Annotated in this window: 55 protein-coding genes (2 of these 55 cut by a window edge); 21 read left to right on the forward strand and 34 right to left on the reverse strand. The window is 65.5% G+C overall.

Annotation, left to right across the window (positions count from 1 at the left end):
• A protein-coding gene (locus tag ACO2Q9_RS03285) for an NAD-dependent succinate-semialdehyde dehydrogenase (RefSeq protein ID WP_423308264.1) crosses the window boundary here: on the reverse strand, positions 1–954 show its 5' portion. The gene continues 486 nt to the left of window position 1, outside the view; 954 of the gene's 1440 nt are visible here — the first part of the coding sequence; the start codon lies at positions 952–954; its stop codon lies off the left edge, out of view.
• A 121-nt stretch (positions 955–1075) separates the two neighbouring features.
• On the opposite strand from ACO2Q9_RS03285, the gene ACO2Q9_RS03290 reads away from it, so the two are divergent.
• Genes ACO2Q9_RS03290 through ACO2Q9_RS03305 form a run of 4 tightly spaced genes read left to right on the forward strand, consistent with a single transcriptional unit; the run spans position 1076 to position 4958 of the window.
• Positions 1076–2335: a putative DNA modification/repair radical SAM protein gene (locus tag ACO2Q9_RS03290; RefSeq protein ID WP_423308266.1), complete on the forward strand. Its 1260-nt coding sequence runs from the start codon at positions 1076–1078 to the stop codon at positions 2333–2335.
• A 26-nt stretch (positions 2336–2361) separates the two neighbouring features.
• Positions 2362–3888, forward strand: coding sequence for a UdgX family uracil-DNA binding protein (locus ACO2Q9_RS03295; RefSeq protein ID WP_423308268.1), 1527 nt, complete (start codon positions 2362–2364; stop codon positions 3886–3888).
• A gap of 48 nt (positions 3889–3936) precedes the next feature.
• Positions 3937–4305: a response regulator gene (locus tag ACO2Q9_RS03300; RefSeq protein ID WP_423308270.1), complete on the forward strand. Its 369-nt coding sequence runs from the start codon at positions 3937–3939 to the stop codon at positions 4303–4305.
• A 59-nt stretch (positions 4306–4364) separates the two neighbouring features.
• Positions 4365–4958, forward strand: a complete 594-nt coding sequence (locus tag ACO2Q9_RS03305) for a GAF domain-containing protein (protein WP_423308272.1) — start codon at positions 4365–4367, stop codon at positions 4956–4958.
• A gap of 7 nt (positions 4959–4965) precedes the next feature.
• Here the strand turns inward: ACO2Q9_RS03305 and ACO2Q9_RS03310 are convergent, their stop codons facing one another.
• Both ACO2Q9_RS03310 and ACO2Q9_RS03315 read right to left on the reverse strand, forming a co-directional pair.
• A complete protein-coding gene (locus ACO2Q9_RS03310) occupies positions 4966–5646 on the reverse strand; it encodes a flavin reductase family protein (protein WP_423308274.1) in 681 nt (226 codons plus the stop codon).
• 63 nt (positions 5647–5709) lie between these two features.
• Entirely contained in the window at positions 5710–6207 is a 498-nt protein-coding gene (locus ACO2Q9_RS03315) for a VOC family protein (RefSeq protein ID WP_423308276.1), read from the reverse strand.
• 139 nt (positions 6208–6346) lie between these two features.
• Between ACO2Q9_RS03315 and ACO2Q9_RS03320 the strand changes: the two genes are divergently transcribed.
• Positions 6347–6793 (forward strand): hypothetical protein, encoded by a 447-nt coding sequence (locus ACO2Q9_RS03320; RefSeq protein ID WP_423308278.1) that lies wholly within the window; start codon positions 6347–6349, stop codon positions 6791–6793.
• A 46-nt stretch (positions 6794–6839) separates the two neighbouring features.
• Here the strand turns inward: ACO2Q9_RS03320 and ACO2Q9_RS03325 are convergent, their stop codons facing one another.
• Positions 6840–8132 carry a hemolysin family protein gene (locus ACO2Q9_RS03325; RefSeq protein ID WP_423308280.1) on the reverse strand — a complete coding sequence of 431 codons (1293 nt, stop codon included), beginning with the start codon at positions 8130–8132 and terminating at the stop codon, positions 6840–6842.
• A gap of 46 nt (positions 8133–8178) precedes the next feature.
• On the opposite strand from ACO2Q9_RS03325, the gene ACO2Q9_RS03330 reads away from it, so the two are divergent.
• Entirely contained in the window at positions 8179–9009 is an 831-nt protein-coding gene (locus ACO2Q9_RS03330; protein ID WP_423308282.1) for a symmetrical bis(5'-nucleosyl)-tetraphosphatase, read from the forward strand.
• On the opposite strand, the gene ACO2Q9_RS03335 is transcribed toward ACO2Q9_RS03330, so the two are convergent.
• The gene (locus ACO2Q9_RS03335; protein WP_423308284.1) at positions 9006–10448 is read right to left on the reverse strand and encodes a DEAD/DEAH box helicase; all 1443 of its coding nucleotides are present in this window, start codon (positions 10446–10448) and stop codon (positions 9006–9008) included. The two genes, ACO2Q9_RS03330 and ACO2Q9_RS03335, sit on opposite strands and share 4 nt — an antisense overlap.
• A 60-nt stretch (positions 10449–10508) precedes the next feature.
• Between ACO2Q9_RS03335 and ACO2Q9_RS03340 the strand changes: the two genes are divergently transcribed.
• Entirely contained in the window at positions 10509–12107 is a 1599-nt protein-coding gene (locus tag ACO2Q9_RS03340) for a rhodanese-related sulfurtransferase (RefSeq protein ID WP_423308286.1), read from the forward strand.
• A gap of 1 nt (position 12108) precedes the next feature.
• Here ACO2Q9_RS03340 and ypfJ read toward each other — a convergent pair whose 3' ends face one another.
• The 9 genes from ypfJ to ACO2Q9_RS03385 form a co-directional block, all read right to left on the reverse strand.
• Positions 12109–12984, reverse strand: coding sequence for a KPN_02809 family neutral zinc metallopeptidase (ypfJ, locus tag ACO2Q9_RS03345; protein WP_423308288.1), 876 nt, complete (start codon positions 12982–12984; stop codon positions 12109–12111).
• Positions 12985–13074: 90 nt separating this feature from the next.
• Positions 13075–14475: an amidase gene (locus tag ACO2Q9_RS03350; RefSeq protein ID WP_423308290.1), complete on the reverse strand. Its 1401-nt coding sequence runs from the start codon at positions 14473–14475 to the stop codon at positions 13075–13077.
• Positions 14476–14477: 2 nt separating this feature from the next.
• Positions 14478–14864, reverse strand: coding sequence for a RidA family protein (locus ACO2Q9_RS03355; RefSeq protein WP_423308292.1), 387 nt, complete (start codon positions 14862–14864; stop codon positions 14478–14480).
• Positions 14865–14902: 38 nt separating this feature from the next.
• On the reverse strand, positions 14903–16459 hold the full coding sequence (locus tag ACO2Q9_RS03360) for a leucyl aminopeptidase (protein ID WP_423308294.1): 1557 nt from the start codon (positions 16457–16459) through the stop codon (positions 14903–14905).
• A complete protein-coding gene (locus ACO2Q9_RS03365) occupies positions 16456–17379 on the reverse strand; it encodes a polysaccharide deacetylase family protein (protein WP_423308296.1) in 924 nt (307 codons plus the stop codon). Before ACO2Q9_RS03365 ends, ACO2Q9_RS03360 begins: the two co-directional genes overlap by 4 nt.
• Positions 17380–17397: 18 nt before the next feature.
• Entirely contained in the window at positions 17398–18780 is a 1383-nt protein-coding gene (locus ACO2Q9_RS03370) for a TRAP transporter large permease (RefSeq protein ID WP_423308298.1), read from the reverse strand.
• Positions 18777–19406 (reverse strand): TRAP transporter small permease subunit, encoded by a 630-nt coding sequence (locus tag ACO2Q9_RS03375; protein ID WP_423308300.1) that lies wholly within the window; start codon positions 19404–19406, stop codon positions 18777–18779. The genes ACO2Q9_RS03370 and ACO2Q9_RS03375 overlap by 4 nt, the downstream gene beginning before the upstream one ends.
• Entirely contained in the window at positions 19393–20490 is a 1098-nt protein-coding gene (locus ACO2Q9_RS03380) for a TRAP transporter substrate-binding protein (protein WP_423308302.1), read from the reverse strand. The genes ACO2Q9_RS03375 and ACO2Q9_RS03380 overlap by 14 nt, the downstream gene beginning before the upstream one ends.
• A 285-nt stretch (positions 20491–20775) precedes the next feature.
• Positions 20776–21678, reverse strand: a complete 903-nt coding sequence (locus ACO2Q9_RS03385; RefSeq protein ID WP_423308304.1) for a LysR family transcriptional regulator — start codon at positions 21676–21678, stop codon at positions 20776–20778.
• A 74-nt stretch (positions 21679–21752) separates the two neighbouring features.
• On the opposite strand from ACO2Q9_RS03385, the gene pcp reads away from it, so the two are divergent.
• Positions 21753–22427, forward strand: a complete 675-nt coding sequence (gene pcp, locus ACO2Q9_RS03390; RefSeq protein ID WP_423308306.1) for a pyroglutamyl-peptidase I — start codon at positions 21753–21755, stop codon at positions 22425–22427.
• Here pcp and ACO2Q9_RS03395 read toward each other — a convergent pair.
• The 12 genes from ACO2Q9_RS03395 to ACO2Q9_RS03450 form a co-directional block, all read right to left on the reverse strand.
• Positions 22404–22811, reverse strand: coding sequence for a hypothetical protein (locus ACO2Q9_RS03395; RefSeq protein WP_423308308.1), 408 nt, complete (start codon positions 22809–22811; stop codon positions 22404–22406). The two genes, pcp and ACO2Q9_RS03395, sit on opposite strands and share 24 nt — an antisense overlap.
• A gap of 13 nt (positions 22812–22824) precedes the next feature.
• Positions 22825–23157, reverse strand: a complete 333-nt coding sequence (locus tag ACO2Q9_RS03400; RefSeq protein WP_423308310.1) for a hypothetical protein — start codon at positions 23155–23157, stop codon at positions 22825–22827.
• A 13-nt stretch (positions 23158–23170) separates the two neighbouring features.
• Positions 23171–23458 carry a hypothetical protein gene (locus ACO2Q9_RS03405; RefSeq protein ID WP_423308312.1) on the reverse strand — a complete coding sequence of 96 codons (288 nt, stop codon included), beginning with the start codon at positions 23456–23458 and terminating at the stop codon, positions 23171–23173.
• A gap of 108 nt (positions 23459–23566) precedes the next feature.
• Positions 23567–24133: a dCTP deaminase gene (gene dcd / locus ACO2Q9_RS03410; RefSeq protein WP_423308314.1), complete on the reverse strand. Its 567-nt coding sequence runs from the start codon at positions 24131–24133 to the stop codon at positions 23567–23569.
• Between the two features lie 46 nt (positions 24134–24179).
• Positions 24180–25466 carry a guanine deaminase gene (guaD, locus tag ACO2Q9_RS03415; protein WP_423308316.1) on the reverse strand — a complete coding sequence of 429 codons (1287 nt, stop codon included), beginning with the start codon at positions 25464–25466 and terminating at the stop codon, positions 24180–24182.
• Between the two features lie 91 nt (positions 25467–25557).
• Positions 25558–26655, reverse strand: a complete 1098-nt coding sequence (locus ACO2Q9_RS03420; protein WP_423308318.1) for a BMP family ABC transporter substrate-binding protein — start codon at positions 26653–26655, stop codon at positions 25558–25560.
• Between the two features lie 100 nt (positions 26656–26755).
• A complete protein-coding gene (locus ACO2Q9_RS03425) occupies positions 26756–27799 on the reverse strand; it encodes an adenosine deaminase (RefSeq protein ID WP_423308320.1) in 1044 nt (347 codons plus the stop codon).
• Positions 27800–27903: 104 nt separating this feature from the next.
• Complete coding sequence (locus ACO2Q9_RS03430) at positions 27904–29058, reverse strand: BMP family ABC transporter substrate-binding protein (RefSeq protein ID WP_423308322.1); 1155 nt, start codon at positions 29056–29058, stop codon at positions 27904–27906.
• Between the two features lie 75 nt (positions 29059–29133).
• Positions 29134–30054 carry an ABC transporter permease gene (locus ACO2Q9_RS03435; RefSeq protein WP_423308324.1) on the reverse strand — a complete coding sequence of 307 codons (921 nt, stop codon included), beginning with the start codon at positions 30052–30054 and terminating at the stop codon, positions 29134–29136.
• Positions 30054–31124 (reverse strand): ABC transporter permease, encoded by a 1071-nt coding sequence (locus ACO2Q9_RS03440; protein ID WP_423308326.1) that lies wholly within the window; start codon positions 31122–31124, stop codon positions 30054–30056. The genes ACO2Q9_RS03435 and ACO2Q9_RS03440 overlap by 1 nt, the downstream gene beginning before the upstream one ends.
• On the reverse strand, positions 31111–32637 hold the full coding sequence (locus tag ACO2Q9_RS03445; RefSeq protein WP_423308328.1) for an ABC transporter ATP-binding protein: 1527 nt from the start codon (positions 32635–32637) through the stop codon (positions 31111–31113). The genes ACO2Q9_RS03440 and ACO2Q9_RS03445 overlap by 14 nt, the downstream gene beginning before the upstream one ends.
• A gap of 18 nt (positions 32638–32655) precedes the next feature.
• On the reverse strand, positions 32656–33585 hold the full coding sequence (locus ACO2Q9_RS03450) for a LysR family transcriptional regulator (protein WP_423308330.1): 930 nt from the start codon (positions 33583–33585) through the stop codon (positions 32656–32658).
• Positions 33586–33703: 118 nt separating this feature from the next.
• On the opposite strand from ACO2Q9_RS03450, the gene xdhA reads away from it, so the two are divergent.
• Entirely contained in the window at positions 33704–35155 is a 1452-nt protein-coding gene (gene xdhA, locus ACO2Q9_RS03455) for a xanthine dehydrogenase small subunit (RefSeq protein ID WP_423308332.1), read from the forward strand.
• Positions 35152–37458, forward strand: coding sequence for a xanthine dehydrogenase molybdopterin binding subunit (gene xdhB / locus ACO2Q9_RS03460; RefSeq protein WP_423308334.1), 2307 nt, complete (start codon positions 35152–35154; stop codon positions 37456–37458). The genes xdhA and xdhB overlap by 4 nt, the downstream gene beginning before the upstream one ends.
• 2 nt (positions 37459–37460) lie before the next feature.
• Here the strand turns inward: xdhB and ACO2Q9_RS03465 are convergent, their stop codons facing one another.
• Positions 37461–38351: a LysR family transcriptional regulator gene (locus ACO2Q9_RS03465; protein ID WP_423308336.1), complete on the reverse strand. Its 891-nt coding sequence runs from the start codon at positions 38349–38351 to the stop codon at positions 37461–37463.
• 113 nt (positions 38352–38464) lie between these two features.
• Between ACO2Q9_RS03465 and ACO2Q9_RS03470 the strand changes: the two genes are divergently transcribed.
• The 3 genes from ACO2Q9_RS03470 (at position 38465) to ACO2Q9_RS03480 (ending at position 40784) form a co-directional block, all read left to right on the forward strand.
• Complete coding sequence (locus ACO2Q9_RS03470; protein ID WP_423308338.1) at positions 38465–39301, forward strand: hypothetical protein; 837 nt, start codon at positions 38465–38467, stop codon at positions 39299–39301.
• A gap of 66 nt (positions 39302–39367) precedes the next feature.
• Complete coding sequence (locus tag ACO2Q9_RS03475; protein WP_423308340.1) at positions 39368–40330, forward strand: Bug family tripartite tricarboxylate transporter substrate binding protein; 963 nt, start codon at positions 39368–39370, stop codon at positions 40328–40330.
• A 19-nt stretch (positions 40331–40349) separates the two neighbouring features.
• The gene (locus ACO2Q9_RS03480) at positions 40350–40784 is read left to right on the forward strand and encodes an acyl-CoA thioesterase (protein ID WP_423308342.1); all 435 of its coding nucleotides are present in this window, start codon (positions 40350–40352) and stop codon (positions 40782–40784) included.
• 28 nt (positions 40785–40812) lie between these two features.
• Here the strand turns inward: ACO2Q9_RS03480 and ACO2Q9_RS03485 are convergent, their stop codons facing one another.
• The 5 genes from ACO2Q9_RS03485 to xdhC all read right to left on the reverse strand — a co-directional run bounded on the left by ACO2Q9_RS03485 (position 40813) and on the right by xdhC (position 46663).
• Positions 40813–41547, reverse strand: a complete 735-nt coding sequence (locus tag ACO2Q9_RS03485) for a Crp/Fnr family transcriptional regulator (RefSeq protein WP_423308344.1) — start codon at positions 41545–41547, stop codon at positions 40813–40815.
• Positions 41548–41616: 69 nt separating this feature from the next.
• Entirely contained in the window at positions 41617–42942 is a 1326-nt protein-coding gene (locus tag ACO2Q9_RS03490) for a glycerate kinase type-2 family protein (RefSeq protein WP_423308346.1), read from the reverse strand.
• A gap of 58 nt (positions 42943–43000) precedes the next feature.
• On the reverse strand, positions 43001–44395 hold the full coding sequence (locus tag ACO2Q9_RS03495) for an 8-oxoguanine deaminase (protein ID WP_423308348.1): 1395 nt from the start codon (positions 44393–44395) through the stop codon (positions 43001–43003).
• 45 nt (positions 44396–44440) lie between these two features.
• Positions 44441–45652: a urate hydroxylase PuuD gene (locus tag ACO2Q9_RS03500; RefSeq protein WP_423308350.1), complete on the reverse strand. Its 1212-nt coding sequence runs from the start codon at positions 45650–45652 to the stop codon at positions 44441–44443.
• Between the two features lie 192 nt (positions 45653–45844).
• Positions 45845–46663, reverse strand: coding sequence for a xanthine dehydrogenase accessory protein XdhC (gene xdhC, locus ACO2Q9_RS03505; protein WP_423308352.1), 819 nt, complete (start codon positions 46661–46663; stop codon positions 45845–45847).
• Positions 46664–46755: 92 nt separating this feature from the next.
• On the opposite strand from xdhC, the gene ACO2Q9_RS03510 reads away from it, so the two are divergent.
• Positions 46756–47313, forward strand: a complete 558-nt coding sequence (locus tag ACO2Q9_RS03510) for a hypothetical protein (RefSeq protein WP_423308354.1) — start codon at positions 46756–46758, stop codon at positions 47311–47313.
• A gap of 15 nt (positions 47314–47328) precedes the next feature.
• Here the strand turns inward: ACO2Q9_RS03510 and uraH are convergent, their stop codons facing one another.
• A complete protein-coding gene (gene uraH, locus ACO2Q9_RS03515; protein WP_423308356.1) occupies positions 47329–47679 on the reverse strand; it encodes a hydroxyisourate hydrolase in 351 nt (116 codons plus the stop codon).
• A 102-nt stretch (positions 47680–47781) separates the two neighbouring features.
• On the opposite strand from uraH, the gene ACO2Q9_RS03520 reads away from it, so the two are divergent.
• Genes ACO2Q9_RS03520 through ACO2Q9_RS03535 form a run of 4 tightly spaced genes read left to right on the forward strand, consistent with a single transcriptional unit; the run spans position 47782 to position 52440 of the window.
• A complete protein-coding gene (locus tag ACO2Q9_RS03520; RefSeq protein WP_423308358.1) occupies positions 47782–48447 on the forward strand; it encodes a GntR family transcriptional regulator in 666 nt (221 codons plus the stop codon).
• An 8-nt stretch (positions 48448–48455) separates the two neighbouring features.
• The gene (gene puuE, locus ACO2Q9_RS03525) at positions 48456–49418 is read left to right on the forward strand and encodes an allantoinase PuuE (protein WP_423308360.1); all 963 of its coding nucleotides are present in this window, start codon (positions 48456–48458) and stop codon (positions 49416–49418) included.
• A gap of 2 nt (positions 49419–49420) precedes the next feature.
• On the forward strand, positions 49421–51208 hold the full coding sequence (uraD, locus tag ACO2Q9_RS03530; protein WP_423308362.1) for a 2-oxo-4-hydroxy-4-carboxy-5-ureidoimidazoline decarboxylase: 1788 nt from the start codon (positions 49421–49423) through the stop codon (positions 51206–51208).
• Positions 51205–52440, forward strand: a complete 1236-nt coding sequence (locus ACO2Q9_RS03535; protein WP_423308364.1) for a M20 family metallopeptidase — start codon at positions 51205–51207, stop codon at positions 52438–52440. The genes uraD and ACO2Q9_RS03535 overlap by 4 nt, the downstream gene beginning before the upstream one ends.
• A 19-nt stretch (positions 52441–52459) precedes the next feature.
• On the opposite strand, the gene ACO2Q9_RS03540 is transcribed toward ACO2Q9_RS03535, so the two are convergent.
• A complete protein-coding gene (locus ACO2Q9_RS03540) occupies positions 52460–53353 on the reverse strand; it encodes a LysR family transcriptional regulator (RefSeq protein WP_423308366.1) in 894 nt (297 codons plus the stop codon).
• A gap of 2 nt (positions 53354–53355) precedes the next feature.
• Between ACO2Q9_RS03540 and ACO2Q9_RS03545 the strand changes: the two genes are divergently transcribed.
• The 3 genes from ACO2Q9_RS03545 to ACO2Q9_RS03555 form a co-directional block, all read left to right on the forward strand.
• Positions 53356–53547 (forward strand): hypothetical protein, encoded by a 192-nt coding sequence (locus ACO2Q9_RS03545; protein ID WP_423308368.1) that lies wholly within the window; start codon positions 53356–53358, stop codon positions 53545–53547.
• Between the two features lie 59 nt (positions 53548–53606).
• Complete coding sequence (locus ACO2Q9_RS03550) at positions 53607–54638, forward strand: ABC transporter substrate-binding protein (protein ID WP_423308370.1); 1032 nt, start codon at positions 53607–53609, stop codon at positions 54636–54638.
• Between the two features lie 77 nt (positions 54639–54715).
• Positions 54716–55082, forward strand: partial view of an ABC transporter ATP-binding protein gene (locus ACO2Q9_RS03555; RefSeq protein ID WP_423308372.1) — the 5' end (the start) only. Its footprint extends 470 nt past the window's final position; 367 of the gene's 837 nt are visible here — the first part of the coding sequence; it begins with the start codon at positions 54716–54718; its stop codon lies beyond the right edge, outside the window.

Raw genomic sequence — 55082 nt, forward strand, 5'->3', positions numbered from 1 at the left:
CAGACCGTCACCCACCTTCAGCGACGAGGCCTGCTTGGCCAGCGCGGCGCCGAATTCGTTGGCGATGCTCTCGTGCACCAGAAAACGCGTGGGCGAAATGCAGACCTGGCCCGCATTGCGGAACTTGGCGGAACCGGCGGCCTTCACGGCCAGCGCGATGTCGGCGTCTTCGGCCACGATCACGGGGGCATGACCGCCGAGTTCCATGGTCACGCGCTTCATGTGCTGGCCGGCCATGGCGGCCAGTTGCTTGCCCACAGGCGTGGAGCCGGTGAACGTGATCTTGCGAATGATCGGGTGCGGGATCAGGTAGCTCGAGATCTCGGCCGGATTGCCGTACACCAGACCCAGCACGCCGGGCGGCAAGCCTGCATCGGCAAACGCCTGGATCAGCGCGGCGGGGCCGGCCGGGGTTTCTTCGGGTGCCTTCACCAGCATCGAGCAGCCGGCGCTCAACGCTGCAGCCACCTTGCGCACCACCTGGTTGATCGGGAAGTTCCACGGCGTGAACGCGGCCACCGGGCCGACCGGGTCCTTCAGCACCATCTGGCGCGTCGCCAGGTTGAAGCGCGAAGGCACGATGCGGCCGTAGACGCGGAAGCCTTCTTCGGCGAACCATTCGATGATGTCGGCAGCGGCCATCGCCTCGCCCTTGCCTTCGGCCAGCGGCTTGCCCTGCTCCTGGGTGATCAGGCGGCCGATGGCTTCGGCGCGCTCGCGCATCAGGCCGGCGGCCTTGCGCATGATCTGGCTGCGGGCTGCAGCGGTCATGTCGCGCCAGGTTTCGAAGCCTTTCTGGGCGGCAGCCAGCGCCTTGTCCAGGTCGGCCTTGCCCGCATGCGAGACGCGGCCGATTTCCTTGCCGGTGGCCGGGTTGAAAACGGCCAGCGTCTTGCCGTCTGCGGCATCCAGCCACTTGCCGTCGATGAAGAGTTGCGTGTTGGGATAAGTCATGAGTGTCTTCTCTTTATGAAATTGATCAGGCCAACCACGCACTCTAATCCAACATCGCAAAACCCGGGTCGCGTGTATGGCAGTTACAGACCGCAGCGACGAATGACTGTACATTCATACAGTGAAAACCATACGCAAACTCGCCATCCTGGCGGACGCAGCGAAATACGACGCTTCGTGCGCGTCCAGCGGCACGACGTCGCGCGACTCGTCGAACGGCCGGGGCATCGGCTCCACCGAAGGCATGGGCATATGCCACAGTTACGCGCCGGACGGTCGCTGCATCTCGCTGCTGAAAATCCTGCTCACGAACTTCTGCCAGTACGAGTGCCTGTACTGCGTGAATCGCGCCAGCAGCAACGTCCCCCGCGCCCGCTTCACCGTTGGCGAAGTTGTGGCACTGACGCTGGACTTTTACCGGCGCAATTGCATCGAAGGGCTGTTCCTCTCCAGCGGCATCATCCGCTCGCCCGACTACACGATGGAACAGGTGGTGGAAGTGGCGCGCGTGCTGCGTGAGGAGCACGATTTCCGCGGCTACATCCATCTGAAGACCATTCCCGACGCCGCGCCCGAGTTGCTGGCCCGTGCGGGCCGGTATGCCGACCGCCTGTCGATCAACGTCGAACTGCCCACGCAAGCCGGATTGGCCGCCCTCGCGCCGCAGAAAGACGGGCCGGCCATCCGCCGTTCCATGGCACGCCTGCGCATCGCCATCGACGATGCGCAGGACGCCAAGCGCGAGCAGCAGGTTTCGCGCGTCGTCTCGCTTGCCGGAACGCGCGCTGCCCGCGCACCTGCGCCCCGCTTCGCGCCTGCGGGACAGAGCACGCAACTGATCGTGGGCGCGGACGGAACGGACGACCGGACCATCCTGCAATCGAGCGCCACGCTCTACGGGTCGTACAAGCTGCGCCGGGTGTACTACTCGGCGTTCAGCCCCATTCCCGATGCTGCAGCGGCGTTGCCTCTCGTATCGCCGCCACTCATGCGCGAGCACCGGCTCTACCAGGCGGACTGGCTGATGCGTTTCTATGGTTTCTCGCACGACGAAATCGTGCCCGCACAGGGCGGCATGCTTGCACTGGAGCACGACCCGAAGCTGGCTTGGGCGCTCGCGCATCGCGAACGCTTTCCGGTCGACCTGAACCGCGCACCGCGCGAGATGCTGCTGCGCGTGCCGGGGCTCGGCGTGCGTTCAGTGGACCGCTTGCTTGCTGCGCGGCGCGTGCGGCGTCTTCGCGTGGACGATCTCGACCGGCTGCGCGTGCCACGCCGCAAGCTCGTTCCGTTCGTGGAAGTGGACGGACTGCGCCCCGCCCGCGACCTGGATGCGCGCGACCTGCCCACACGACTGGCAGAGCAGCCTTCGCTGTTCTGAGCAGCGCGACACGCAAGGGCACGGCCATGGGACGCACGATCGAACTGGCCGACGAGGCCGACTTCGCCGGGTTCCGCACCGCCGCCCGCGCGCTATTGCGGGACGGCACGCCCCCGGAACAGGTGACCTGGCGCACCGGCAGCGCCGCAGCGCCGCTGTTCCCGGAATCGGGTGCAACCACCACCACCGCCGCCGCCACCGAAGCGCCCGGGCTCCGGCTTCCCGCGCCGCTGCTTCGCACGTTGCAGTTTGCCGGACTGCATGACGATGAGCAGCGCTTCGCGCTCATCTACCGCCTGCTGTGGCGGCTGCAGCAGATGCCGGCGCTGCGCCACGATCCGCTCGACGCCGATGTCATGCGCGTGGCCCACATGGCGCAGGCCGTGAAGCGCGACGCGCACAAGATGAAGGCCTTCGTGCGCTTCCGGCCGGTGTCCACGGGCAGCGAAGGCCCTGGCGGCCCTTGCGGCAGCGACAACGGCCAGGTCATCCACGTCGCCTGGTTCGAGCCCGGTCATCACATCGTGGCCGCTGTCGCGCCCTTCTTCGCGCGCCGCTTCGCCAACATGCACTGGACACTGCTCACGCCGCGCGGCAGCCTGCGCTGGGTACCTGCGCAAGGCACACTGGCTGGCCGGCTGCACCACGGACCGCCCGCCCGCCGCGAACAGGCGCCACCTGCCGACGCAGGCGAAGCGCTGTGGCTTACGTACTACCGCAGCATCTTCAATCCTGCCCGGCTCAAGCTTGCGATGATGGAAAAGGAAATGCCGCGCCGCTACTGGCACAACCTGCCGGAAGCCAGCCTCATTGCGCCGCTGACGACTGCGGCTGCGGCGCGTACCGACAGCATGATCGAGCGGCCCGCCCAACCTGCAGTCCGCACCGTCCGCCTGATTCGCGCCCGCGTCGTTCACGACGACACGCTCGATCACGCGCAGCACGGCATCCACACGCTGGCCGACCTGCGCGAAGCCACGGACGGCTGCCGCGCTTGCCCCATCGGCGAATCGGCCACGCAGTCCGTTTGCGGCGAGGGTCCGCCCGGTGCGCGGCTGATGTTCGTCGGCGAACAACCCGGCGACCAGGAAGATCTCCAGGGTCGGCCCTTCGTCGGACCTGCGGGCCAGTGGCTCGACGCGGGGCTGGAACAGGCAGGGATTGCGCGTGAAGCCGTTTACCTCGCCAATGCAGTCAAGCACTTCAAGTACGAATTGCGTGGCAAGCGCCGCATCCACAAGACGGCAGGCCAACGCGAGGCCATGGCTTGCCGGCACTGGCTGGAACATGAAATACGCCTCGTGCGGCCCGCCGCGCTCGTGGCGCTCGGCGCAACGGCGGCGCGTGCGCTGCTGGGCAACGACGTGTCGGTGACGCGCGACCGGGGGCGCTGGATCCGTCGCCGTGACGACGACCTGCCGGTCCTGGTGACGCTGCACCCGTCCGCCTTGCTGCGCATGGAACCCGCAGAGGTCGATGCAGCCTGGCGCGCGTGGGTCGCCGATCTGGCAACGGCCGCGCGCGGGCCTGCGCCTGCGGACAGTGACGTGTAAAAATACGTGCGCCCGCCATCCGGACGGTCACATGCCGAGGAGCCATCGATGCCGCCGACCCATCCCCGCAATGTCCTCGTCGTCGACGACCACCAGCACACGGCCGCCGGGCTCGCAGCGTATCTGCGCATCCATGGTTACGAGACGATTTCCGCGACCTCAGGGGAAGAGGCACTGGAGCTGGCCGAAAGGCATCTTCCGGGCTTCGCCATCCTCGACGTTCGCATGCCGGGCATGAACGGCGTGGACCTGGGCCGCGCGCTCCGCCGCAAGTTCCACAGCGACATCAAGCTCATCGGCATGAGCGGCGCCGACGGCAAGGACCTCGACTACACGCTCATGCTCGCGCTGTGCGACCACATGCTGCCCAAGCCGCTCGATGTCGACCGGCTGGTGAGGATGCTCGAGCCGGGCTGAGCCTGTCTTTTGACATGCAGTGCTGCGGGAATGATGACAAAATATTTACATCTTCATTCATGACAGCAATCGAAGGGCAGGCCATGAGCGACGGATCCCGTACATCGTCATCTTCCGCAGAAGGCATCTCGACGGCCGTGAAGGACTTCCGTGTCGCCACCGCCGACAGCGGCGACATCGAGGATGCCGACATCGTCGTGCTGCTGCGCCGTGTGCGTGAAATCCTGGCCATGGACGTCATCTTCGTCGGTGAGTTCACCGACAGGCAGCAGGTGCTGCACCTCACCGACTCGGAATACGAAGAGGACCGCAAGATCGATGGCCTGGCCACCGACCTGAGCGAGACGTACTGCCAGCTCATGGTCCAGTCGCGCGTGCCGCGGTCGGTACCCGATGTCTCGAAAGTCGATCTGCTGGCGGCCCTGCCTGCCACGCAGGGCCTGGGCATTGCGTCCTATCTTTCCGTGCCGGTCACCATGGCCGACGGCCAGCTCTACGGCACCTTGTGTTGCCTGAGCCATGCCACGCAACCCGAACTCGGGTACCGGCAGGAACGCTCGCTCGACGAGGTGGCGCAGCTCATCGCCGAGATCGTCGAACGCAACCGGCTTCTGCGGATGCGGCGCCAGGCGAAAGGCCGGAACAGCAACTGAAGCCGGCTCAGGCCTTCAGTTCGGTGCGGACCTTGTCTGGCGACCCCTCCAGCCCGCCGAGCAGGGCGCGCTGGTCCCCGGGAATGACCATGCGGAACTTGCTCTCCACCGAGGTGTAGTCGAAGTAGCCCATCCGCGCGATCGGCCGGATCTTCAGCACGTCCACGAGGCCATTGCCGTCCAGCACATCGTCGTCGATGTGGATGGCGACCACCTTGCCAAACACCACATCGGCGCTGCCCATCGGCCCATTGCCGGGAAAGCGCAGCGTATTGAGATAGACACACTCGAACTGGATGGGCGAGCCCTTCACACGCGAAGGCTTCACCAGCCGCGAGGGCAGTTTCTCCAGACCCGCCAGCTCGAACTCGTCGACATCGGCAGGCACTTCCTGTGCGCTGATGTTCACCGCGTCACGCAGGTCCCACGTGGCCATGTTCCAGACGAACTCGCCCGTGTCTTCCGCATTGCGCACGCTGTCCTTGCGCGCGCCCTTGCTGTCCTGGTTGGAGGAGAACATCACGATCGGCGGATCGAACGTCACGTTCTGGAACTGGCTGAACGGTGCGAGGTTCGCATTGCCTGCCCGGTCCACTGTCGAGATCCAGCCGATGGGCCGTGGAACCACACAGGACTTGAAGGGGTCGTGCTTGAGGCCGTGGGGGATTTTTCCGGGTTCGTAGTACATCCTGTCTCCTGCGCTGTGCATGCTGAATGAAGCGGAAACATCGTAGCCGGATTCCGTGGCGGCTCAACCCCTGTAGGCCGTCTCCAGCTCGGCGATATCGAGCTTCTTCATGGTGAAGAGCGCCGTCATCACGCGTTCGATCTTCTTCACGTCCGGGTCCACCATCATCGTCTGCATGACCGAGGGCAATATCTGCCAGGACACGCCGAAACGATCCTTCAGCCATCCGCATTGCTGCGCCTTAGGATCGCCGCCAGCTGTCAAGGCCAGCCAGTACGCATCGATCTCCCGCTGGGTTTCGCAGAACACCTGCAACGACATCGCTTCGTTGAACTTGAACATCGGGCCGCCATTGAGCGCGGTGAAACGGTTGCCGTCGAGCGTGAATTCGACGGTCATGATGGAGCCACAAGGCTTGCCATGGAATTCGCGGCCTACGTCGGTATAGCGGCTGGTCGCGACGATGGTGGAGTTCGGGAATATGCCGGTATAGAAACGCGCAGCCTCTTCGGCCTGGTCGTCGAACCAGAAACAGGGCGCGATGGTTGTGACTTTGGACATGCAGTCTCCTGGGAATGCTTCTGACGTGCATCGGGCAGGCAAGAAGCGTCGCGCTGCACGCCTACAAAGTCTGTAGGACGAGAGAGCTTTGTCGGGTCGCAGGCTTGCGGCACCGCCGTGATCGCCTGAAAATCCATGCATGGACAACCGTCATGCATCCACCATTCACGCAATCGCCACGAGCGCGCTGCTCGCGACACTGCTGATGCCCGCGATGGCTTCCGCCCAGAATGCTGCGGACAACGCCTCGCGGCCCATCGGCAGCGGCTTCGGCGATGGCACCTCGCTCAACACGAACAACAGCGGCATCTCCACGCCGGGTGGCGCGGCTGCGAGCGACACGACATCGACCTCTTCATCGATGCCGTCGCAATGGGTGACGCCCAACGGCGTCGTGATCATCCAGGGGGGTCGCAGGCCACGCGGCGAGAACCGGCTTCCCGCCAGTCCTCAAGGTTCGGTGGCGACTCCGATGGGTTCGATGAACAGCGGTGTGCCAACGGGCGCCCTCGGGGGCGGCGTGCCCGGCGCGTCAAGCCGCACCGATGCGCCCGTACGGGCGGGCGGCAGCGTCATCGCGCAATAGAGGCACTGCAAGGCAGGCGCAAGAAGTCTCTGCTTTCACTTCACCACTATTCCGGCGTGCTGATCGCCAGCACCTTGTCAATCCGCCGCCCGTCCAGATCCACCACCTCGAATGTCCATCCGCAACATTCCACCTGCTCGGCAACTCGTGGCATGTGGCCTGAAATGGACATGAGCAGCCCGGCCAGGGTGTTGTACCTGCCCTTGTCTTCCTCGGGCAAATCACGGATGTCCAGCCGCGCCTTGAGCTCCGAAACGGGCATGAGCCCATCCAGCAGCCATGATCCATCTTCACGCTGGGTGGCCCAGGCATCGGCGGCGGCACCGGGCTGCAACTCGCCCGTGATGGCCTCCAGCAAGTCGCGCGGCGTGAGCACGCCCTGCACGACACCGTATTCGTCGACCACGAACACCATGCGCCCGGCGCGTGCGCGGAACTGCTCCAGCAGTTCCATGCCCGTCAGGGTTTCGGGCACGAAAGTCGCGGGTAGCACATGTTGCTCGATGGTGCCGACGTGGCTGGGTCCGAGTTCCAGCAGGCGTGCAACGCTGATCACGCCGACGACGTCGTCCAGCGAATCGCGGCACACGGGGTACCACGAGTGCGAGCCCTTGTCGCCGCCGCTGCCCACGCGCAGCAGGCACTGCGCGACGGTGCTCGCGGCGTCCAGCCAGTCGATGTCGGTACGCGGCGTCATCAGCGACGTGAGTGGCCGGTCATCCAGCCGGAACACGTTCTGCACCATCTGGTGCTCGTGAAGTTCGATCAGGCCCGCGTCGCGGCCCTCTTCCAGACTGGCATTGATTTCTTCTTCGGTCACGCCACGCGTGGCATTGGTGTCGATGCGCAGCAGCTTCAACGCGGTCTGCGTCGTGACCGAGAGCAGGCGCACGAAGGGGTGCGCAACCTTCGCCAGACCACGCATCGGTGGCGCGATCCAGCGTGCCACCGGCTCCGGGTAGAGCTGACCGATCCGCTTGGGCACCAGTTCGCCGAAGACGATGGTGAAGAACGTGATGATGACCACCACCACGGCGGTGGAAGCCACGCTCGCAGCGCCCTCCCCCATGCCCCACGCCACCATGCGTTCGGCCAAGGGACCGGCGAAAGCCGCCTCGCCCACGATGCCGCTCAACATGCCGATGGAGGTGATGCCGATCTGCACCGTGGACAGGAACGTGGTGGGTTCGTCCACCAGTTTCAGGGCAGAGACGGCGCCCTTGTCCCCCGCCTCCGCCAGTGCCGCCAGCCGGGCCCGGCGGCTCGTGGAAACCGCCATTTCGGACATGGCGAACAGCGCATTCAGCGTGGTGAGCAGGGCAAGGAGGAATATGTCCATGGAACGTGCGTGCAGCCCGGGGCCGACACACGGGAGAATAACGACCATGGCACTTTACTGCATCGGCGACTTGCAGGGCTGCAATGCCCCCTTGCAGGCGCTCCTGGACACCATCGACTTCTCGCCCAGCAGGGACACGCTTTACTTCCTGGGCGACCTCGTGAATCGCGGGCCGGATTCGGCCGGCGTGCTGCGGCGGCTCATGCAGATGGGCGGCGCGGCGCAGTGCGTGCTCGGCAACCACGACCTGCATCTGCTTGCGGTGGCCCACGGCGTGCGGCGCGTCCATCGCGGGGACACGCTGGACGAGATCCTGGATGCACCTGACCGCGAAGCCATGCTCGACTGGCTGCGCCGCCAACGCATGGCCATCCTGGAACACGGTCACCTGATGGTGCACGCCGGCGTGCTGCCACAGTGGACCGCAGCACAGGCCATGTCACTCGCCGCCGAGGTGGAGGCCGTGCTCAGCGGGCCGGATCTGGGCGGCTTCCTGACGCGCATGTATGGCAACGAACCCGCCACATGGAGCGATTCACTGGCGGGAGCCGACCGCCTGCGCGTCATCGTCAACGCCTTCACGCGGCTGCGCTTCTGCACGCTCGACGGCACGATGGAATTCACGGTGAAGGAAGGTGCCGCCAAGGCACCGGACGGCTACCTGGCCTGGTACGACGTCCCGACGCGCAGGACGCAGGACGTGACAGTGGCATTCGGCCATTGGTCCACGCTGGGCCTGGTATTGCGGTCCAATCTCCTGTCGCTGGACACGGGGTGCGTGTGGGGCGGCGCCCTGAGCGCGGCGCGGCTGGGGGCAGATGCGCAGCAACGCGAGATCATCGCCGTGCCGTGCGCGCAGTGCGCGGTGCCGGGTTAAAGCTGCTCGGGCTTGAACAGCGCCGCCACCTTGCGCCTGGACTTGATGTTGGGCGAAATGCTGCTGCGTTGGGGCGTCTTGCCCGTGGATTCCCAGGCCGGCGGCTCCGCAGGCGCGGCAGACGGTTCGTAGGGCTTGTCGAAGAACGGGTCACGCGGCGCGGCGGCAGGCCTGAAGCTGCGCTGCGGTTGCGGCGCACTGCGCTCACGGACCACCTCGTCGCGCGCATCGCCCGTCTCGCCGGCATCGCGCCAGGCGCGACGCCCGTCGTTGATGCGACCACGCGGACGGTCTTCCTCGAACTCGACAGGCTCGATCTCGATCTTGTTCTTGATGAGCTTTTCGATGTCGCTCACCAGACGCGCGTCGTTGTTGCCACCCACGAAGCTCACGGCCAGGCCGGAAGCACCGGCGCGGCCCGTGCGGCCGATGCGGTGCACATAGTCTTCGGCGTTGAACGGGATGTCGAAGTTGAAGACCGCCGGCACGTCCTTGATGTCCAGGCCGCGCGCGGCGACGTCGGTGCACACCAGCAGATCGACTTCGCCTGCCTTGAACGCCGCGAGCGCTTTCAGGCGCTCGTCCTGGCTCTTGTCGCCGTGGAGCGCGGACGTCTTGAGGCCCTCGCGCTCCAGCGAGCGCGCCAGACGTGCGCAGCCCAGCTTGCTGTTGACGAACACGAAAGCCTGCTTGATGCCGCGCTTGACAAGGATCTGCTTGAGCGCACGGCGCTTGTCGTCGTCGGCCACACTGTAGAAGCGTTGTTCGACGGTGGACGCAGTCTGGTTCGGTCGCGCGACTTCGATGGTGACCGGGTCGTTCAGGTAACTGTTGGCCAGCCGCTTGATTTCGGGCGAGAAGGTGGCCGAGAACAGCAGCGTGGTGCGCTGCTTGGGCAGGTAGCTCAGGATGCGCTGCAGGTCGGGCAGGAAGCCGATGTCCAGCATGCGGTCGGCCTCGTCGAGCACCACATACTCGACCTGGTTGAGCACGGCATTCTTGGCTTCGATATGGTCCAGCAGCCGGCCCGGTGTGGCCACCAGCACCTCGACGCCTTTTTTCAACTCCAGCGTCTGCGGTTTCATGTCGATGCCGCCGAACACCACCGTGCTGCGCAACTGGGTGTACTTGGCATATAGCTTGACTTGCTGGGCCACCTGGTCGGCCAGTTCGCGCGTGGGCAGCAGCACCAGGGCGCGCACCGGATGGCGGGCGGGCGAGGTGGAACTGTTTTCGTGCTTGAGCAGGCGCTGCAGCAGGGGCAGCGAAAAAGCGGCGGTCTTGCCGGTGCCCGTCTGGGCCGCGCCCATGACGTCCTTGCCGGTCAGCACGACGGGAATGGCCTGCGCCTGGATGGGCGTCATGGACTCGTAGCCCATTTCGGCCACGGCGCGCGCGAGCGGCTCAGCCAGGGAAAGATTGGAGAAGGAGGAACTCATGAAGACCCGTATTGTCGCACCCCGGGCGGGAAAACCCTTCTACCGACGTAACATCGGCCGATGACGCTCTCTTTCGAAGCCGTGCGGCAGGCCCTGCTGGCTCGCCAGGAAATTGCCTTGGTCGACGTCCGTGAGGAAGACCCTTTTGCACAGGAACACCCCTTGTGGGCCGCCAATTTTCCGCTCTCCCGGCTGGAACTGGACATCTGGCGGCGTATCCCCCGGCGCGATACGTTGATCGCGGTCTATGGCGAATTCGACGGGGAGGATCTCGCGCCGCTGGCCCTGGCAAGGCTGCGCGCGCTCGGCTACACGCAGGCCCATGCGCTGGAGGGCGGGCTGGAGGGCTGGCGCCGCGCGGGCGGTGAACTGTTCCGCGACGTGAATGTGCCCAGCAAATCCTTCGGCGAACTGGTGGAGGCGGAGCGCCACACGCCGTCGCTGCCGGCCGAAGAAGTGCAGGCCTTGCTCGACAACCAGGCCGATGTGGTGGTGCTGGACGCACGCCGCTTCGACGAATACCAGACCATGAACATCCCCGGCAGCATCAGCGTGCCGGGCGCCGAACTGGTGCTGCGCGCCCGTGCGCTCGCACCTGACCCGGCCACCCGCATCATCGTCAACTGCGCCGGGCGCACGCGCAGCATCATCGGCACGCAGTCGCTGGTGAACGCCGGCATTCCCAACCCGGTAGCGGCGCTGCGCAACGGCACCATCGGCTGGACGCTGGCCGGCCAGACACTGGAGCAAGGCGCGAGCCGCCGCTTCGGCGATGTGGACGAGGCCACCCGCGAGCTGGCCCGCGCCGATGCCCGCGCCGTAGCGGAACGCGCCGGCGTGACGCGCATCCCGCTGGAACAGGTGGACGCGCTGGACGTACCGGGCCGTACGCTCTACCGGCTGGACGTGCGCACGCCAGAGGAATACGCCGCCGGCCACCTGCCCCGCTTCGCCAGCGCACCCGGCGGCCAGCTGGTGCAGGAAACCGACCACACCGTGCCGGTGCGTGGTGCCCGCATGGTGCTGGCCGACGACGACGGCGTGCGCGCCGACATGACGGCCTCCTGGCTCGCCCAGATGGGCTGGGAGGTCTATGTGCTCGAGCCGCAAGATGCCGCCACACTGACCGAACGCGGCAACCCGCAGACGCGCCAGCCCGACGTACCCAGGGCGACCCTGGTCAACCCGCAGCAGCTCCAGTCCTGGCTGGCCTACGCCGACGGCGAGACGCAGGTGCTGGATGTCGGCCCGGGCATGCAGTACATGCGCCGGCACATCCTGGGCGCGTGGTACGCCATCCGCGTCCAACTGCGGCAGGCGCTCGAGAACGAGTTGCCCGAAGCCGAGCGCTATGTGCTCACCGCCGATACGGAAGAGCTGGCCCGTTTCGCCGCCGCCGACCTGAGCGACGCGCTGTCCATCCTGGGCCGCAAGGCCAACGTGTGGGTGCTGGAAGGCGGCAACGCGTCGTGGTTCGCCACCAACCTGCCGGTGGAGCGCGGCGAATCGCGGCTGGCCAACCCACGCACCGACCGCTATCGCCGCCCGTACGAAGGCACCGACAACGCCCATGCCGCGATGCAGGCCTATCTGGACTGGGAATTCGGCCTGGTCGAGCAACTGCGCCGCGACGGCACGCACCACTTCAAGGTGATCTGATTCAAAGTGCCTTGGCGCTGAACGTGTCGCAGGCCTTGACGCTGCCCGTCTTCAGCCCCGTATTGAACCAGCGCTGACGTTGCTCACTGGTGCCGTGGGTGAAGCTCTCGGGCACCACCGCACGGCCCGAGGAGCGCTGCAGCGCGTCGTCGCCGATCTTCGCGGCGGCGTTCATCGCCGCCTCCACATCACCCTGCTCCAGGATCTGACGCGCGTTCTGCGCGTCGTGCGCCCATACGCCGGCAAAGCAGTCGGCCTGCAGCTCGAGCCGCACGCTCATCGCGTTGTACTGCGACTGGCTCACGCGCCCGCGCATCTGGCTCACCTGCTCCGAAATGCCCAGCAGGTTCTGCACGTGATGACCCACTTCGTGTGCGATCACGTAAGCCTGCGCGAACTCACCGGGCGCACCCAGCTGGTTCTTCAGCGTCTCGTAGAAACCGAGGTCGATGTACACCTTCTGGTCCGCCGGACAGTAAAACGGCCCCATGGCCGCCTGCCCCTGCCCGCAAGCGGTCGACGTGGCGCCACGGAACAGCACAAGCGTCGGTTCGCGGTAGCTGCCACCCCCCGTCGTGAACTTGGCCTTCCAGACATCTTCGGTGTCGGCCAGCACTGTGGAAACGAACTTCGCCATCTGGTCGTCCGCCGGGGGCCGTTGCGCCGGCGCCTGCTGCACCATCGGCGCGCCGCCGCCGCTCAGCAGGCTCAGGATGGTGAGGGGATTGATGCCGAAAATCCAGCCGCCCAGCAGCGCCACCACGATGGTGCCGATGCCGATGCTGCGCCCGCCGATCGGGAATCCCCCGCCTCCGAAACCGCCCGATCCACGCCGGTCTTCCACGTTGTCCGATTGACGATTGCCTTCCCATTTCATGGTGTCCTCCTGTACCCCGCAACTGTTGCAGCCCCACGGGGGCATGCCGATTGTCAAGGCAGAAAGCCCGGAATCCCGCAACCGGGTGTGTCAGTCCATGGCGGGCCAACGCGCGGCCCACGGCTGGTCGGCCTCGAACTGTGCCGCAAGGTCCAGCAGCAGGCTTTCCGCACCGAAGTCGCCGACCAGTTGCAAACCGATCGGCATTCCGCGGGAATCGGGTTCGACGGGAACGCTGATCGCAGGGTGCCCGCAGGCATTGACCCATCCTGTGAAAATCGCATGACCGCGAGAGGCGGCCGACCGCCCATCGATGACGGCGGGATACTCGACGTCCGCAGCCCATGGCTGGGCAGCGGTACAGGGCATTGCAATCACATCGACGGTGGCAAACACCCGCCCGACTTCGGCACGGAAGCGTTGCAGCGAGTCCATGATCTCGATGGCGCGCGACGCAGGCGCCCCCGCACCAGCATCGGCCATGGCCACGAACGATGGCGACGCGAGACGCGCGAACCCCGGTTCGACGCGCGCCAGCATCGCAAGCCCCATGCCCCCCAGTTGCGACCAGGCGGCGAGCACGTCGTCGACGGCGAAAGGCAGCTTGCCATTTGTGACCTCGTGTCCCATCGCGCAGATCCGCTCTGCCGCCTTTGCGCATCGCGCCCGGATTTCGGGGTCAACGGGGTTCTCGCCCATCGCGTCGACGTAGAGCACACGCAAGCCGCTGCGCGACAGTGGAGGATGCAGCAGAGGCATCGCGCGCGACCGCAAGTCAGCGCGGCTCGGGCCGGCCAGGCAGTCGAGCATCAGGCGTATGTCGTCCGTCGTGCGGGCCATGGGGCCGACGACCTCACAATCCGACAGCAATGCCGGAAAGCCACCGTGACGTGGCACGCGACCGATCGAAGGCTTCAAGCCAACCAGGCCTGTGTGCGCTGCGGGCCGCCGGATCGACCCCCCGCCATCGGTGCACAACGCCAGGGGCACGAGACCGGCGGCGAGTGCGGCTGCAGCGCCGCCGCTCGATCCGCCCGGCGTCTTGCTGACGTCCCACGGATTCCGGGTGACGCCGAAGACCGGATTGCCGGTATAGCCCTGTAACGAGAACTCCGGCACGTTGGTCTTGCCCACGAGCACAGCGCCGGCAGCACGCAGGCGTGCGACGGGCAGTTCATCGTCTTCGACCATGCGATCCGCGAACAGCCGCGACCCCCAGCTGGCGGGCAGTCCGCGCATCAGCAGGTTGTCTTTCACTGCGACAGGAATGCCTTCGAGCGGGCTGCGGGGCTTGCCGGCCCGAAGGCGCGCATCGCTCTCATCGGCAGCCCGTTTCGCGGTCGGGTCGAGCGCGATGAAGGCATTGAGCGCCGGATTGATCTGTTCGATCCGCTCCCGGCAGTGGGCGAGCAACGCACTCGCCGTCAGCCGACCTTGCGCCAGCTCGCGCGACATCACGCGTACAGGCCAGTGATGCAGGTCGGCCGGCATGTTCACCTCTCGATGTAGGCGATGACGTCGAACTCGACCAGGAGTTCGGGCATGCCCATCGAGCCGGTGACCGTGGCGCGCGAAGGGAGGCTGTCGCCCTTGAAGAACTCGGCGTAGACCTCGTTCATGCCGGCGAAATGCCGCATGTCGGTCAGGTAGATCATCACGCGCGCGACATCGTCGAGTGAGCCGCCAGCGGCGGCCAGCAGGTGGCTGAGGTTCTGCAACGCCTGGCGTGTCTGCGCCCGGATGTCGCCGATGCCGACAGGCTTGCCGTTCACGTCGGTCGCGACAGTGGCGGTGTAGAAGTGGTTGCCAGCCATCGTGGCTTGTGAATGGGGGTTGACCGGCTTGGCGACGAGGGGTGAATGGACGATGGTCTTGGGCATGGTTGTACTTTCCCTTTCTTTCTGGAAGTCGATGGAGGTCAGGACGCGCTGGCCGCAGGGCGGCGCGCATGGTCGATGAGGAACTGGGTGAGCAGCCGCGTGCCGCTGCCTGTGGGGCCGACGGGAAGCAGCGGGTGATCCGTCGTGTTCCAGCAGGTGTTGTAGATGTCCAGGTGCAGCCAGGGCAGGCCGTCGGTGAAGTGCTGCAGGAATGCCGCCGCGATCGGCATCGCCCCGAGCGGCCCGGCGATGTTGCGCAAATCGGCCACCGTGCCCTTGAGCATGTCACGGTACTCTGCCGCCAGCGGCATCGGCCAGACCGGTTCACCACAGAACTGCCCGGCGACCTGCATCGCTTGCGCATGTGTTTGTGAGGTGGAGAACATGCCCGTGAACACAGGCCCGAACACCATCGCACTGGCACCCGTGAGCGTCGCGACGTCGATCACGCATTGCGGCCCGTAGCTGCGTGCGTGATGCAGCGCATCGGCCAGTATCAGGCGGCCCTCTGCATCGGTGTTGAGCACCTCGACCGTCGTCCCCGAAGCCATGTGCAGGATGTCACCGGGACGCGTGGCGCCGCCACCTGGCATGTTCTCGACCACCGCGAAGATGCCGACGATGCGTTGCTGCAGGCCCAGCCGTGCAGCCGCACGCAATGCACCGAGAACAGCGGCCCCGCCGGTCATGTCGGCTTTCATGTGGTCCATGTCGAGATGGGCCTTCAGCGAGATTCCACCGCTGTCGAATGTGACGGTCTTGCCGACCAGCACGACCGGCGGCTCGGACTTGCAATCCCCGGGCGAATACTCCAGCACGACCAGGCGCGGCGGCTCACGACTGCCAGCCGCCACGCCGATGAGCCCACCCATGTTCATGCCGGACAAGGCCTCTTCGTCGAACACCTCAACACGCATGCCGTGCTCACGGGCAAGCTCGATAGCCACGTCGGCGAAGACACGGGGCGTCAGCACATTGCCCGGATGATTGCAGAGATCGCGCGCGAAGACCGTGGCCTCGCCGACAGCCCGTCCCCGGGCAATGCCCGCCTCCACGGCTTGCAACGAGTCCTGCTGCGACGTAGCGGATGCTGGGGCGACAACCAGCGTTATGCGACTTGCCTTGCCCTTGTCCGCGAGATAGTGGGTGAAGCGATAGTCGGCCAGCAGCAGGCCTTCGGCGATCGCCTGCGCCAGGCTGCCGTCATGAGGCAGCAGAACGCTGAACTCATGCACTGAAGCAGCCCGCAGGCGCCGCGTCGCCACGGCCGCCGCACGGCGGAACCGGTCTGCGTCGGCCGTCTGCGGGTCGCCCACACCGGCGAACGCAATGCGTCGCGCTCCGGTGGCATTCCTCGTGTGGAGCAGCGTGACCTCGCCCGGCTGCCCCGTGAACTCGCCATCTCCCGCCAGCATGGCGAGCTGCCCGCCGAGCATGTCGTCCATGGCACGCAACGGCTCCGGCCATGCGTCGTTCGAAGACCCGGAGGCGATGGCCGGAACGAAGACGACCAATGCCGCACAGGGCAACGCAAAGGGGTGGCCGGACGACGGCCCTCCGAACTCCAGGATGGCCGGTCGTGTCAACGCGATCAAGCGGCCACCTCGCTGCCGTCCGGCGGAAAGTGCGCGATCCAGTGCCGCGCGATCTCGACACGACGGCAGACCCAGACACGTTCGTGCGCAAGGACATGGTCCAGAAACCTGGCCAGACCGCGTGCGCGGCCCGGATGCCCAGCCATGCGCGGATGAACACCCACGGTCATCATGCGCGGCGCATCGGCGCCCTCTTCGTACAACTGGTCGAATGCATCGCGCAGCAGCATGAAGAAGTCGTCCGATGAAGGCAGGCCACCGGGCACCAGCTTGCAGTCGTTGGTGACCAGGCTGTAGGGCACCACGAGATGCGGGCGGCCTTCGACCCGTGTCCAGTAAGGCAACTCGTCATTGCTGCTGTCGGAGTCGTAGGGAATTCCGGCCTGCGCCACCAGCCTGCGCGTGTTCATGCCAGGGCCGTAGCGGCTGCACCACCCGGTGATCTTTTCACCGAGCAGGCGTTCGATGGACTCCTGCGCCCGCGAGATGTGGTCGGCCTCGGTGGCTTCATCGAGCAGCCAGGGCTTCTCCCAGCGCCAACCGTGGCAGCAGATGTCGTGGCCCGCGGCACGCAGTGCCCTGACAAGCGGCGGGTTGCGTTCCAGTGCCTGGGCACAGGCGAATGCAGTCACCGGCATGTTGCGTTCACCGAACAGGCGCATCAGGCGCCATACGCCGACACGGCTGCCGTATTCGTACATCGATTCGGCACTGAGGTCGCGGCCCCGGATGCCCGTGTCCATGCCGACGCCTTCGGTGAGCGCGGTGTCGGTCAGCGGGTCGCCATCCAGCGGCGAATACTCGGCGCCCTCTTCGATGTTGAGCGCGAAATTGATCGCGATTCGCGCGTCGCCGGGCCAGCGTGGATGTGGGGCGTGATCGGCATAGCCGATGAAGTCGCGCGGCATGGTGGTCGTCATGAGGTTTACTTCCATCCGCTACATGAGCACGCCTGGCAGCCACAGCGCGATGCCGGGCACCAGCATCAGGATCAGTACGGCGACGATGTAGACCGCCATGAACGGCATGACGCCGGCGAACACGTCGGTGATCGGGCCGGGCTGGCGGCGCATGCCCTGCAGGACGTAGAGCACGGTGCCGTCGGGCGGGCTGATCATCGCGATCTCGACCAGCATCGTGATGACCACGCCGAACCAGACCGGGTCGTAGCCCAGCGCCTTGACCACGGGAAACAGGAGCGGCACCGTGGTAATCACCATCGACGTGCCTTCCATGAACGTGCCCAGCGCCAGGTAGAAGCCGATGATGAGCAGCATCACGCCCCAGTCGGGAAAGGGAAGTCCGCCCATGAACTGCGCCAGCATCTGCGGAATGCCCAGCGACGACAGGATGTAGTTGAGGAAGTAGGCACCGAAGAGGATGAGCCCGATCATCGACGTGGTGCGCGCGGTCGAAATCATCGAGTCGTAGATCAGTCGCCAGCTGAGGCGTCGCTCGACCAGCGCGAGCACGATCGCGCCCGCCACGCCCAGCGCCGCCGATTCGGTCGGCGTGGCAAAGCCTGCGTAGATGGTGCCCAGCACCAGTCCGATGAGCAGCAGCGTGGGCAACAAGTCGAGCAGACTGTGCAGCCGCTCGCCCGGTTGCCAGCGCGCACCGCCGCCGCCGAGCTTGTAGCGCACACCATAGAAGCAGATGACCAGCGTGAACAACGCGACCACCAGAAGGCTGGGCCCGACAGCCGCAAGGTAGAGCGCGCCCACCGAGGTTTCCGTGATGAGCCCGTAAACGATGAACGACAGGCCAGGCGGAATGAGATTGCCCAGTGCGCCACCGGCCGCAAGGGACCCGAGGACCAGTCGCGGCGGATACTTCGATTTCTCGAAATAGGGCATGGCGACGGAACCCATCGTGGCTGCGGTTGCGACGCTGGAACCGGCGATCGCCGAGAACAGGCTGCACGACAGGATGTTGGTGTGCAGCAATCCACCCGGCAGGCCGCGCACCCAGACATTGAGTCCGCGATACAGCCGCTCGGAAAGGCCGGCGCGCAACATGATTTCGCCCATGAGCAGAAAAAGCGGCACTGCCACCAGCACGAAGCTGGTGCTCGGCCCCCAGATCATTTGGCCGATGAAATTCCAGAACGGCCGCTCCGACATGAAGAAGCCCGCCAGCAGGGCCAGCGCGGACAGCGCGGCCCCGATGTAGATGCCGCTTGCGAAAAACGCAACGAACGCACCGAGGATGACGGCCAAAGCCCACCATGGCGCGCCAGAGGTATCCGGCAGCGTCACACCCAGCAAGCTGGCGATGCCGATGACGACACCCAGCAGGGCAATGAAGACGATGGCGATCACCGGCCGGCTCCACCTTCGCGCTCGCCGCGCGTGTCCTTGAGGCCTGCGGCTTCGACGGTTTCACGGGCCTCGTCTTCGTCGCTGCGCGACAGCAGCGCGCGGTCGATTTCAGGCAGACGGTCGCGCCACAGCCAGCGCAACGACCGGCACAGCAGCGCAACGCCCATGAGCACGAACAACAGGAAGCCCAGCGTCCAGATGCCTTGGGGAATGACAAGCGGCGTGCGCAGGCCCGACAGGTCGGTGGCATGCAGTTCCCACGACTCCCAGGTGAGCATCACGGCACCGTAGGCCATGAAGCCGGCGGTGATCAGCAAAGCGGCAAGCGCCACCAGATGCAAACCCACGCGCCAGCCCAGCGGCAGCTTCTGGACGAGTACATCGATGCGCACATGCGCGCGCGCTTCCAGGGTGCCGGCCAGACCCAGCGTCATGCCGATGGCCAGCAGGTAGCCGGTGAGCTCGGCGGTCGCTGCGGTGGAAAAGCCCAACATCCGCCGAGCGACGATATCGAACAGGATGATGGCGGTCATCAGCAGGTAGCCGATGCCCGCCAGCGCGAGGCCCCATTTGCCGAACGCGGAGACGCCGCGGCTCAGGAGGCCTGTCGCTTCAGCGCTGGACATACGGAATGCCGGTGATCGGCGCGATCGTTTCCGTGTAGACCTGCGCACATTGCGGACCACAGCGCTTGATCCAGCCCGGCAGCACCTCTTCGGACACGGCCTTGCGGATGGCGGGCACCACTTCCGGACCGCTCTTCACTTCGACCATCGGCTTGCGGCCGAGCGTATGCAGCTTGCAGCCCTCGGCTTTTCCGATGTTGCAGTCGATGCCGTCCTGCGTGGCCATTGCGCCGAGCTGCCATTGACGCTCCTCGATTTCGGCGAATGTCTTCTCCAGCAGCGCCTTCACTTCCGGCGCCTGCTTGTTCCACCAGGCCAGATTGACGAAGTAGCCGGCGGTGGACCACGACACCGATTGCGTCAGCAGGTGCGTGGACACTTCGTTCCACTTCACGCCGTTGCCGCTGCCTGACCCGGTCATGGCGCAGTCGACGGTCCCGCGCTCGAGCGCGGCATACACCTCACCGAATGCCACCGACACAGGCTGGCCTCCCAGTGCCTTGATCATGTCTGCCGCAGACGGGCCATTGCCGCGCACCTTGAGGCCCTTGAGGTCGGCCAGCGACGCGACCGGCTTGTTGCAGAAGAGCATCTGCCCGGAGAAGGGATAGAGCGCGAGGATCTTGATGCCGAGCTTTTCGAGGTCGCGGTTGGCAATCGGCTTGATGGCATTGGACACCTTGCGCGCCTGCTCGATCGTGAGGTTCATGCCAGCGATGTCGCCACCGTCGAGGATGGGAACATCGCCCGACACCACGGTGAGCGCCGCTGCGGCGATTTCGACCTGCCCGGCGCGCACCAGCCGCAGAACTTCAGGGCCGTTGACGTTGCGCTCGGGCCACGTGGCCAGCGTCACTTCGACACGTCCGGCGCTCTGTTGCTTGAGGCCGTCGCGCAGCAAGGGCTGATCGACACGCGTGTATTGCGGAATGGTAGGCGCAACCTGCGTGATGGCCGTGATGGAAACCTTGGGGCCGGCCGGAAAGCTTTGTGCCTGCGCGGCACCGCAGGCTGTTGCGACCAGCGCAGCGCACAGCAAGGTACGCGCGAACGAGACACCGGAATTGAACGGATGGAATTGCATGGCGAAGACTCCTGAAGTGGAAACGTCGGAAGGACTGTCTTCGTGGATTGCAAATTGCAGGCCAGATTCTCACAAGAAAAATAACTGATTCAAAGAAAAATCAATGTTCCATTAACTACATGATTTAAATCATGTTTTTTTGAAATTCACTTTTCTCAATGACACGTTCACAAGTAAATATTGGATTCCATGAAAAGAAAAATTTATCAAGTGTGCCGCATGCACCAAAGCAGATTCAGGCGGTAGATGCAACGCCCCAAAAAAGACGCTGCGTGCCGGAACCCGTCAGCCCGGCTCGTTGGTGTTGTGGTCGTTCGCGATGGCGACGATGCTCTCCACCACGGAAGCGATCGCCACGGATGAAGGATCGTCCCGGTAGATGACGAACAGTGGCAGCGAGGGCAAGGGTTGGGGCGTCTCGATCAACTGGAGTCGCCGTGAGGCGAGCAAGGGCTCCACCATGTCGCGTGGCAAGGTGGCGGTGCCGAACCCGCTTTCGACCAGGCGCAACATGGCGGAAAGCGATGAGATGCCATGGACATGGTGCGGCGTCACCCCTGCTGTGCCGAACAAATCCATCATCGCGCCCTGTGTGGGTGAGCCGCGCTGGAAAGTCAGTATCTGCCGCTCCGCGAGTTCGGGCAACGGCACGGCGACGGCGTCGCCCCGTGCGTCGTCACGCCGCTGCACAAACACCATCTCGAGCGGAGGCAATGCGCGGTAGCGGATGCCGTCCCCTCCGGCCGGCGACGCAAGAATTGCGATGTCCAGAATGCCGCGGCGGAAAAGCTGTTCCAGCAGCGGCGTGTTTTCAATCGTCAGTTCGAGTTCGGTGTCGGCCAGATCGACCTGGAGGGCACCCAACAACGGCAGCAACCAGGTGTGCGTGACGGTTTCGATGGAACCGAGTCGCAGCACAGGCAGTCCAGGATCGGCAACATCGAGGTCACGCCGGATGTCCCGCTCCATGTTGAGCATGCGCTTGGCGTGCGGCAGGAGGCGCTGCCCCGCCGGCGAAATGGTCAGCCGGCGGTCGTGCCTGTCGAAGAGTTGCGTCTTCATCTCCTGCTCGAGGGACGCAATTCGGCTGGACACACCCGCCTGCGTGAGCGTCAGCTTCTCGGCCGCACGCGTCACACTGCCCAGCGTGGCGACCCAGTAGAAGGCCTCGAGAAATCGGAGATTCATGGCCGGGAATGATACGGGCCTGATACGGGTTCTACAGGTCGTCGCCTGGGGCCATGCTGCGCTAAAGTGCGCGCATGCCCCGCCTCAAAGCCACACCGCGCCCTACGCTGCCCGCGGTCTTGCTGACCGGTTTCGACCCGTTCGGCGGCGACGCTGTCAACCCGAGCTGGCTGGCCGTCCAGGCGCTCCATGGCCGACGCATCCTCGGGCACAGGATTATCGCGGCCCGATTGCCGACCGTGTTCGGCGATTCACTGATCGCCCTGCGCGCGTTGCTGCGCGAGCACAGGCCCGCACTGGTCATCTGCGTGGGGCAGGCCGGCGGACGCACCGCGTTGTCCATGGAGCGCGTTGCCATCAATGTCGACGATGCACGCATTCCCGACAACGCTGCCCGCCAGCCGATCGACGCGCCCGTGGTGCCGGGTGCGCCGGCGGCGTATTTCTCGACACTGCCCATCAAGGCCATGCATGCCGCGTTGCAGCGCGCCGGCATTCCGGGCGAGGTGTCCCAGACAGCGGGCACATTCGTCTGCAACCATGTGTTTTTCGGATTGATGCATCTGCTGGCCACGCAACGCGGCATGCGCAAGGTGCGTGGCGGTTTCGTGCATGTGCCGTGGCTGCCGGAGCAAGGTGTGCCCAGCTTGCCGCTCGCGGTGATCACGGAGGGCCTGGCGATCGCCGTGCGCGCAGCGTTGCGCCAGACGTCGGGCGATCAAGCCCTAGGTGCCGGAGCCACGCACTAGCGTCACAGGCAGCTTCACCGGCACGAACGTTTCGTCGGCCGGCTGGAATGCCCCCGTCTGCAGGGGAGCCGTGCCCGCATCGGGCCAACCCGGGCCTTTGCTGCGCGGCACCTTGTCCTGGGGTACGTGCGCTGCCAGCACCCTGTTGCGACAGCGGTCCGACTCGAAGGCCGTGCTCATGTCGTTGCAACGCACGAGTTGCATACGGAGCGCGCCGATTCCCGCCGTACGCTCGTCGGACTTCCTGACCTGGCTCTGGGCAACGGCCCCGAACGTGACCAGCAGTACGACGATCAGCAGCACACCGCCTGCGATCAGTGCAGGCTGATGGGGCAATTTCCCGAGCCAGTCGTTCACACGGTTCTCGACGCGATCGATCCACATGGCGTCACCTCTCTCAGTGATGAACGCCGGCGCGGGCATCGCCGCCTGAAACGGCAGCCTGCGCGGCGTCGAAGAATCCGAAGAGCTGCACCGCGAGGCTCCGCAGGCGCTCGTCCCCGCTGCTGTGCGCGAGCGACAGCTGTTCGAGGGCGTAATGCGTGTCGCCCAGCATCATGTCGGCACTCACGCACTTGCCATGTGTCGCCATCTGCATGGTGAAAGCACGCAGCAGGTCGCACGGCCAGTAGTGGCCCTGGTTGTCAGCGGGCCGCCAGAGCGGAACGCTCTGGAAGACTGCATGCGAAGGGGCTTGGGCGGGGGATGTCGAAAGGGAGGATCGAAGCATGGCGTACTCCTTGTCATCGAATGGCGTTGACCGGGACCATCACACTCACGGAACTGCGGATCGGGTGCGCCGGCTCATGCGTCCCGCCGGTCTGCGCCTGCATCGGCGTCTTGACCGAGTCTTCGGAAGCCACGGTCAGCACGTTCGCGTCCGGCTGGAGCGATGCGATCTGGCCGAGCGCAACCATCAGGGAAACAACCAGCGTCGTAGCGGCCAGAACCAGCAGGGTGCCGGCGGAAACATCGCTGAGCAGTGACTTGATCCAGGTGAACATGGTGGCCTCGCTTGAAGATGGCTCCATGCTAGGTAGCCGCCATGACAGCCGATATGGCTGGCGGCTGAAGGCCGTGTAGGACAACTGCGACGGCCTGTAACAGACGCCGCTGTCAGCGGCGCGGCGGCCGGTTCCTCACGCCTTGGGCAGCGTCACGCCGTGCTGGCCCTGATATTTTCCGCCGCGGTCCTTGTAACTGACCTCGCAGACCTCGTCGCTCTCGAAGAACAGCACCTGCGCGCAACCTTCGCCCGCGTAGATCTTGGCGGGCAGCGGCGTGGTGTTGGAGAACTCCAGCGTCACATAACCTTCCCACTCGGGCTCGAACGGCGTGACGTTCACGATGATCCCGCAGCGGGCATAGGTGCTCTTGCCCAGGCAGATGGTCAACACGTTGCGCGGGATGCGGAAATACTCCACCGTGCGCGCCAGCGCGAAGCTGTTGGGCGGGATGATGCAATAGTCACCGTGAAAGTCGACAAAGCTTTTCTCGTCGAAGTTCTTCGGGTCCACCACCGTGCTGTGGATGTTGGTGAACACCTTGAATTCGGGTGCGCAACGGATGTCGTAGCCATAGCTGCTGGTACCGTAGCTGATGATCTTCTTGCCGTCTGCCTGCCGTACCTGACCAGGCTCGAACGGCTCGATCATTCCATGCTGCTCCGCCATGCGGCGGATCCACTTGTCGCTCTTGATGGTCATGCTGGGAATCCCTCGGAATCTGGGGATTGTAGGAGGCGCAGCCCGGTCAACCGCCCTGCCCCGCAATCACCGTCCGCTCCACCAGCCGGTCGTCGCCCAGCACGATCATCGCGAAAAGCAACTCGTCCAGATTGCGCGCAACCGAGGTCTTGCGGGCGAGCATCGGCGTGGCCTTCGGGTTCAGCACGATGAAGTCGGCCTCGCAGCCGCGCTGCAGGTTGCCGATGACGCCTGCCAGGCCCAGAGCCTTGGCGGCCCCGCCGGTGTGCTGCCACCACAGGTTCTGGGGCGACAGGGAGAGGCCGGGCTTTGTCTGGCCTTCACGGCCCACGTAGTAGGCGGCGAGCATGGTGTGGAACGGGCTGAAGCTGGTGCCGCCGCCCACGTCGCTGGCGAGGCCGTAGTGGTAGCCGATGCGCTGCGCGCCTTCGTAGTCGAAGAAGCCGCTGCCCAGGAACAGGTTGCTGGTCGGGCTGACGGCGGCGGCGGCGCCGGTGCGGCGCATGAGCGCTCGGTCGTCATCGTCGAAGTGGATGCAATGCGCGTAGATGGACCGCTCGCGCATGAGCCCGAAGTCGTCGTACACCGCAAGGTAGCTGCGCGACTTGGGAAACAGCTCGCGCACCCACTTCACTTCGTCCAGGTTCTCGGCCACGTGCGACTGGATCCAGACGTCGCGGTAACGCACGGCCAGTTCGCCCGCACCCGCCAGCTGCGCGTCGGTGCAACTGGGCGCGAAGCGCGGCGTGATGGCGTAGCCCAGGCGTCCGTTGTTGTGCCACTTGTTGATGAGGTTCTCGGTGTCGATCAGGCTCTGCTCGGTCTGGTCGCGCACGCCGTCGGGGCTGTGGCGGTCCTGCAGGCATTTGCCGGTGATCATGCGCAGGCCGCGTGCCTGCGAAGCGCCGAAGAACGCATCCACCGATTGCGGATGCGAGGTGGAGAACGTCAGCGCCGTGGTGACGCCGTTGCGCAGCAGTTCGTCGAGGAACACCTCGGCTACAGCGCGCGCGTAGTCCTCGTCGGCAAAGCGGCTTTCGTGGGGGAAGGTGTAGTCCTCCAGCCAGGGCAGCAGCCCGGCTGACGGCGCGCCGATCACGTCGGTCTGCGGATAGTGGATGTGCAGGTCGACGAAGCCCGGCGCGATGATGCGGCCCGGCAGGTGCGCCACCGAGACGCCCGGATACAGGCTGGCGAACGAGGTCCACGCGCCCACGTCCCGCACCACGGGTTGGCCCTTCGCGTCCGGCCCGGTCAACAGGTAGCCGTCTTCGTCGAAGACGGCGTTTCCGGCATCGTCGAAACGGAGAATGGAGGCGCGGTAGGCTTTCATGGTGGAGCAGCTTAGCGTGGGCAGGTGTTCACTTGCATATGCCGTGCCGGATAAGGTGTATCCGGCAGCGATGCGCCGGCCTGACGCTGACCTAGCGGACCTTGCCCTGCACGCCCTCGACCAGCCAGTTCATGTTGAGGATCTGCTCGTCCGTCAGCGCCTGGCCGCGTGGGATGACTTCCTTGCCCTCGTTGTCGCGCACGGCATCTGCAACAGCCCGGAAGGGGGACAGCCTGCCTGCGGCGATGTCGGCCTGTCGCGCCAGCACTTCGTCCTGCACATTCTTCGGCACCTTCGGCCCGAAAGCGCCGACGCGGATCATTCCTTCCTTCACACCACCCCAGACGCTGCCGCTCTTCCAGCTGCCGTCCAGCGCGGCGCGGGTGCGCTGCGTGTAGTACTCGCCCCACTGGTGCGTGACGGCGGCGATCTGCGCGTCCGGCGCGACCTTGCGCATGTCGGAGTGATAGGCCACAGCCATCTTGCCACGCTCCTGCGCAGCGGCCATGACGGCGGTGGAACCGGTATGGAAGGCCACCACGTCCACGTCCTGGTTGAACAGCGTCATCGCGGCATCGCGCTCGCGCGGCGGGTCGAACCAGGCGTTGAGCCAGATCACCTTCGTCGTCGCCTTCGGATTCACCGAGCGCATGCCCAGCGTGAACGCATTGATGCCTTGCAGCACTTCGGGAATCGGAAAGCCCGCGACATAACCGGCGACATTGCTTTGCGTCATGCGGCCCGCAGCGACCCCGGCGAGGTACCGGCCTTCGTAGTAACGCGCGTTGGCGGCCGCCACGTTGGGAGCGGTCTTGTAGCCGGTGATGGATTCGAACTTCACGTCCGGGAAGTCCTTCGCCACTTTGAGCGTCGGCTCCATGTAGCCGAAGCTCGGCGTGAAGATGAGCTTGTGGCCCTGCTGCGCGAGGTCGCGGATGACGCGTTCGGCATCGGCGCCTTCGGGCACGTTCTCGACGAAGGTGGTCTTCACCCTGTCGCCGAGCGTCGCCTGCACGGTCTGGCGGCCTTCCTCATGCTGGCGGACCCAGCCCATGTCGCCCAAGGGCGCGACGTAGACAAAGCCGACCTTCAATGGCTCGGGAGCCCTGGCGGTCTGTGCAATGGAAAGACTGGAGAAAGAAAAGAAAAAACTGGCGGCCGCGACAGCGGCTGCGAGGTTTTTGTACATGGTGGTCCTCTACATGGCCCCGGCGTTGAACAGAAGGATGCGAGCCGCCCGGTGGCTGCGACTCGCAGGGCCGCCATTGTCTCAGATGGCGGCGGAGCCCTCAGATGGCGTCGAAGTACGCGTCCACCGCGTCGATGAAGCGGCGCTTCTGAGAAGCATCGGCGAAGCTCGCTTCGAAGCTGTTGCGCGCCAGCGTGTAGGCGTGCTGCGCGGTCAGGCGCGTCGCGGCGAAGGTCTGAAGGTAGTTGTCGTTGACATAGCCGCCGAAGTAGGCCGGGTCGTCGGAGTTCACGGTCGCCACCAGGCCGGCGTCGAGCAGCGCGCCCAGGTTGTGCTGCGCAAGCGTGGGGAACACGCAGAGCTTGAGGTTGGAGAGCGGGCACACGGTCAGCGGGATGCGGTCCTTCGCGAGTCGGGCCATCAGCGCTGCATCTTTCACCGACTGCACGCCATGGTCGATGCGCTCGGCATGCAGCACATCCAGTGCACTCCAAACATACGCCGGCGGCCCTTCTTCGCCCGCATGCGCGACGATGTGCAGGCCGAGTTCGCGGCATCGCGCAAACACGCGCGCGAATTTTTCCGGCGGGTGGCCCACCTCGCTCGAATCGAGCCCCACGCCGATGAACAGGTCGCGGTACGGCATCGCCTGCTCCAGCGTTTCGAGCGCGTCTTTCTCGCTCAGATGCCGCAGGAAACAGAGGATGAGCGTCGCGCTCACGCCCAGCTGTGTCCGGGCGTCGGCGCAGGCGCGATGCAGGCCTTTCACCACCTTCTCCATGCTCACACCGCGCGCGGTGTGTGTCTGCGGGTCGAAGAAGATTTCGGTATGGAGCACGTTGTCGGCCTTCGCCTTGAGCAGGTAGGCCCAGGCCATGTCGTAGAAGTCCTGTTCGCGGATCAGCACGCTCGCGCCCGCGTAGTAGATGTCCAGAAAACTCTGCAGGTTGCTGAAGGCGTAAGCCTTGCGCAACTCTTCCACGCTCGTATAGGGAATGGCGATGCCGTTGCGCTGCGCCAGCGAGAAGATGAGTTCGGGCTCGAGCGAGCCCTCGATGTGGATGTGCAGCTCGGCTTTGGGCATGCCGGCCAGCACGGCGGGCAAGGGATCCACGGGCAAATGATCGAAGGAGAAGTTGTTCATCGCGGCTTTCATCCGGTTTGCCCGGCATTGGCATTCACTCCAATGATGCGCTTCAAACGAAAAGAGCCGCACGAATGCGGCTCTTTCCAGACAGGCGGCCGATGTTACTTGGCGCCTGGTACCTTGCCTTCCACGCCCTTGACGTAGAAGTTGATGCCGCCGAGGAATTTCTCGTCGGCCACGGCGTCCTTGGCGATCAGTTCCTTGCCGTCCTGGCCCACGATCGGACCCTTCCAGATCACGAACGAACCATCGGTCAGGCCCTTCTTGATCTCGGCGATCTTCGTCTTGGTTTCCTCGGGCACGTCAGCAGCGATGGACACCATGTCGATCGCGCCTTCCTTCACGCCCCACCAGCTGCCCTGGTTGGTCCACTTGCCTTCCAGTGCGTCCTTGGCGGCCTTGATGTAGTACGGGCCCCAGTTGATGATGGCCGAACCCAGGTGGGCCTTCGGGCCGTAGGCGGTCATGTCGGAATCCCAGCCGAAGGCGCGCTTGTTCATCTTCTCTGCCGTCTGCAGCACAGCCGACGAGTCGGTGTTCTGCATCAGCACGTCGGCGCCGCCGTTGATCAGGGCGGTGGCGGCTTCGGTTTCCTTCGGCGGGTTGAACCATTCGTTCACCCACACCACCTTGGTCTTGACCTTCGGGTTCACCGACTGCGCGCCCATGGTGAAGCTGTTGATGTTGCGGATCACTTCAGGAATCGGGATCGAGGCCACGACGCCGAGCGTGTTGCTCTTGGTCATCTTGCCTGCGATCACGCCAGCCATGTAGGCACCTTCGTAGGTGCGGCTGTCGTAGGTGCGCATGTTGTCGGCGTTCTTGTAGCCGGTGGCGTGTTCGAACTTCACGTCCTTGAAGTCGCCTGCGACCTTGAGCATGGGCTCCATGTAGCCGAAGGTCGTGCCGAAGATCAGCTTGTTGCCTTGCGAAGCCATGTCGCGGATGACGCGCTCGGCGTCAGCGGACTCGGGCACCTTCTCGACGTAGCTCGTGACGACCTTGTCGCCCAGTTCCTTTTCCAGTGCCTTGCGCCCGTTGTCGTGTGCGAAGGTCCAGCCGCCGTCGCCCACCGGGCCGACGTAGGCAAACGCGATCTTCAGCGGTTCGGGCTTCGGAGCCGGTGCGGGCGCAGCGGCGGCCGGCGCCGGGGCGGGCGCGGGCTCTTCCTTCTTGCCGCAGCCGATGAGGGCTGCAGCGGCCACTGCGGAGAGCGCAGCGACCTTGAGCATCGAACGTTTGTTCAGGTCAGTCATGTCTTTATCCTTGAGGAGACGTTGGCGGTTGGTGGTTGGAAAACTCGATTATGAGCGTGAAAAACCGGCTCTATTTCAAGAGCCCGGGTAGAAAGGTTTGCCCAGCGACGCCGGCATGTTGATGCGGATCCACGCCGGGTTGCGCGAGATCAGGGCGAGCACGACGATGGTGGCAACGTAAGGCAGCATGGACAGGAATTGCGTGGGTACATCGACGCCGATGCCCTGCAGGTGGAACTGCAGCATGGTCACGCCGCCGAACAGGTAAGCACCGAGCAAGACACGTGCCGGACGCCAGGTCGCGAACGTGGTGAGCGCCAGCGCGATCCAGCCCTTGCCGGCCACCATGCCCTCCACCCACAGCGGTGTGTAGACCACCGAGATGTACGCGCCAGACAGCCCGCACAACGCGCCGCCCGCAACCACGGCTGCCAGCCGGATGCGCCGCACCGGATAGCCCAGTGCATGCGACGACTCGGGCGACTCGCCCACCGAACGCAGCACCAGGCCGGCGCGCGAGCGGTACAGGAACCAGATCAGCCACGCCGCGATCGCCACCGTCAGGTAGACCATCGGATGCTGGCGGAACAGCGCCGGGCCCACGAGAGGGATGTCGGCCAGCACGGGAATGGCGAACTGCATGCGTTCGGGCAGCTTTTCCTGCACATAGCTGATGCCTGCAAAGGCCGAGAACCCTGTGCCGAACAGGCTCAGCGCGAGGCCCGTGGCGTACTGGTTGGTGTTGAGCCAGATCACGAGCACACCGAAGATGGCGGCCAGCAAGGCACCCGCACCCGCACCCGCCGCAAAGCCGGCCCAATCGCTGCCCGTGTGCACCACGGCCGCAAAACCGGCGATGGCCGCGCAGAGCATCATGCCCTCCGCCCCCAGATTGACGATGCCTGCCTTCTCGTTGATGAGCAGGCCGAGCGCGGCAATGGCAAGCACGGTGCCCGCGTTGAGCGTGGCAGCCAGCAGCAGTGCGTACGATTCCATCAGACACCGCCTTTCTTCAGCGAGAATTTCACCCGGTAGGCAATCAGCGTGTCGCAAGCCAGCAGCGCGAACAGCAGCAGCCCCTGGAACACACCCGTGAGCGATTTGGGCAGGCCCAGGCGCGACTGCGCAAGCTCACCGCCGATGTAGAACATGCTCATCAGCACGGCAGAGAACACCATGCCCAGCGGATGCAGCCGTCCGACGAAGGCCACGATGATGGCCGCGAAGCCGTAGCCCGCCGGCACATAAGGCGTGAGCTGGCCGATCGGCCCCGCCACTTCCAGCGCCCCCGCCAGACCCGCCGCACCGCCCGAGATCAGCAACGCGATCCAGAGCGCGCGCCGCGACGAGAAGCCCGCGTACCGCGCCGCTGCCGGCGCAAGACCACCGACCTGCTGCGCGAATCCGGCACGCGTGCGGAACAGGAACACCCAAAGCGCGCCTGCGCCAACCAGCGCGATGATGAGCCCGATGCTCACGCGCGACCCGCTCATCAGGCGCGGGATCTGCGTCACCGACTCGAAGGTTTTCGTCTGCGGGAAGTTGTAGCCCGCCGGGTCTTTCCAGGGGCCGTAGACCATGTAGTTCAGGATGAGCGTGGCCACGTAGACCAGCATCAGGCTCACCAGGATTTCATTGGCGTTGAAGCGGTCGCGCAGCAGCGCCACCAACCCCGCCCACACCATGCCGCCGAGGATGCCCGCAAGCAGGATGGCCGGCACGATCCACGGGCCGGTGGTCTTGTCGGCCAGCAGCGCCATGCCACCCGCGGCCACCGCGCCCATGACGAACTGCCCTTCGGCGCCGATGTTCCAGACGTTGGAGCGAAAGCACACCGCAAGACCGAGCGCAATGATGAGCAACGGCGTCGCCTTCACCATCAGTTCGCTCAACGCGTACTTCGTCTTGATGGGTTCCCAGAAGAACACCTGCAGGCCACGGATCGGGTCCTTGCCCAGCGCGGCGAACAGGATGATGCCGACGATCACGGTGACCAGCAGCGCCAGCAGCGGCGAGCAGGCGCTCCAGAACTTCGACGGTTGTGGACGCGGTTCAAGCTTGAACATGCTCGGCCTCCGCATTGTTTTCCCACAGGCCGCTCATCCACTCGCCGATCTGCGCGACCGTTGCGTCCGCACGCTGGATGGAAGGCGACAACTTGCCCTTGGCAATGACGTGCAGCCGGTCACTGATTTCGAACAACTCGTCGAGCTCTTCGCTCACGACGAGCACGGCGCAACCCGCGTCACGCAGCGCAAGAATCTCGCCGCGGATCTGTGCCGACGCGCCGACATCCACGCCCCAGGTCGGCTGCGACACGATCAGCAGCTTGGGCGACGCGTCGATTTCGCGACCCACGATGAACTTCTGCAGGTTGCCGCCCGACAGCGACTTCGCCGCCGCATTCGGCCCGCCCGTCTTCACATTGAAGCGCGAGATGATGCCCTGCGCCTGCTTCTGCAAAGCACCGACTCGGATCCACCCGCCGCGCGAGATGGCGTCGTTGCGTGTGAGCATGAGGTTGTGTGCCAGGCCCACCGTCGGGACTGCGCCGCGCCCGAGCCTTTCCTCGGGGACGAAATGCACGCCCAGGCTGCGGCGTCGTCCGGGCCCGAGCTTGCCCACAGCCTGGCCGAACACCTCGATCATTCCGGCGTCCGCCCGGCGGTCTTCACCGGAAAGCGCATAGAGCAGCTCCTTCTGGCCGTTGCCCGACACGCCGGCAATGCCGACCACTTCACCCGACTGCACGTCCAGCGAAATGCCCCCCAGGTCCACTCCGAACTGGTCTTCGCGGGGCAGCGTGAGCGCGCGCACACGCAGCACCGTCGCGCCTGCGGTCGACTCACGGTGCGTGAGCGCCGGCGGCTCGGCGCCGATCATCAGTCGGCTCAACGACGCATTGCTTTCCTGGCGAGGATCGCACACGCCGGTCACCTTGCCACCGCGCAGCACGGTGCACGCAGTGCACAGCTCGCGGATTTCGTGCAGCTTGTGGCTGATGTAGAGGATGCTGCACCCTTCCGACGCCAGCTTCTTCAGCACGACGAACAGCTTCTCGACCGCCTGTGGCGTCAGCACCGAGGTCGGCTCGTCGAGGATGAGCAGGCGCGGGTCGGTGAGCAGCGCGCGGATGATCTCGACGCGCTGCATCTCGCCCACCGACAGCGTGTGCACCGGGCGCGAAGGGTCGATGTCCAGCCCGTATTCGCCAGCCTTGGCCACGATGCGCTGCGTCACGTCCGCGAGCTTGAGGCTCTTGTCCAGGCCGAGCCACACGTTCTCCGCCACGGTCAGCGTGTCGAACAGGCTGAAATGCTGGAACACCATGCTGATGCCCAACGCCCGCGCTTCCTGCGGATTGCGGATGTGCACCTGCTGGCCGTTGAAGCTCACGGTGCCCTCGTCGGGCTTGACCGAGCCGTAGATGATCTTCATCAGCGTGGACTTGCCGGCGCCGTTCTCACCGAGAACGGCGTGGGTTTCGCCGGGCTGCACCGTCAGCGACACGTCGCTGTTGGCCACGACCGCGGGGTAGCGCTTGGTGATGTGCGCGAGTTGTAGCCGTGGGGTGCTCATGTCTGTGTGGGCTCCTTGTTACTTCCTGAGCGCCGCCGCCACCGACTTGACGCGGTCGCGCAGCCACTTGGCGGAACTGGATGCATGCGTGCGCTCATGCCAGAGCTGGAAATACATCATGCGCGGGAATTCGACTGGACACGGCAGCACGGTCACCGGCAGCCGGTCCGTGAAGCGCTCGCAGTACTGGCGGCCGGTGGTCAGCACCAGCAGGCTTGAGGCAACCATGGCCGGGATCAGCCCGAAGTGCGGACAGCGCGCCGTGATGTTGCGCGCATGCCCCATGCCGTCCAGCAGGTCGTCGATGATGCCGCGCGCGCCGGGGTGCGTCGGCGTGGGGGCGATGTGCTCGGAGGCCAGCCACGTGCCGACGTCCCAGCCGCGCCGCACGGCCGGGTGGTCCTTTGCCACGAGCGAGACGACCTCGTCGCCGAAAAGCCGGCCCATGTGGAGGTCGTCCGGCGGTTTGAGCCAGTTGCCGATGACCACGTCCACGCGGCCTTGCGCCAGGTGGGCGCGGTAGTCCGAGTCGGCCGACAGCGGGTGGATCTCGATCTGGCACAGCGGTGCCAGCGTCTTGATCTGCGAGACGAGCTGGGGAAGGAACAGCGGATCCAGGTAGTCGCTGGCGGCGATGCGGAAGGTGTTCATCCCCGTTTGCGGGTCGAAGCCGCGCGCGTCGGCGAACATGACTTCGGCGGCACGAAGAATGCTCGCACTCGGCTCGATCATGCGCAGCGCGGCATCGGTAGGCACCATGCCGGAGCCTGAACGCACCAAAAGCGGATCACCCGCGAGTTCGCGCAGTCGCTTGAGCGAGGCGGACACGGCGGGCTGGTACATCCCCAGCCGGATGGCGGCCCGGGAAACGCTGCGTTCAGTCAACACGGTGTGCAAGACCCTTATGAGATGGAGGTCTATCTTGTCGAAAAGCGCTTCGGTTCTCATACCCGTGCCTGCATTCGCGTCATATGCAATCGCTTATGCCGGGGCGAAGCCTCCCGCACTACCCTCTTGTCGAAGCGAATCTCTCGCATGTTCCTGAAATTGTCCTGAGCCCAGCCCCATGAACGTCAAAACCATCCAGTTCGTCCGCCGCGGAGAAGTCGTGTCGCTGGACAATGTACCACCCGACCGCACGCTGCTGGAAGTGCTCCGCGAGGACCTTTCCTGCACCGGCACCAAGGAAGGATGCGGCGAAGGCGATTGCGGCGCCTGCACCGTCGTCCTCGGCGAAGCCGAAGGCAGCAGCATCAAATACCGTGCCATCAACAGCTGCATCCGCATGGCCCATTCGGTGCACGGCCTGGCCGTCTGGACGGTGGAAGACATCGCGCAGACCGATGGCGCACTGCACCCCGCGCAGCAGGCGATGGTGGACTGCCACGGCAGCCAGTGCGGCTTCTGCACGCCGGGTTTCGTGATGAGCCTGTTCGGCATGTACCAGAACCACACCTGCAAGGGCCAGCCGATCGGCCGCGAGCTCGCGCAGGAAGAACTCTCGGGCAACCTGTGCCGCTGCACCGGCTACCGCCCCATCCTCGACGCTGCCACCCGGATGGGCAGCCTGCCGCCGCAGAAGGTGGACGAGAAAGCGGTGCTCAAGCAGTTGAAGCAGATCGCCGCGCCGGCCGGCGAAGGTGAATACCTGAGTCCTATCAGCCTCAAGGGCCTGCTGGCCGCGCGCGCCGCGAACCCCAAGGCGCAGATCGTCGCGGGCTGTACCGACGTCGGCCTGTGGGTGACCAAGATGCACATGCAGTTCCCGCAGATCCTTGACGTGACCAAGGTCGCCGAACTGCGCAAGGTCGAGAAGTACCCGCACCACATCGCCATCGGCGCGGCCGTCACGCTGACCGACGCCTACGCCGCGCTGGTGGCCGACCGGCCACAGCTCAAGACCTTCTCCAACCGCTTCGCCGGTTTGCCGGTGCGCAACTCGGGCACGCTGGGCGGCAACGTGGCCAATGGTTCGCCCATCGGCGACTCGATGCCGCTGCTTATCGCGCTGGGTGCGAACGTGGTGCTGATGAGTGTGCGCGGTCATCGCGAGATGCCGCTGGAGAAGCTCTACCTCGGCTACCGCAAGAACGTGATGGCGCCCGACGAAGTGGTGGCCTGGATCAAGGTGCCCAAGCCGGTGAAGAACGAGCAGTTGCGCGCCTACAAGATCTCCAAGCGCTACGACGATGACATTTCCGCGGTGTGCCTGGTGGTCAACCTGCAGGTCGAGGCCGGCACGGTGCGCAAGGCTTCCATCGGCGTGGGCGGCGTGGCTGCGACACCGGTGCGCGCCACGCAAGCCGAGGCCGCCCTCACCGGCCAGCCCTGGACCGTGCGCGCCGCCAAGGTGGCCGCCGGTGCACTGCGCACGGAATTCCAGCCGATCTCCGACATGCGGGCCTCCGCGGCATACCGCAGCGAGGTACTCGGCAACCTGATGCAGCGCTTCTGGCTCGAAAGCCAGGGCGTGACGCAGATCAATCTTGAGAGCTTCAGGCTCGAGGAGGCCGCATGAACGCGCCCGACAAGATTCCCGGCATCCTGCAGCCCGTGGCAGGTGTGTCGCGCCCCCACGAGAGTGCTGCCGCGCAAGTGGCCGGCGGTGCGAACTATGTCGACGACATCCCCGAGATCAAGGGCACGCTGTTCGCAGCGCCCGTGCTCTCCACGGTGGCGCACGGCCGCATCAAGGGCATCGACGACAGCGTCGCCCGCGGCATGCCCGGCGTGCGGGACATCGTCTACACGCGCGACATCCCCGGCGACCCGATCCTTGCCACGTATGTGCACGACGAGCCGGTCTTCGCGATCGACAAGGTCGAGTTCATCGGCCAGGTGATCGGCGTCGTCGTGGCTGACACCGTGATGCAGGCGCGCCGCGCCGCGCGCAAGGTGAAGGTGGACATCGAGGAACTGCCGGCCGTGCTGACCGTGCAGGAGGCACTGAAGGCCGAGAGTTATGTTCTTCCTCCCGTCTTCATGCAGCGCGGTGATGCCGCAAAAGCATTGAAAGGCGCGAAGCACACCCTCAGCGGCGCGTTCGAGGTGAACGGGCAGGAACACTTCTATCTGGAAGGCCAGGTGGCCTATGCGCTGCCGCTCGAACAGAACCAGTGGTGGGTGTATTCGAGCACGCAGCACCCGGGCGAAATCCAGCACTGGGTAGCCCATGCGCTGGGCGTGGAGAGCCACGCCGTCACCGTGGAGTGCCGGCGCATGGGCGGCGGCTTCGGCGGCAAGGAAACGCAGAGCGGCCACATCGCAGTGTGGGCGTCGATTGCGGCGCACAAGACCAGGCGGCCGGTCAAGCTGCGGCTGGACCGCGACGACGACTTCATGGTCACCGGCAAGCGCCATCCGTTTGCGTACGAATACACCGTGGGCTTCGACGACCACGGCGTGTTGCAGGGATTGAAGCTCATGCTCGCAGCCAACTGCGGCTTTTCGGCCGACCTCTCCGGCCCCGTGGCCGACCGTGCGGTGTTCCACGTCGACAACGCCTACTACCTGGCCGATGTGGACATCGCCTCCTACCGCTGCAAGACCCACACGCAGAGCCACACCGCGTTCCGCGGCTTCGGCGGCCCGCAGGGCGTGATCCTCATCGAGGCGATCCTTTCGGATATCGCACGCAAGCTCGGGCTCGACCCGCACGACGTGCGCATGCGCAACCTCTACGACAAGAAGGACCGCAGCGTCACGCACTACGGCATGCCGGTCACGGACAACATCCTCGACCCGCTGATGTCGCGGCTGGAGAAGACCAGCAACTACCGCAAGCGCCGCGCTGCCATCGCCAAGTGGAATGCGGGCAATCCGGTCATCAAGCGCGGCATTTCCATCACCCCGGTGAAGTTCGGCATCTCGTTCACCGCCACCTTCTTCAACCAGGCCGGTGCGCTGGTGCACGTGTACACCGACGGCAGCGTCCAGGTGAACCACGGCGGCACCGAGATGGGCCAGGGCCTGAACACCAAGGTGGCGCAGATCGTGGCTGACGAGTTCGGCCTGCCTTTCCATCGCGTGCTCTCCACTGCCAGCGACACGAGCAAGGTGCCCAACGCCAGCGCCACTGCTGCATCGAGCGGCACCGACCTCAACGGCAAGGCGGCGCAGAACGCGGCGCAACAGGTGCGCGCGCGGCTCGCCGAGTACGTGGCAGACAAGCAGAAGTGCAAGCCCGAACAGGTGATCTTCGCCAACGGCCAGGTCAGCGCGCCCGGTGCATTGATGAGCTGGGAGCAGCTCATCGACGATGCGTACCATGCGCGCATCCAGCTGTGGAGCGACGGCTTCTACAAGACACCCAAGATCTTCTACGACCAGAAGACGCTGAGCGGCACGCCGTTCTATTACTTCGCCTACGGCGCAGCGTGCTCCGAAGTCGCCATCGACACGCTCACCGGCGAGAGCCGCGTGCTCAAGGTCGACATCCTCCACGACGTGGGCACCAGCATCAACCCGGCGCTGGACATCGGCCAGGTCGAAGGTGCATTCGTCCAGGGCATGGGCTGGCTCACCACCGAGCAGCTCGTTTGGAATGCCAAGGGTTATCTGAGCACCCACGCGCCGAGTACCTACAAGATTCCTGCCACTGGCGACATTCCGGACCACTTCAAGGTGGACCTCTGGCCCGAGCCGAACCCGGAAGACACCATCTTCCGCAGCAAGGCCGTGGGTGAACCGCCGTTCATGCTGGGCATCAGCGTGTGGGAAGCCATCCGCGACGCGGTGGCCGCCACGCGCAAGGACGGCGCAGTGCAGATGAACGGCCCTGCCACGGCGGAAGTGGTGCTGAACGCGCTGAAGCCGGCCTGAGCTTAGGCGAAGAGGCGCACCGTCAGGTCGCGCAACCAGCGGTTGCCCGGATCGATCTCGAACCGCCGGCTCCAGTGCAGCGACACGACGAAATCGCGCAACGGCAAGTCCGGCTCCAGCAGCGCATAGCCGTCGTCGAAGCCGCGCGCGATCACACCCGGCATGATGGCCGCGAGATCGGTCGCGCGGACGATGGCTGGCAGCACGGTGAAGTGATCGGTCACAAGGCGCAAGCGGTCCTGCAGTTTCAGCAACTGGAGGATGCGCAACGTGTCCGCATGCGTGCGCACGCCCACGAAATCCAGCTGTTTCAATGCGGCGAGCAGGGCCTTGCCCTTGCGGCGCTCCGCCGAGAGTGGATGCCCCTCACGCAACAGGACGACGTAGTTGTCGCGGATGAGTTCGGTGCGGCGCGTGTCTTTCACCGTTGGCAGGAAGCCGAAGGCGAAATCGATGAGGCCGTTGTCGAGGGCTTCGGTGATCTGCTCGCGCGGCATGCGCCGTGATTCGAGTCTCACGCCCGGCGCTTCCCGTCGCACGGCCGCCATCAATGCCGGAAGGAACCGCATCTCGCCGCTGTCGCTCATGTGGAGATGGAACGTGCGTTCAGCCACCGCCGGCTCGAAGGCCGCAGTCTCGCTCAGCGCCTGCTCGATGCCCACCAACGCCAGGCGCACCGGCTCGGCCAGCCGGTTGGCCTTCGGCGTGGGCTGCACGCCGCCGGGCGCACGGATGAAGAGCGGGTCATGCAACAAGGCGCGCAGCCGGGTCAGGCCCTGGCTGGCAGCGGGCTGCGTCAGCCCGAGCATTTCTGCCGCACGGCTCACGCTGCGCGCACGGAACACGGCATCGAACAACCTCAGCAGATTGAGATCAACGTCCTTGACATGCATATTTCTAATATCAGTTAGTCAGTTCATTTTATTGATTGATATCAAAGGGCGGAAGACACTGACGGAATCCGCGAAACACAGACCCCGAACCCGGGTCAGAAAAAGGAGACGTCATGGAAGCCCTCGTCAACATCGGCGATGTGCCGGTGGTCGAACGCCAGCACGCACGCGCAGGCCTGTTCCGTTCGCAGTCGCTGCTGCACGGCGAGGAAGGCACGCCCGAGAACTTCTACCTGCAGCTCGCCCATACGTATTCCGATTTCCATTCGCCCCGGCACCGTCACAACTTCGACCAGGTGCGCGTCCAGCTGCGCGGCGATGCGGACTTCGCGCGCAATGGCGTGATGCGACCCGGCTCGATCGCCTACTTCCCCGAAGGTGTGCATTACGGCCCGCAAAGCATCGCGGGCGAATCAGCGACGCTGGTCCTGCAGTTCGGGGGTGCCAGCGGAAGTGGCTACATCTCGGAGGCCCGCTTCCAGGAAGCCGTGCATGAGTTGCGGCAGTACGGCACGTTCGAGAACGGCGTCTTCCGCCGCACCGATCGCGAAAGCGGACGCAAGAACCAGGACGCGTACGAGGCGGTCTGGGAGCACGTCAATGGCCGGCGCATCGCCTACACGCCCCATCAGCTGGACGCGCCCGTCTTCATGGATCCCGCCGATTTTCCCTGGCAGGACGACGCCGCCCTGCCGGGTGTGAAACGACGGCACCTGGGCGTGTTCTCGGCTCGCCGGACGCGGCTGGACATCATCGGCCTCCAACCCGGTGCCCAGGTTCAGCTCGCACCACACGCGATCGTCTTCGTGCTCGAGGGCGAGGGCTCCGCCGCGAGCGGCGTCTGGAAGCCCCACGCCACACTGCGCACCGGCGCTGACGGCGAGACCGTCCAGACCTCCACCTACAGCGAACTTCTGGAGATGCACATTCCCCCCCTGACCGCGCGCTGAGAAGCCACGGGCACCGAAGCCGCCACCGAGCGGCAGCCCGCACAACAATCCACCGGAGACAAACCCATGAAGAAACTCATCCGCCTCTTCGCAGGCGGGCTCGCACTTTGCCTTGCAGCCCTTGCATCGGCCCAGCCCTATCCCAATCGTCCGATCAAGATGGTGGTGCCGTTTCCGCCAGGCGGCGGCTTCGACGGGATTGCCCGACCGTTCGCAGAGCGTCTTTCGGCGGCCCTCGGGCAGCCCGTGGTAGTGGACAACCGGCCGGGCGCAGGCGGCAACATCGGTGCAGAGTCCGTGGCTCGCTCGACGGCGGACGGCTACACCCTCCTGTTCGCCAACGATTTCCTCGGCACCAATCCGAACCTCTACAAGGAGCTCAAGTACGACCCGGTCAAGGACTTCGCGCCGATCTCGCTGATCGGCTCGACGCAGATGGCCATCGCGGTAAACCCGGATCGCGTGAAGGCCACCGACAGCAGGTCCTTGCGCGCGGAGTCGGAGGGCCGCCCGCTTCAGTACGGCACGCCCGGTGTCGGCACGTCGCCCCACCTGTTCGGCGAACTGTACGGAACCAACACGGGCACCAAAGTGCAGCACGTGCCCTACCGGGGAACCGGTCCGGCCATCACCGACGCCATCGGCGGGCAGATCGACATGGTGCTGGTCACCGTGCCCGCCCTGGTGCAGCACATCAAGACCGGCAAGCTGCGCGGCATCACCGTGATCGGCGGCGACCGGCGCTCGCCACTGCTGCCCGACGTGAAGACACTGGCCGAGAACGGCGTAGGCGCCACGCACGACCTCTGGTACGGGCTTTTCGCGCCGGCCGGCACGCCGCCGGATGTACTCAAGCGGTTGCGCGAGACCACGGCCTCGGTGCTGGCGCAGCAGGATCTGGTGGAAAGGCTGCGCCAGATCGGCTACGAAGTCACCCCGAGCACGCCGGAAGTGCTTGCCGATCGCGTGAAGTCTGATCTCGTCAAATGGAAGCAGGTGGTGGAACGGGCGAAAATAACGCTCGAATGAACCAACCACATCTGCACATATGGCGAAAGAAGTTGTCTATACCCAGCGCGTCGAATTCGGTGACTGCGACCCGGCGCGCATCGTCTGGTTTCCCAATTTCTTCCGCTGGATCGATGCGGCCTCGCGCAACTTCTTCGTGCAATGCGGCGTGCCGCACTGGAACGAGACCGAGAAAACGCTCGGCGTGATCGGGACGCCGCTGGTGGACACGCATGCGAAGTTCATCCAGTCGGCGAGCTACGGCGACGTGCTGGACATCCGGGTGTCGATCACCGAATGGCGTCAGAAGAGTTTCGTGCAGAAGTACGTCGTCGAGCGACGCAACGAGGGCGGCAGCGTCGACACCATCATGGAATGCGAGGAAGTGCGCATCTTCGGCGGCCGCCGCGACGGCGAGAAGCCGGGCATCCGCGCGCTGCCGATCCCGCCTTCGATCCGAGCACTCTGCGAGTGAGCGGACGGCAGGCCTGACCGCCCGTGACTCAAACGCCCGCCAGCGAGCGCAGCCCCTGCGGGTCCGTCAGGTTCACCGTGCGTCCCGATCCGCTGATGTAGTGCTGCTCGCGCAGGTGCTTCAGCACGCGCGAGAAAGTCTCGGGCGCTATGCCGAGTTGCGCAGCAATCAGGCGCTTGTGCTGGCTCAGCTGGACGCGTAACGCAGGCTGGCTTGCGGCCGTCGCCGCGTCCGGCACTTCGGCGTGTTGCAGCAGCCATTCGGCGCAGCGGGCATGCGCATCCTTGGCCAGCCGGCTGACGGCCAGTTCGCTCTGGCGACGCTGGGCCAGTGCCATGTCCTGCACCACGGTACGCTGAAGTTGCGGCAGCGCTTCGAGCCATCTGCGGAATTCGGCGGCAGGCACACGCCGCAGCCGCACCGGCGTTTCCGCCACGGCGTCCACCAGCGCGGGCAGGCCGAGCAGGGCCGTCGCGCACTCGAGCCAGAACGGCCCTTCTGCCCAGCCGAGCCGGTGCGCAAGCGCATCGCAGTCGCTGGCTTCACCCTGGGCGCCGCCACCCGTCAACCCCAGCGCCACGCGGCCACTGAGCAACTGGGGCACCCATTCCATCACCGAGCCACGTCGCAGCAGCACGTCGCCCGCGGCGACATTGCACACGACACCGGCGATCCCGCCGGCGAATTCACCAGGAAAGTCGACGGCCACACCCGAAGAAGCGGGCTTGCCGGCTTGGGTTGCGATGGACAGGTCGGGCAGCATGGCCGCCACTGTGCCGGGGCGGGCCGGCTGACGTTTTGAGCAGGATCAATTGCCGCGCAGTTGGCGGTGTCAGAGCACCAGCATTGCCCGGAAGTCGTTCACGTTGGTGTGCGTCGGCCCGGTGATGACCAGACCGCCGATCGGGTCGAAGTACCCATAGGCGTCGTTGCGATCCATGAACGTGTCGATCTTCATGCCCCTGGCTTGCGCGAGCGCCAGGGTGTCAGGGGCGACGAAGGCGCCCGCATTGTCTTCCACGCCGTCGATGCCGTCGGTGTCTGCCGCCAGCGCCCACACGCGCGGCTGGCCTTGCAGCGCCTGGGCCAGTCCGAGGCAGAACTCACCCGCGCGCCCACCGCGTCCGCGGGGCGTGCCGGGCGCTTGCGGACGCACCGTCACCGTGGTTTCACCGCCCGAGAGGATGACGCAGGGTCTGGCAAACGGCTGGCCGCCGCGCGCGACCGAACGTGCCAGCGCGGCGTGCACCTTGCCCACTTCGCGCGATTCGCCTTCCATCTCGTCCGACAGCACGTGCGCGGCCAGGCCCGCATCGCGCGCCGTCTGCGCTGCCGCTTCCAGCGACTGCGCGGGCGTGGCGATCATGTGCACCTCATGACCCGAGAACACGGCGTCGCCCGGTTTCGGCGTCTCGAGCGCACCCGATTCGAGCTGTGCGAGCACGGCGTCCGGCACGCCGATGCGATAGCGGCGCAGCACGGCCAGCGCATCGGCACAGGTGGTGGCATCCGGCACGGTGGGGCCGCTGCCGATGACGGACGGGTCGTCGCCCGGCACGTCGCTGATGGTCAGCGTGACCACGCGCGCGGGCGCACACGCTGCCGCCAGTCGCCCGCCTTTGATGCGCGAGAGGTGCTTGCGCACGCAGTTCATCTCGGCGATGTTCGCGCCGGACTCCAGCAGGTCGCGGTTGATGCGCTGCTTGTCAGCCAGCGTCAGGCCTTCCGCCGGCAATGTGAGCAATGCGGATGCGCCACCCGAAACGAGGCACAGCACGAGGTCGTCCTTCGTCAGCCCCTGCGTGAGTTCGAGGATGCGGCGCGCGGCTTCTTCCCCCGCAGCGTCCGGCACGGGGTGCGAGGCTTCCACCACCTCGATGCGCTGCGCCAGGCCTTCAGGGCGAGACGGGGTGTGGTGATAGCGCGTGACGACCATCCCCGACAGCGGCGCGTTGGCTGGCCAGAGCGCCTCGACGGCCTGCGCCATCGCACCGCCGGCCTTGCCCGCGCCCAGCACGAGCGTGCGGCCCTTTTTCGGGTCGGGCGGCGCGGGCAGATGCGCCTTCATGGTGTGCAGCGGGAGTGCGCGGCGCACGGCCACGCGATAGAGATATTCGAGGAATGCGCGGGGTTCGTTCGCAGGGTCGGGAATGTTCATGTTGGCTGGCTGTCTCCAGCGCGCATTTTGCCCGCCCCCGGACGCCTCGCGGTTGTTTTCAGGCTGCAGCAGCAGATCCGGCCAGCTCGACGGCCAGCGCGTTGTGCCGTTCGACCAGCGGCGCCAGTTCCAGCGTGGCAAGCCGCCCTTCCCGCACCACCACTTGCCCATTCACGATAGTCCAGGCGGCCTGCGGGCTCGCGCACAACAGCAGCGCGCCCACCGGGTCATGCACCGCGCCGCCCGCGAACCCGAGCGTGCGCAGGTCGAATATCGCGAGGTCCGCACACATGCCGGGCGCAAGGTGGCCGATGTCGCTGCGCCCCAGCACACGCGCGCCGCCGCGCGTGGCCAGCGCCAGTGCGTCGCGTGCCGTCATGGACGACGGACCGTGGTCGCAACCGAAAGGCTCCAGGGACCGGCCCACACGCGCCAGCAGCATTGCCTGCCGCGCTTCGTTGACCATGTGCGCGGCATCGTTGCTCGCGCTGCCGTCCACGCCCAGTCCCACGGGCACGCCCGCATCCACCATGCGGCGCACGGGCGCGATGCCCGACGCCAGTCGCATGTTGCTGCACGGGCAATGCGCCACACCGGTGCGCGTGGCTGCGAACAGGCTGATCCCTTCGTCGTCGAGCTTCACGCAGTGCGCATGCCATACGTCGTCCCCCAGCCAGCCGAGGTCCTGGGCATATTCGGCCGGCGTGCAGTTGAATTTCTCGCGGCTGTAGGCGATGTCGTGGTCGTTCTCTGCCAGGTGCGTGTGCAGCCGCACACCGTGGCTTCGCGCCAGCGCGGCGGATTCGCGCATCAGGTCGCGGCTCACGCTGAACGGCGAGCACGGCGCCACACCCACCTGCACCATCGCACCGTGCCCGGCGTCATGCCAGGCTTCGATGACGCGCTGCGTGTCCTTGAGGATCGCGTCTTCCTTTTCCACCACGCGGTCAGGAGGCAAGCCGCCCTGGCTCTGGCCGACGCTCATGCTGCCGCGCGTGGCGGTGAAACGCATGCCGATGGCCTGCGCCGCCTCGATGCTGTCGTCCAGCCGCACGCCGTTGGGGTAGATGTAGAGATGGTCACTGCTCGTCGTGCAGCCGCTCATCAGCAGTTCGGCCATCGCCACCTGCGTGGAGACGCGCACCATTTCCGGCGTGAGCCCGGCCCAGATCGGGTACAGCCCGCGCAGCCACGAGAAAAGTTCGGCGTCCTGCACGCCGGGAATCGCCCGCGTGAGCGACTGGTACATGTGGTGATGCGTGTTCACCAATCCCGGCGTCACCAGATGCCCATGGGCGTCGATGACTTCGTCCGCAGTCTGCGGCAGATCGGTTGCCGGGCCGATGGCTTCGATGATATGGCCGCGGATGAACACCGACGCGTCGCGCCATTCGGTGGACGCGTCGTCCATGGTGGCGATGCACCTGGCATTCCGGATCAGAAGAGTCTTCATGACGGGTGCGCACTCAAAGCGCACGCAGTGCGCGGAGCCTCGGGGTCAATCTGTTTTCCCGCCAGCCTTGAACCACTCGCCGATCAAGGCGCGTTCCGCGTCGGTCATGTGCGTGGCATTGCCCATCGGCATGATCTTCGTCAGGACGACCTGCTGGTAGATGCCCTGCGCATGCTGGCGCACACCGTCGGGCAGGTCGAGCCGCACGTTCTTCATCTGCACCTGTGCGCCGTGGCACTGGTAGCAGCGCTGCTCGAGCACCGGCTTCACGTCAGCCGCGAACGAGATGGCTTTCGGCGCGGCAGCTGCCACCGGCGCTGCCGGCTGTGGCGCGGGCTTCATCCAGACGATGGTGCCGATCAGGATCGCGATGCCCACCAGCGCATACGGCAGCGGGTTGCGCGCCTGCCCCAGCTTGTAGCGATGGCGCACGACGAAGAACTGACGGATGGCCGCGCCGCCGGCCATGATGAGCAGCAGCACCACCCAGTTGTATTCGTGCGTGTACGTGAAGCTGTAGTGGTTGCTCAGCATCGTGAAGATGACGGGCAGCGTGAAGTAGGTGTTGTGCACGCTGCGCTGCTTGCCGCGCTGGCCGTGCACCGGGTCGACCGGCCGGCCTTCGCGCAGCGCCTGGACGTTCTTGCGTTGCCCCGGGATGATCCAGAAGAACACGTTGCCGCTCATCGTGGTGGCCATCATCGCGCCCACCAGGATGAAAGCCGCGCGGCCCGAGAACCAGTGGCAGGCCAGCCACGCCGCGAAGCACACGAGCAATGCGACGCCGATGCCGACGATGGTGTCGCCATGTTTGCGGCGGCCGAATATCTGGCAGATGCTGTCGTACGCCATCCAGAACACCACGAAGAACGCCAGTGCGACGCCGACGGCCGCGCCCGGCGTCCAGTCCATCTTCGATTTGTCGATCAGGTAGGTGCTGGCGTTCCAGAGATACGAGACAGTGAACAGCGCGAAGCCGCTGATCCAGGTGCTGTAGCTTTCCCAATACGACCAATGCAGGTGGTCGGGCAGCTTCTTCGGGGCCAGCAGGTACTTCTGCATGTTGTAGAAGCCGCCGCCGTGAACGGCCCACTGCTCGCCGCCCACGCCCTTGTCCAGCGAGTCCTGGTCCTCGGGCTTCTCGAGGCTGTTGTCCAGCATCACGAAATAGAGCGATGCGCCGATCCAGGCGACGGCGGTGATGACGTGGACCCAGCGCAGCAGCAGGTTGGCCCAGTCGAGATAGTAGCTATCCATGTGCTTCAACTCCGGCGGCGCAATGCACCGCCCCAGTTTGCAAGCTGCTCACCACCGCGGGCGCTCTGAGCAGAATTGACCGCGAACACGGGTGAAAGCACCCTGCTCCGCTGCGGCCTGTCGACCGGAAGTGTATACACTTTCCGGCCACCGAACCAGCCCCACGGGGTTCCCTCCCCTGCGTGGCTTGCGTTACCTCTGCGGCAAGGTTTGCAATATCTGTGCCGCGACGGCGACTGCGATCACCTGCGGTTCCTTGCCGCCGATACCGGGCACGCCGATCGGGCTCGTCACGCGGTCGAGTTCTGCATCGGTGTAGCCCCGCGCCTGCAGCCGGTGGCGAAAGGTCGCCCATTTGGTCTTGCTGCCGATGAGGCCGATGTAAGGCAGGTCGTCGCGCTCGCGCAGGCGTTTCAGGCACGCAGCGACCACGTCCAGGTCTTCCGCATGGCTGAAGCTCATGATCAGCACGCGCGACTGGGGCGCGAGCGTGTCCACCGCAGCATGAACCGGCGAGGAATGCTCGCACAGGACATTGGAAGGAGCGGCGGACGGCATGCCCGGCGGGAAAATCTCGTCGCGGCTGTCGACCCAGGTCACCTTCAGCGGCAGCGTGGCGAGCACGCCGACCAGCGCCGTGCCGACATGCCCGCCGCCGAACAGCGCCACAGGCACGTAGTCCTCGGACAGGATTTCGCGCAGCCGGACCGAATCGACGGAACGCACGACGTCGAACGAAAGATGCACGACGCCTCCGCAGCACTGCCCCAGGGCCGGACCGAGCGGAAACCGGCGCTCGGCGGGCGACGCATCGCCGGCAAGCATCTGCCGGGCATGGGCGATCGCCTCGAACTCCAGATGCCCGCCACCCACGGTACCGGTGATGCCCTCGGCCCAGACCGCCATCCATGCGCCCGGCTCCCTCGGCACCGAACCTTCGGCACGCGCCACGCGCACCAGCACGCCGGGGCGCTGGGCGAGCAAGGTGAGAAATTCGTCGACTACATTCACAAACCGATACCTTTGCGTGCTTGCCGCACAGTATGGCGGAACGACAATCCGCCGGAATACACAACAACCGCGAACGACGCAGGCCACGAGACATGCCCCAGAAATCCCACCCCGACCCGGACCCGATTGCGCGCGCACTCGCCGACCGGCGCCTCTGGATGATGGCCGCAGCCGCATCGCTGGCTGGCTGCGTCACCCCGCCGCCGCCCGCACCGGCGCCCGCGAGTCCCGCGCCCACACCCACCGGCCCCGTGGTCACGCGTCCACCGGCAGCCGCCGAACCCGAGCCGCCCATGCAGATGTCTTCCGCCGCCACCACGCCCCGCGCCTACCGCGTCGATGCCGCCACCCATATCTACAACCGCAACCGCCATCGCATCTACAAGGGCACGTTGCCGCCGCTGCTCTACGCCATCGGCGTGCTGGAAGTGCACATCGACCGGCAGGGGCGCGTCACATCGCTGAGCTGGATGCGTGCTCCGAGGCATGCGCCGGAAGTCATCAAGGAAATCGAACGGACGGCACTCGAGGCGTCGCCGTATCCGGTGCCGGCGCGCATGGGCCGCGTCACTTACACCGACACCTGGCTTTGGGACAAGAGCGGCCACTTCCAGCTGGACACGCTGACCGAAGGACAACGCGGCGCCTGAGGTCGGTGGAAATGCTCAGGAGCCCCGATAGGTCGAGTACGCCCATGGGCTCACGAGCAGCGGCACGTGGTAGTGCTCGGCCGTGTTGGCCAGCCCGAAGTCGAGCGTCACATTGCCCAGGAAATTGGGTTCGGGCAGCTTGACGCCCTTTGCCTTGAAGTACGCCGCGACCTCGAACACCAGCCGGTAGGTGCCGGGCCGCACGGTGTTGTTGTCGTACAGAGGCGAGTCGGTGCGGCCGTCCGCATTGAGCGTGCAGGTCTTGACCAGCGTGGCCTGGCCGCCAGCCATGGTGTAGAGATGAACCGTCATGCCCACGGCCGGTGCGCCGTGCATCGTGTCCAGAACGTGTGTGCTGAGCCCCATGTTGTCGTCTCGGAAGAGTTGTGCGGGATGCCCGTGAATGCAATTAACGGGCCCGGTCGACCAAAATTGTATACACTTGGCTCACGTTTCACCACCGCGCCCATGGAATCCTCCGCCACCAGCGTCATCGTCGACGCCCTGACACGGGCCATCGTGGAGCACCGCCTGCGGCCCGGCACCAAGCTGGCAGAGCAGAAACTGGCGGACCATTTCGGCGTGTCGCGCACCCTCGTGCGACAGGCACTCTTCCAGCTGTCGCAGAACCGCATCATCAAGCTGGAGCCTGCGCGTGGCGCGTTTGTTGCAGCACCGTCGGCCGATGAAGCCCGCCAGGTATTTGCCGTGCGCCGCATGCTCGAAACCGAAATGACCCGCGCCTTCGTACGCGAGGTCACGCCCGCACGCATCCGCGCACTGCGCGAGCACGTCGCGCAGGAAAAAGCCGCCGTAGACCGCGATGACGTACAGGACCGCAACGACCTGCTGGGCGACTTCCACGTGCGCATGGCCAGCCTGATGGGCAACGAGGTGCTGGTGCAGATGCTCGGTGACCTGGTGTCGCGCTGTGCACTCATCACATTGATGTACCAGAGCGCCAGCGCCGCTCAGCATTCCAACGAAGAACACGCAGAAATCATCAAGGCGCTGGCCGCGCGCGACGAAGAACGTGCGGTATGGCTGATGAACGAGCACCTCACCCATGTGGAGCAGGCGCTCACCTTCGATCGCCAGGTTCCCTCCAACGACATTTCCATGGCCCTGTCCTGACACCCACCATGAGCGACACCCCCGAAAACATCCCCTACCCGCGCGACATGGTCGGCTACGGCGCCGACGTGCCGCATGCCCGCTGGCCGGGTGGCGCGCGCGTGGCCGTTTCCTTCGTGCTGAACTACGAGGAAGGCGGCGAGAACAACGTGCTGCACGGCGACCACGCCTCCGAAACCTTCCTCTCGGAAATGGTGACGGCGCAGGCCTACGAAAACCGCCACATGACCATGGAAACCATGTACGAGTACGGCTCGCGCGTGGGCGTGTGGCGCATCCTGCGCGAGTTCGACAAGCGCAAGCTGCCGCTTACCATCTTCGGCGTGGGCATGGCGCTGCAGCGCTACCCCGAGCTGGTCCAGGCATTCATGGACCGCGACTACGAAATCGCCAACCACGGCCTTCGCTGGATCCACTACCAGAACCTGCCCGAGGCGACGGAACGTCGCCACATGGCGCTGGCCACGCACGTCATCAAGGACATGACCGGCGGGCAGTGGCCGCTGGGCTGGTACACCGGCCGCGACAGCCCCAACACGCTGCGCCTGCTGGCCGACCACGGCGGCTACGAATACGGCTCCGACTATTACGGCGACGACCTGCCGTTCTGGATGGACGTGAAGCGCACCGACGGCAGCGTCGAGCCGCTGCTGATCGTGCCCTATTCGCTCGACACCAACGACATGCGCTTCGTGCAGGCGCAGGGGTTCAACACCGGCGACCATTTCCTCGCCTACCTGAAGGACACCTTCGACGCGCTCTATGCAGAAGGCGATCCGGAGGGCCTGGACCGCCCCAAGATGATGAGCATCGGCATGCACTGCCGCCTGCTCGGCAAGCCGGGGCGCATCGGCTCGCTGCAGAAATTCCTGGACTACATCCAGGGGCACGAAGGTGTGTGGATTCCACGCCGCATCGACATCGCGCGCCACTGGAAAGCCACCCATCCCTACCAGCCGAAGAAGGCCTGACCATGGCGATCACACTGGAACAAGTCAACGCCGCGAGCCGCGACGAAGCGGCAAAGCTGCTGGACGGCCTCTACGAACATTCGCCGTGGGTGGCGCAGGCTGCGCTCGACCAGCGGCCCTTCCGCTCGATCACCCATCTCAAGCATGCGATGGCGCAGGTGCTGCAGGCCGCTGGCCGCGACAGGCAGGTGACGCTCATTCGTGCCCACCCCGAACTTGCGGGCAAGGCCATGGTGAGCAACACGCTCACCGCCGAGTCCACCAACGAGCAGACCAAGGCGGGCCTGACGAACTGCACGCCGGAAGAACTCACGCGCATCCAGCAGATGAACGCCGCGTATGGCGCACGGTTCGGGTTCCCCTTCGTGCTGGCTGTGCGCGGCCCGCGCGGCACGGGGCTCACGAAGCAGCAGATCCTGGACACGTTCGAGCGCAGGCTGCTCAACCACCCGGACTTCGAACTCGGTGAGGCGTTGCGCAACATCCATCGCATCGTCGAAATCCGCCTGAACGACAAGTTCGGCGTGACGCCCGCGCAAGGCAATGAGGTATGGGACTGGCATGAGCGCCTGGCGACATGGAGCGATCCGGGCTTTGCCGAGAAGGGTCAGCTCACCGTCACCTATCTCACCGACGCGCACCGCGCCGCGGCCGCGCGCATCGTGCAGGACATGAAGGACGCCGGTTTCGATGAGGTGAACATCGATGCGGTGGGCAACGTGGTCGGCATCTACAAGGGCGAGAGCGCCGGTGCCAAGGTGCTGCTCACCGGCTCGCACTACGACACCGTGCGCAATGCCGGCAAGTACGACGGTCGCCTGGGCATCTACGTGCCGATTGCCTGCGTGAAGGCATTGCATGCAGCGGGCCGCCGCCTGCCCTATGACATCGAGGTCATCGGCTTCTCCGAAGAAGAGGGCCAGCGCTACAAGGCGACCTTCCTCGGTTCGGGTGCGCTCATCGGCGGCTTCAATCCGGCCTGGCTCGACCAGAAAGACGCCGACGGCATCACCATGCGCGAAGCCATGCAGAACGCGAAGCTGCCCGCCACGCTCGAGGCCATCGGTGCGCTCAGGCGCGACCCGTCGCGTTACCTCGGCTTCATCGAGGTGCACATCGAGCAGGGTCCGGTGCTCAACGAACTCGACATTCCGCTGGGCATCGTCACGTCCATCAATGGCGGCGTGCGTTACCTGTGCGAAGTGATCGGCATCGCCAGCCACGCCGGCACCACACCGATGGACCGTCGGCGCGACGCGGCGGTGGCCGTCGCCGAACTCGCACTGTATGTCGAAAAGCGCGCGGCCAAGGACGGCAACTCGGTCGGCACCATCGGCATCCTCAACGTGCCTGGCGGCTCCACCAACGTGGTGCCGGGCCGCTGCCAGTTCACGCTGGACCTGCGTGCGCCGGTCGATCCGCAGCGCGACGCGATGGTGGCCGACGTGCTCGCGGAACTCGCCGCCATCTGCGAGCGACGCGGCGTGCGCCACACCGTCGAGGAAACCATGCGTGCCGCTGCTGCGCCCAGCCATCCCGACTGGCAGAAGCGCTGGGAAGACGCGGTCGACGCACTGGGCGTGCCGCTGTACCGCATGCCCAGCGGCGCGGGCCACGACGCGATGAAGCTGCACGAAGTCATGCCGCAGGCGATGCTGTTCGTGCGCGGGCAGAACTCCGGCATCAGTCACAACCCCCTCGAATCCACCACGGCCGACGACATGCAGCTGGCCGTCAATGCATTCGCAGGCCTGCTGGACCAGCTGGCCGACGACACGAAGAAACAATGAGCGACTACGAAAAACTCGACGCGTGGATCGACGCGCATTTCGATGAGGAAGTGGGCTTCCTCCAGCAACTGGTCCGCGTACCCACCGACACGCCGCCCGGCAACAACGCGCCGCATGCCGAGCGCACGGCCGAACTGCTCGATGGGTTCGGTTTCACCGCAGAAAAATTCGCTGTGCCCGCCGAAGAGGTGCATGCGGCCGGTCTCGAAACCATCACCAACCTGATCGTGCGCCGCAAGTACGGTGCGGGCCCGACCATCGCGCTCAACGCGCACGGCGACGTGGTGCCGCCCGGCGACGGCTGGACGCACGACCCCTACGGCGGCGAAGTGGTGGACGGCCGCATCTACGGTCGCGCCACCGCGGTGAGCAAAAGCGATTTCGCGAGCTTCACCTTCGCGGTGCGCGCGCTCGAATCGCTGGGTGCTTCGCTCAAGGGCTCGGTCGAATTGCACTTCACATACGACGAGGAATTCGGCGGCGAAGTCGGCCCCGGCTGGTTGCTGAAGCACGGTCACACGAAGCCCGACCTGATGATCGCAGCCGGTTTCTCGTACGAAGTGGTCACCGCCCACAACGGCTGCCTGCAGATGGAAGTGACGGTGAACGGCAAGATGGCGCACGCCGCCATCCCCGACACCGGGGTCGATGCATTGCAGGGCGCGGTGCACATCCTGCAGGCCCTGTATGCGCAGAACACGGCGTACAAGAAAGTCAGCTCGCAGGTGAAGGGCATCAACCACCCGTACCTGAACGTGGGTCGCATCGAAGGCGGCACCAACACCAACGTCGTGCCCGGCAAGGTGGTGTTCAAGCTCGATCGCCGCATGATCCCGGAAGAGAACCCGGTGGAAGTCGAAGCGACCATCCGCCAGGTGATCGCCGATGCCGCGGCTGAGTTCAGCAGCAAGGGCGCTGCCATCACCGTCGACATCCGTCGCCTGCTGTTGGCCAATTCGATGCGTCCGCTGCCCGGCAACAAGCCGCTGGTGTCGGCCATCCAGAAGCATGGCGAACAGATTTTCGGCCAGCCGATTCCCGACGTGGGCACGCCTCTCTACACCGACGTGCGCCTCTACGGTGAAGCCGGAATTCCCGGCGTGATCTACGGCGCCGGTCCGCGCACCGTGCTCGAGTCGCATGCCAAGCGCAGCGACGAACGGCTGGAACTCGAAGACCTGCGCCGCGCCACCAAGGTCATCGCGCGCACGCTGCGCGATCTGCTGGGCTGAGCGCTACAGGCGGTGACCGTCACGACGACGGTACCGCCCCCATGATCAGTTCGCGGAACGCCGCAGCCTGCGGCGACAACGTCTTGCCCGGCAGGCGCAGCAGCACCATGGTGCGCGCGAGCGACGGCCGGTTGATGTTGCGCACCTCCAGCTGGTGCCACTGCATGAGCGGCCGCAGAGCCACGGTCATGATGCCGATGCCCAGACCTTCGCGCACCAGGCCCACCATCGTCCAGGGCAAGGCGACTTCGAACGCATAGTCGAGCGTCAGCCCTTTTTGCGCCAACCGCTCTTCCAGATACCGACGCACCGGGTTGCCCGGCAGGTAGCCCATGATCGGCTCGCCCTGCAGGTGGCTCCATTCCAGCGAGCGCCGGCGCGCGAGCGAGTGACCCGGCGGCAGCGCTGCCACATACTGGTCCACGAAGAACGGCGTGGCGGTGAGGTCGCTGCGCACCTGCCCTTGTGTGGCAATGCCCAGGTCCGCCTTGCCGCTGCGCACGAGTTCATGCACGTCGTGCTCCGGCACATCGTGCAGGTGCACGCGCACACCGGGGTGCGTCTGGCGGAAGCGGCGGATCAACGGCGGCAACAGCAACGCGCACTGCGCGTTCGGCGCGGCGATCGCCACGCGGCCCTTGCCATGGGTGGCGTAATCGCGGGCGGCACCGAGCACGCCGTCCCAGTCGTGCGCGAGCTGGCGCATCTGCGGCAACAGTGCATGCCCCGCCACACTGAGCTCGCAGGCCCGCGTGTGGCGCTCCAGCAACCGCACACCCATCAGCTCTTCCAGGCGGCTGACCGCCGCGCTCAGCGACGACTGCGACATGCCCAACTGATCGGCCGCACGGGTGAAATGGCCGGTGTCTGCGACCGCCAGAAATGCACGAACTTCAATGAGCGGAGGTTTCATCGATGTTTTCGATCAATTTATCGGATTATGCGACTATCGCGCGCGCGGGAGGCTCACTATCCTTCGACCATTCACTGCGCTTGCGCATCCCACAGTGGGGCACAAATGCACCACATCGGGAATTCACCAAGCTCGAAGGCCCTCTTTTGCACCACGAAGGCTGGAAAATGAACGCCGAATTGGTGCGTCGCTGATCCGAGCGGGCATCGAATTTGCTAAACCCAATGACAGCAACCCATCCACCGGAGCACACATGCAAAAACGCGTATTCCTGAAAGCCGCAGCCGCACTGGCCGCCACCGTCTCGTTCAGCCTCGCCCATGCGCAGACGCCCATCAAGTTCCAGCTCGACTGGCGCTTCGAAGGCCCCGCCGCGCTGTTCCTGGTCCCGGTGGCCAAGGGCTATTTCAAGGAAGCCAAGCTCGACGTCACCGTCGACGCCGGCAACGGTTCGGGCGGCACGGTCACGCGCGTGGCCTCGGGCTCGTACGACATGGGCTTCGCCGACCTGGCCGCGCTGATGGAATTCCACGCCAACAACCCGGACGCGCCGAACAAGCCGGTCGCCGTGATGATGGTCTACAACAACACGCCCGCTTCCGTGATGGCCCTCAAGAAGAGCGGCATCAAGACGCCGGCCGACCTGAACGGCAAGAAGCTGGGCGCGCCGGTGTTCGACGCCGGCCGCCGCGCCTTCCCGATCTTCGCCAAGGCCAACAACGTGACCGGCGTGCAATGGACCGCCATGGACCCGCCGCTGCGTGAAACCATGCTGGTCCGCGGCGACATCGACGCCATCACCGGCTTTACCTTCACCTCGCTGCTCAACCTGGAAGCACGCGGTGCCAAGGCCGAAGACGTGGTCGTGCTGCAGTACCCCGACTACGGCGTGAAGCTCTACGGCAACGCGATCATCGTGTCGCCCAAGCTGCTCAAGGAGAACCCGGAAGCCGTGAAGGCTTTCCTGAAAGCGTTCACCAAGGGCATGAAGGACGTGCTGGCCAACCCGGCCGCCGCCATCGAGACCGTGAAGGCCCGTGACGGCATCATCAATGTCGACCTCGAAACACGCCGCCTGAAGCTGGCCATCGACACCGTGGTGAACAGCGCCGACGCGCGCGCCGAAGGCTTCGGGCAGGTCAATCCCGGCCGCCTGTCGCTGATGGCTTCGCAAGTGTCCGACGCCTTCGCCACCAAGACCCGCGTGAACCCGGACACGATCTGGACCTCTTCGGTCCTGCCGACCAAGGCCGAGCTGAACGTGCTGCCCGCACCGAAGAAATAAACAGGCCGTAGCAAGAGCGTTTGAAACCGCGGCCAGCACCCACAAAGCGCTGGCCGCTTCTGATTGAGAACCCCAAGATGCAAGAAGCCGCCGCCCTGGATACGCCTTCGTTCGTGGACTTCCGCGACGTCTGGCTCGCCTACAACGACGAACTGCTCGCGCAGAACCACTTCGCCGTCGAGGCCATCAACCTGCAGGTGAAGAAAGGCGAGTTCATCGCCATCGTCGGGCCCTCGGGCTGCGGCAAGTCCACTTTCATGAAGCTCACCACCGGGCTTCGCATGCCGTCGATGGGCAAGATCAGGATCGATGGCGAGCCGGTGACCGGCCCGCTGAAGATTTCGGGCATGGCATTCCAGGCCCCGTCCCTGCTGCCGTGGCGCACGACAGTGGACAACGTGCTGTTGCCGCTGGAGATCGTCGAGCCCTACCGCAGCACCTTCT

It is taken from the genome of Variovorax sp. VNK109 (assembly GCF_049445855.1).
In the GTDB taxonomy this organism is placed as follows: Bacteria; Pseudomonadota; Gammaproteobacteria; order Burkholderiales; family Burkholderiaceae_C; genus JAGOCV01.

Excerpts from the sequence above, each read along its gene's own strand:
- ACO2Q9_RS03295 (WP_423308268.1), top strand. The coding sequence starts at position 2,362 with ATGGGACGCACGATCGAACTGGCCGACGAGGCCGACTTCGCCGGGTTC.
- ACO2Q9_RS03300 (WP_423308270.1), top strand. The coding sequence starts at position 3,937 with ATGCCGCCGACCCATCCCCGCAATGTCCTCGTCGTCGACGACCACCAG.
- ACO2Q9_RS03305 (WP_423308272.1), top strand. The coding sequence starts at position 4,365 with ATGACAGCAATCGAAGGGCAGGCCATGAGCGACGGATCCCGTACATCG.
- ACO2Q9_RS03310 (WP_423308274.1), bottom strand. The coding sequence starts at position 5,646 with ATGTACTACGAACCCGGAAAAATCCCCCACGGCCTCAAGCACGACCCC.
- ACO2Q9_RS03315 (WP_423308276.1), bottom strand. The coding sequence starts at position 6,207 with ATGTCCAAAGTCACAACCATCGCGCCCTGTTTCTGGTTCGACGACCAG.
- ACO2Q9_RS03320 (WP_423308278.1), top strand. The coding sequence starts at position 6,347 with ATGGACAACCGTCATGCATCCACCATTCACGCAATCGCCACGAGCGCG.
- ACO2Q9_RS03325 (WP_423308280.1), bottom strand. The coding sequence starts at position 8,132 with ATGGACATATTCCTCCTTGCCCTGCTCACCACGCTGAATGCGCTGTTC.
- ACO2Q9_RS03330 (WP_423308282.1), top strand. The coding sequence starts at position 8,179 with ATGGCACTTTACTGCATCGGCGACTTGCAGGGCTGCAATGCCCCCTTG.
- ACO2Q9_RS03335 (WP_423308284.1), bottom strand. The coding sequence starts at position 10,448 with ATGAGTTCCTCCTTCTCCAATCTTTCCCTGGCTGAGCCGCTCGCGCGC.
- ACO2Q9_RS03340 (WP_423308286.1), top strand. The coding sequence starts at position 10,509 with ATGACGCTCTCTTTCGAAGCCGTGCGGCAGGCCCTGCTGGCTCGCCAG.
- ypfJ (WP_423308288.1), bottom strand. The coding sequence starts at position 12,984 with ATGAAATGGGAAGGCAATCGTCAATCGGACAACGTGGAAGACCGGCGT.
- ACO2Q9_RS03350 (WP_423308290.1), bottom strand. The coding sequence starts at position 14,475 with ATGCCGGCCGACCTGCATCACTGGCCTGTACGCGTGATGTCGCGCGAG.
- ACO2Q9_RS03355 (WP_423308292.1), bottom strand. The coding sequence starts at position 14,864 with ATGCCCAAGACCATCGTCCATTCACCCCTCGTCGCCAAGCCGGTCAAC.
- ACO2Q9_RS03365 (WP_423308296.1), bottom strand. The coding sequence starts at position 17,379 with ATGACGACCACCATGCCGCGCGACTTCATCGGCTATGCCGATCACGCC.
- ACO2Q9_RS03375 (WP_423308300.1), bottom strand. The coding sequence starts at position 19,406 with ATGTCCAGCGCTGAAGCGACAGGCCTCCTGAGCCGCGGCGTCTCCGCG.
- ACO2Q9_RS03380 (WP_423308302.1), bottom strand. The coding sequence starts at position 20,490 with ATGCAATTCCATCCGTTCAATTCCGGTGTCTCGTTCGCGCGTACCTTG.
- ACO2Q9_RS03385 (WP_423308304.1), bottom strand. The coding sequence starts at position 21,678 with ATGAATCTCCGATTTCTCGAGGCCTTCTACTGGGTCGCCACGCTGGGC.
- pcp (WP_423308306.1), top strand. The coding sequence starts at position 21,753 with ATGCCCCGCCTCAAAGCCACACCGCGCCCTACGCTGCCCGCGGTCTTG.
- ACO2Q9_RS03395 (WP_423308308.1), bottom strand. The coding sequence starts at position 22,811 with ATGTGGATCGATCGCGTCGAGAACCGTGTGAACGACTGGCTCGGGAAA.
- ACO2Q9_RS03400 (WP_423308310.1), bottom strand. The coding sequence starts at position 23,157 with ATGCTTCGATCCTCCCTTTCGACATCCCCCGCCCAAGCCCCTTCGCAT.
- ACO2Q9_RS03405 (WP_423308312.1), bottom strand. The coding sequence starts at position 23,458 with ATGGAGCCATCTTCAAGCGAGGCCACCATGTTCACCTGGATCAAGTCA.
- dcd (WP_423308314.1), bottom strand. The coding sequence starts at position 24,133 with ATGACCATCAAGAGCGACAAGTGGATCCGCCGCATGGCGGAGCAGCAT.
- guaD (WP_423308316.1), bottom strand. The coding sequence starts at position 25,466 with ATGAAAGCCTACCGCGCCTCCATTCTCCGTTTCGACGATGCCGGAAAC.
- ACO2Q9_RS03420 (WP_423308318.1), bottom strand. The coding sequence starts at position 26,655 with ATGTACAAAAACCTCGCAGCCGCTGTCGCGGCCGCCAGTTTTTTCTTT.
- ACO2Q9_RS03425 (WP_423308320.1), bottom strand. The coding sequence starts at position 27,799 with ATGAACAACTTCTCCTTCGATCATTTGCCCGTGGATCCCTTGCCCGCC.
- ACO2Q9_RS03430 (WP_423308322.1), bottom strand. The coding sequence starts at position 29,058 with ATGACTGACCTGAACAAACGTTCGATGCTCAAGGTCGCTGCGCTCTCC.
- ACO2Q9_RS03435 (WP_423308324.1), bottom strand. The coding sequence starts at position 30,054 with ATGGAATCGTACGCACTGCTGCTGGCTGCCACGCTCAACGCGGGCACC.
- ACO2Q9_RS03440 (WP_423308326.1), bottom strand. The coding sequence starts at position 31,124 with ATGTTCAAGCTTGAACCGCGTCCACAACCGTCGAAGTTCTGGAGCGCC.
- ACO2Q9_RS03445 (WP_423308328.1), bottom strand. The coding sequence starts at position 32,637 with ATGAGCACCCCACGGCTACAACTCGCGCACATCACCAAGCGCTACCCC.
- ACO2Q9_RS03450 (WP_423308330.1), bottom strand. The coding sequence starts at position 33,585 with ATGAGAACCGAAGCGCTTTTCGACAAGATAGACCTCCATCTCATAAGG.
- xdhA (WP_423308332.1), top strand. The coding sequence starts at position 33,704 with ATGAACGTCAAAACCATCCAGTTCGTCCGCCGCGGAGAAGTCGTGTCG.
- xdhB (WP_423308334.1), top strand. The coding sequence starts at position 35,152 with ATGAACGCGCCCGACAAGATTCCCGGCATCCTGCAGCCCGTGGCAGGT.
- ACO2Q9_RS03465 (WP_423308336.1), bottom strand. The coding sequence starts at position 38,351 with ATGCATGTCAAGGACGTTGATCTCAATCTGCTGAGGTTGTTCGATGCC.
- ACO2Q9_RS03470 (WP_423308338.1), top strand. The coding sequence starts at position 38,465 with ATGGAAGCCCTCGTCAACATCGGCGATGTGCCGGTGGTCGAACGCCAG.
- ACO2Q9_RS03475 (WP_423308340.1), top strand. The coding sequence starts at position 39,368 with ATGAAGAAACTCATCCGCCTCTTCGCAGGCGGGCTCGCACTTTGCCTT.
- ACO2Q9_RS03480 (WP_423308342.1), top strand. The coding sequence starts at position 40,350 with ATGGCGAAAGAAGTTGTCTATACCCAGCGCGTCGAATTCGGTGACTGC.
- ACO2Q9_RS03485 (WP_423308344.1), bottom strand. The coding sequence starts at position 41,547 with ATGCTGCCCGACCTGTCCATCGCAACCCAAGCCGGCAAGCCCGCTTCT.
- ACO2Q9_RS03490 (WP_423308346.1), bottom strand. The coding sequence starts at position 42,942 with ATGAACATTCCCGACCCTGCGAACGAACCCCGCGCATTCCTCGAATAT.
- ACO2Q9_RS03495 (WP_423308348.1), bottom strand. The coding sequence starts at position 44,395 with ATGAAGACTCTTCTGATCCGGAATGCCAGGTGCATCGCCACCATGGAC.
- ACO2Q9_RS03500 (WP_423308350.1), bottom strand. The coding sequence starts at position 45,652 with ATGGATAGCTACTATCTCGACTGGGCCAACCTGCTGCTGCGCTGGGTC.
- ACO2Q9_RS03510 (WP_423308354.1), top strand. The coding sequence starts at position 46,756 with ATGCCCCAGAAATCCCACCCCGACCCGGACCCGATTGCGCGCGCACTC.
- uraH (WP_423308356.1), bottom strand. The coding sequence starts at position 47,679 with ATGGGGCTCAGCACACACGTTCTGGACACGATGCACGGCGCACCGGCC.
- ACO2Q9_RS03520 (WP_423308358.1), top strand. The coding sequence starts at position 47,782 with ATGGAATCCTCCGCCACCAGCGTCATCGTCGACGCCCTGACACGGGCC.
- puuE (WP_423308360.1), top strand. The coding sequence starts at position 48,456 with ATGAGCGACACCCCCGAAAACATCCCCTACCCGCGCGACATGGTCGGC.
- uraD (WP_423308362.1), top strand. The coding sequence starts at position 49,421 with ATGGCGATCACACTGGAACAAGTCAACGCCGCGAGCCGCGACGAAGCG.
- ACO2Q9_RS03535 (WP_423308364.1), top strand. The coding sequence starts at position 51,205 with ATGAGCGACTACGAAAAACTCGACGCGTGGATCGACGCGCATTTCGAT.
- ACO2Q9_RS03540 (WP_423308366.1), bottom strand. The coding sequence starts at position 53,353 with ATGAAACCTCCGCTCATTGAAGTTCGTGCATTTCTGGCGGTCGCAGAC.
- ACO2Q9_RS03545 (WP_423308368.1), top strand. The coding sequence starts at position 53,356 with ATGTTTTCGATCAATTTATCGGATTATGCGACTATCGCGCGCGCGGGA.
- ACO2Q9_RS03550 (WP_423308370.1), top strand. The coding sequence starts at position 53,607 with ATGCAAAAACGCGTATTCCTGAAAGCCGCAGCCGCACTGGCCGCCACC.